The sequence below is a fragment of the Thalassotalea castellviae genome, from assembly GCF_031846185.1.
In the GTDB taxonomy this organism is placed as follows: domain Bacteria; phylum Pseudomonadota; class Gammaproteobacteria; order Enterobacterales; family Alteromonadaceae; genus Thalassotalea_H; species Thalassotalea_H castellviae.
Genome location: NZ_JAVRIF010000001.1, coordinates 288356 through 346026 on the forward strand (window position 1 = coordinate 288356; position 57671 = coordinate 346026).

The 57671-nt window shown below is 36.9% G+C and carries 49 protein-coding genes and 8 tRNA genes (2 of these 57 running past the window's edge); 26 read left to right on the forward strand and 31 right to left on the reverse strand.

From position 1 onward, the window contains the following. From carA to bamJ, 4 genes are all read right to left on the reverse strand, one after another. Window positions 1-421, reverse strand: the 5' end (the start) of a protein-coding gene (gene carA, locus RM573_RS01265; protein WP_311576041.1) for a glutamine-hydrolyzing carbamoyl-phosphate synthase small subunit. 710 nt of this gene lie to the left of the window's left edge; only the first 421 of its 1131 coding nucleotides appear in the window; it begins with the start codon at window positions 419-421; its stop codon lies off the left edge, out of view. 258 nt (window positions 422-679) lie between these two features. Further along, window positions 680-1483 carry a 4-hydroxy-tetrahydrodipicolinate reductase gene (gene dapB, locus RM573_RS01270; RefSeq protein ID WP_311576043.1) on the reverse strand — a complete coding sequence of 268 codons (804 nt, stop codon included), beginning with the start codon at window positions 1481-1483 and terminating at the stop codon, window positions 680-682. A gap of 21 nt (window positions 1484-1504) precedes the next feature. Next, complete coding sequence (locus RM573_RS01275) at window positions 1505-1939, reverse strand: DUF6841 family protein (protein ID WP_311576045.1); 435 nt, start codon at window positions 1937-1939, stop codon at window positions 1505-1507. A gap of 114 nt (window positions 1940-2053) precedes the next feature. Continuing rightward, window positions 2054-2668 (reverse strand): BamJ family beta-barrel-assembly machinery protein, encoded by a 615-nt coding sequence (gene bamJ / locus RM573_RS01280; protein WP_311576047.1) that lies wholly within the window; start codon window positions 2666-2668, stop codon window positions 2054-2056. Between the two features lie 323 nt (window positions 2669-2991). On the opposite strand from bamJ, the gene RM573_RS01285 reads away from it, so the two are divergent. Continuing rightward, window positions 2992-4317, forward strand: a complete 1326-nt coding sequence (locus tag RM573_RS01285) for a Na+/H+ antiporter NhaC family protein (RefSeq protein ID WP_311576049.1) — start codon at window positions 2992-2994, stop codon at window positions 4315-4317. Between the two features lie 66 nt (window positions 4318-4383). Here the strand turns inward: RM573_RS01285 and bamC are convergent, their stop codons facing one another. Continuing rightward, complete coding sequence (gene bamC, locus RM573_RS01290) at window positions 4384-5478, reverse strand: NlpB/DapX family lipoprotein (protein ID WP_311576051.1); 1095 nt, start codon at window positions 5476-5478, stop codon at window positions 4384-4386. 276 nt (window positions 5479-5754) lie between these two features. Between bamC and RM573_RS01295 the strand changes: the two genes are divergently transcribed. Further along, window positions 5755-6282 carry a glycine cleavage system transcriptional repressor gene (locus RM573_RS01295; RefSeq protein ID WP_311576053.1) on the forward strand — a complete coding sequence of 176 codons (528 nt, stop codon included), beginning with the start codon at window positions 5755-5757 and terminating at the stop codon, window positions 6280-6282. A gap of 31 nt (window positions 6283-6313) precedes the next feature. Beyond that, the gene (bcp, locus tag RM573_RS01300) at window positions 6314-6787 is read left to right on the forward strand and encodes a thioredoxin-dependent thiol peroxidase (protein ID WP_311576056.1); all 474 of its coding nucleotides are present in this window, start codon (window positions 6314-6316) and stop codon (window positions 6785-6787) included. 79 nt (window positions 6788-6866) lie between these two features. On the opposite strand, the gene RM573_RS01305 is transcribed toward bcp, so the two are convergent. Further along, window positions 6867-7943: an AI-2E family transporter gene (locus RM573_RS01305; protein WP_311576060.1), complete on the reverse strand. Its 1077-nt coding sequence runs from the start codon at window positions 7941-7943 to the stop codon at window positions 6867-6869. Beyond that, window positions 7943-8173, reverse strand: coding sequence for a sulfurtransferase TusA family protein (locus tag RM573_RS01310; RefSeq protein ID WP_311576063.1), 231 nt, complete (start codon window positions 8171-8173; stop codon window positions 7943-7945). Before RM573_RS01310 ends, RM573_RS01305 begins: the two co-directional genes overlap by 1 nt. 502 nt (window positions 8174-8675) lie before the next feature. On the opposite strand from RM573_RS01310, the gene bepA reads away from it, so the two are divergent. The 3 genes from bepA to RM573_RS01325 all read left to right on the forward strand — a co-directional run bounded on the left by bepA (window position 8676) and on the right by RM573_RS01325 (window position 10985). Then, on the forward strand, window positions 8676-10136 hold the full coding sequence (bepA, locus tag RM573_RS01315) for a beta-barrel assembly-enhancing protease (protein WP_311576066.1): 1461 nt from the start codon (window positions 8676-8678) through the stop codon (window positions 10134-10136). Window positions 10137-10235: 99 nt separating this feature from the next. Next, window positions 10236-10574 carry an arsenate reductase (glutaredoxin) gene (arsC, locus tag RM573_RS01320; protein ID WP_311576069.1) on the forward strand — a complete coding sequence of 113 codons (339 nt, stop codon included), beginning with the start codon at window positions 10236-10238 and terminating at the stop codon, window positions 10572-10574. A gap of 9 nt (window positions 10575-10583) precedes the next feature. Further along, window positions 10584-10985 (forward strand): DUF2069 domain-containing protein, encoded by a 402-nt coding sequence (locus RM573_RS01325; protein WP_311576072.1) that lies wholly within the window; start codon window positions 10584-10586, stop codon window positions 10983-10985. Window positions 10986-11009: 24 nt separating this feature from the next. Here RM573_RS01325 and hda read toward each other — a convergent pair whose 3' ends face one another. Together hda and RM573_RS01335 are read right to left on the reverse strand one after the other, a co-directional pair. Next, on the reverse strand, window positions 11010-11729 hold the full coding sequence (gene hda / locus RM573_RS01330; protein ID WP_311576075.1) for a DnaA regulatory inactivator Hda: 720 nt from the start codon (window positions 11727-11729) through the stop codon (window positions 11010-11012). After that, complete coding sequence (locus RM573_RS01335) at window positions 11726-12844, reverse strand: DUF2066 domain-containing protein (RefSeq protein WP_311576078.1); 1119 nt, start codon at window positions 12842-12844, stop codon at window positions 11726-11728. Before RM573_RS01335 ends, hda begins: the two co-directional genes overlap by 4 nt. A 191-nt stretch (window positions 12845-13035) precedes the next feature. Between RM573_RS01335 and purM the strand changes: the two genes are divergently transcribed. From purM to RM573_RS01350, 3 genes are read left to right on the forward strand one after another with little or no spacing between them, the layout of a single operon-like run. Beyond that, window positions 13036-14079: a phosphoribosylformylglycinamidine cyclo-ligase gene (purM, locus tag RM573_RS01340; protein WP_311576080.1), complete on the forward strand. Its 1044-nt coding sequence runs from the start codon at window positions 13036-13038 to the stop codon at window positions 14077-14079. Between the two features lie 16 nt (window positions 14080-14095). After that, entirely contained in the window at window positions 14096-14737 is a 642-nt protein-coding gene (gene purN / locus RM573_RS01345) for a phosphoribosylglycinamide formyltransferase (protein ID WP_311576082.1), read from the forward strand. A 15-nt stretch (window positions 14738-14752) separates the two neighbouring features. Next, the gene (locus RM573_RS01350) at window positions 14753-15508 is read left to right on the forward strand and encodes a DUF3108 domain-containing protein (protein ID WP_311576084.1); all 756 of its coding nucleotides are present in this window, start codon (window positions 14753-14755) and stop codon (window positions 15506-15508) included. A gap of 49 nt (window positions 15509-15557) precedes the next feature. Here RM573_RS01350 and RM573_RS01355 read toward each other — a convergent pair whose 3' ends face one another. After that, window positions 15558-16376 (reverse strand): class II glutamine amidotransferase, encoded by an 819-nt coding sequence (locus RM573_RS01355; protein ID WP_311576087.1) that lies wholly within the window; start codon window positions 16374-16376, stop codon window positions 15558-15560. A 74-nt stretch (window positions 16377-16450) separates the two neighbouring features. Further along, complete coding sequence (locus tag RM573_RS01360; RefSeq protein WP_311576091.1) at window positions 16451-18727, reverse strand: peptidase U32 family protein; 2277 nt, start codon at window positions 18725-18727, stop codon at window positions 16451-16453. Between the two features lie 119 nt (window positions 18728-18846). On the opposite strand from RM573_RS01360, the gene RM573_RS01365 reads away from it, so the two are divergent. The 5 genes from RM573_RS01365 to RM573_RS01385 all read left to right on the forward strand — a co-directional run bounded on the left by RM573_RS01365 (window position 18847) and on the right by RM573_RS01385 (window position 25491). Beyond that, window positions 18847-19524 (forward strand): glutathione S-transferase, encoded by a 678-nt coding sequence (locus RM573_RS01365; protein ID WP_311576093.1) that lies wholly within the window; start codon window positions 18847-18849, stop codon window positions 19522-19524. A 229-nt stretch (window positions 19525-19753) separates the two neighbouring features. Beyond that, window positions 19754-22192 carry an acyl-CoA dehydrogenase FadE gene (fadE, locus tag RM573_RS01370; RefSeq protein WP_311576096.1) on the forward strand — a complete coding sequence of 813 codons (2439 nt, stop codon included), beginning with the start codon at window positions 19754-19756 and terminating at the stop codon, window positions 22190-22192. A gap of 197 nt (window positions 22193-22389) precedes the next feature. Beyond that, window positions 22390-23283, forward strand: coding sequence for a 1-acylglycerol-3-phosphate O-acyltransferase, YihG family (yihG, locus tag RM573_RS01375; RefSeq protein ID WP_311576099.1), 894 nt, complete (start codon window positions 22390-22392; stop codon window positions 23281-23283). Between the two features lie 89 nt (window positions 23284-23372). Beyond that, the gene (locus RM573_RS01380; protein WP_311576102.1) at window positions 23373-24041 is read left to right on the forward strand and encodes a TetR/AcrR family transcriptional regulator; all 669 of its coding nucleotides are present in this window, start codon (window positions 23373-23375) and stop codon (window positions 24039-24041) included. 76 nt (window positions 24042-24117) lie between these two features. Next, a complete protein-coding gene (locus tag RM573_RS01385; RefSeq protein ID WP_311576105.1) occupies window positions 24118-25491 on the forward strand; it encodes an aldehyde dehydrogenase family protein in 1374 nt (457 codons plus the stop codon). 91 nt (window positions 25492-25582) lie between these two features. Here RM573_RS01385 and RM573_RS01390 read toward each other — a convergent pair whose 3' ends face one another. From RM573_RS01390 to RM573_RS01400, 3 genes are all read right to left on the reverse strand, one after another. Then, window positions 25583-27403 carry an acyl-CoA dehydrogenase C-terminal domain-containing protein gene (locus tag RM573_RS01390; RefSeq protein ID WP_311576108.1) on the reverse strand — a complete coding sequence of 607 codons (1821 nt, stop codon included), beginning with the start codon at window positions 27401-27403 and terminating at the stop codon, window positions 25583-25585. Between the two features lie 96 nt (window positions 27404-27499). Further along, the gene (locus RM573_RS01395; protein WP_311576111.1) at window positions 27500-29233 is read right to left on the reverse strand and encodes a thiamine pyrophosphate-binding protein; all 1734 of its coding nucleotides are present in this window, start codon (window positions 29231-29233) and stop codon (window positions 27500-27502) included. Beyond that, a complete protein-coding gene (locus RM573_RS01400; RefSeq protein ID WP_311576114.1) occupies window positions 29233-30864 on the reverse strand; it encodes an FAD-dependent oxidoreductase in 1632 nt (543 codons plus the stop codon). Before RM573_RS01400 ends, RM573_RS01395 begins: the two co-directional genes overlap by 1 nt. Before the next feature lie 79 nt (window positions 30865-30943). Between RM573_RS01400 and RM573_RS01405 the strand changes: the two genes are divergently transcribed. Then, the gene (locus RM573_RS01405) at window positions 30944-31930 is read left to right on the forward strand and encodes a response regulator transcription factor (protein ID WP_311576117.1); all 987 of its coding nucleotides are present in this window, start codon (window positions 30944-30946) and stop codon (window positions 31928-31930) included. A 42-nt stretch (window positions 31931-31972) separates the two neighbouring features. Here RM573_RS01405 and RM573_RS01410 read toward each other — a convergent pair. The 8 genes from RM573_RS01410 to RM573_RS01445 all read right to left on the reverse strand — a co-directional run bounded on the left by RM573_RS01410 (window position 31973) and on the right by RM573_RS01445 (window position 36094). Further along, a tRNA-Asp gene (locus RM573_RS01410) sits at window positions 31973-32049 on the reverse strand. A 266-nt stretch (window positions 32050-32315) separates the two neighbouring features. After that, window positions 32316-32392: transfer RNA gene (locus tag RM573_RS01415), tRNA-Asp, on the reverse strand. Between the two features lie 39 nt (window positions 32393-32431). Beyond that, window positions 32432-32508 (reverse strand) — tRNA-Asp (locus RM573_RS01420). A 27-nt stretch (window positions 32509-32535) separates the two neighbouring features. Next, window positions 32536-32612, reverse strand: a tRNA-Asp gene (locus tag RM573_RS01425). Window positions 32613-32785: 173 nt separating this feature from the next. After that, window positions 32786-34084 carry a TIGR03503 family protein gene (locus RM573_RS01430; protein ID WP_311576121.1) on the reverse strand — a complete coding sequence of 433 codons (1299 nt, stop codon included), beginning with the start codon at window positions 34082-34084 and terminating at the stop codon, window positions 32786-32788. Next, window positions 34072-34815 carry a DNA polymerase III subunit epsilon gene (gene dnaQ / locus RM573_RS01435; protein WP_311576124.1) on the reverse strand — a complete coding sequence of 248 codons (744 nt, stop codon included), beginning with the start codon at window positions 34813-34815 and terminating at the stop codon, window positions 34072-34074. The genes RM573_RS01430 and dnaQ overlap by 13 nt, the downstream gene beginning before the upstream one ends. A 54-nt stretch (window positions 34816-34869) precedes the next feature. After that, window positions 34870-35355, reverse strand: a complete 486-nt coding sequence (locus RM573_RS01440) for a DUF2919 family protein (RefSeq protein ID WP_311576127.1) — start codon at window positions 35353-35355, stop codon at window positions 34870-34872. After that, the gene (locus RM573_RS01445) at window positions 35345-36094 is read right to left on the reverse strand and encodes a DUF599 domain-containing protein (RefSeq protein ID WP_311576130.1); all 750 of its coding nucleotides are present in this window, start codon (window positions 36092-36094) and stop codon (window positions 35345-35347) included. Before RM573_RS01445 ends, RM573_RS01440 begins: the two co-directional genes overlap by 11 nt. Window positions 36095-36339: 245 nt before the next feature. Here RM573_RS01445 and RM573_RS01450 point away from each other — a divergent pair, with 245 nt between their 5' ends. Together RM573_RS01450 and RM573_RS01455 are read left to right on the forward strand one after the other, a co-directional pair. Further along, window positions 36340-38706: a carbohydrate binding family 9 domain-containing protein gene (locus RM573_RS01450; RefSeq protein ID WP_311576133.1), complete on the forward strand. Its 2367-nt coding sequence runs from the start codon at window positions 36340-36342 to the stop codon at window positions 38704-38706. 309 nt (window positions 38707-39015) lie between these two features. Next, complete coding sequence (locus RM573_RS01455) at window positions 39016-41388, forward strand: carbohydrate binding family 9 domain-containing protein (protein ID WP_311576136.1); 2373 nt, start codon at window positions 39016-39018, stop codon at window positions 41386-41388. 108 nt (window positions 41389-41496) lie between these two features. Here RM573_RS01455 and RM573_RS01460 read toward each other — a convergent pair whose 3' ends face one another. Beyond that, complete coding sequence (locus RM573_RS01460) at window positions 41497-42369, reverse strand: RDD family protein (RefSeq protein ID WP_311576139.1); 873 nt, start codon at window positions 42367-42369, stop codon at window positions 41497-41499. 247 nt (window positions 42370-42616) lie between these two features. On the opposite strand from RM573_RS01460, the gene cysK reads away from it, so the two are divergent. After that, window positions 42617-43585, forward strand: coding sequence for a cysteine synthase A (cysK, locus tag RM573_RS01465; RefSeq protein WP_311576142.1), 969 nt, complete (start codon window positions 42617-42619; stop codon window positions 43583-43585). Window positions 43586-43768: 183 nt separating this feature from the next. Continuing rightward, window positions 43769-44203, forward strand: a complete 435-nt coding sequence (locus RM573_RS01470; RefSeq protein WP_311576145.1) for a hypothetical protein — start codon at window positions 43769-43771, stop codon at window positions 44201-44203. Window positions 44204-44255: 52 nt separating this feature from the next. Here the strand turns inward: RM573_RS01470 and ggt are convergent, their stop codons facing one another. After that, window positions 44256-46025, reverse strand: coding sequence for a gamma-glutamyltransferase (ggt, locus tag RM573_RS01475; RefSeq protein WP_311576148.1), 1770 nt, complete (start codon window positions 46023-46025; stop codon window positions 44256-44258). A gap of 20 nt (window positions 46026-46045) precedes the next feature. Next, complete coding sequence (locus tag RM573_RS01480; RefSeq protein WP_311576151.1) at window positions 46046-46636, reverse strand: tRNA-uridine aminocarboxypropyltransferase; 591 nt, start codon at window positions 46634-46636, stop codon at window positions 46046-46048. A 33-nt stretch (window positions 46637-46669) separates the two neighbouring features. On the opposite strand from RM573_RS01480, the gene rrtA reads away from it, so the two are divergent. Beyond that, the gene (rrtA, locus tag RM573_RS01485) at window positions 46670-47284 is read left to right on the forward strand and encodes a rhombosortase (protein WP_311576155.1); all 615 of its coding nucleotides are present in this window, start codon (window positions 46670-46672) and stop codon (window positions 47282-47284) included. 105 nt (window positions 47285-47389) lie between these two features. Here the strand turns inward: rrtA and RM573_RS01490 are convergent, their stop codons facing one another. Continuing rightward, on the reverse strand, window positions 47390-48256 hold the full coding sequence (locus tag RM573_RS01490) for a flagellar protein MotY (protein ID WP_311576158.1): 867 nt from the start codon (window positions 48254-48256) through the stop codon (window positions 47390-47392). A 174-nt stretch (window positions 48257-48430) separates the two neighbouring features. Here RM573_RS01490 and rnt point away from each other — a divergent pair, with 174 nt between their 5' ends. Next, window positions 48431-49126: a ribonuclease T gene (gene rnt, locus RM573_RS01495; protein ID WP_311576162.1), complete on the forward strand. Its 696-nt coding sequence runs from the start codon at window positions 48431-48433 to the stop codon at window positions 49124-49126. Between the two features lie 59 nt (window positions 49127-49185). On the opposite strand, the gene RM573_RS01500 is transcribed toward rnt, so the two are convergent. From RM573_RS01500 to gltX, 3 genes are all read right to left on the reverse strand, one after another. Beyond that, the gene (locus RM573_RS01500) at window positions 49186-49560 is read right to left on the reverse strand and encodes a hypothetical protein (protein WP_311576165.1); all 375 of its coding nucleotides are present in this window, start codon (window positions 49558-49560) and stop codon (window positions 49186-49188) included. Window positions 49561-49656: 96 nt separating this feature from the next. Beyond that, window positions 49657-50178 (reverse strand): hypothetical protein, encoded by a 522-nt coding sequence (locus RM573_RS01505; protein WP_311576169.1) that lies wholly within the window; start codon window positions 50176-50178, stop codon window positions 49657-49659. Between the two features lie 103 nt (window positions 50179-50281). After that, the gene (gene gltX, locus RM573_RS01510) at window positions 50282-51694 is read right to left on the reverse strand and encodes a glutamate--tRNA ligase (protein WP_311576172.1); all 1413 of its coding nucleotides are present in this window, start codon (window positions 51692-51694) and stop codon (window positions 50282-50284) included. Between the two features lie 255 nt (window positions 51695-51949). Here gltX and RM573_RS01515 point away from each other — a divergent pair. From RM573_RS01515 to RM573_RS01530, 4 genes are all read left to right on the forward strand, one after another. Then, window positions 51950-52025, forward strand: a tRNA-Val gene (locus tag RM573_RS01515). Window positions 52026-52060: 35 nt separating this feature from the next. Beyond that, window positions 52061-52136 (forward strand) — tRNA-Val (locus RM573_RS01520). Between the two features lie 31 nt (window positions 52137-52167). Next, window positions 52168-52243 (forward strand) — tRNA-Val (locus RM573_RS01525). Between the two features lie 278 nt (window positions 52244-52521). Next, window positions 52522-52605, forward strand: a tRNA-OTHER gene (locus RM573_RS01530). A gap of 178 nt (window positions 52606-52783) precedes the next feature. Here RM573_RS01530 and RM573_RS01535 read toward each other — a convergent pair. Next, a complete protein-coding gene (locus RM573_RS01535; RefSeq protein ID WP_311576175.1) occupies window positions 52784-53998 on the reverse strand; it encodes a CaiB/BaiF CoA transferase family protein in 1215 nt (404 codons plus the stop codon). 624 nt (window positions 53999-54622) lie between these two features. Between RM573_RS01535 and RM573_RS01540 the strand changes: the two genes are divergently transcribed. Further along, on the forward strand, window positions 54623-56326 hold the full coding sequence (locus tag RM573_RS01540; RefSeq protein WP_311576179.1) for a serine hydrolase: 1704 nt from the start codon (window positions 54623-54625) through the stop codon (window positions 56324-56326). A 556-nt stretch (window positions 56327-56882) separates the two neighbouring features. Here RM573_RS01540 and RM573_RS01545 read toward each other — a convergent pair. After that, on the reverse strand, window positions 56883-57671 hold the 3' portion of the coding sequence (locus RM573_RS01545) for a choice-of-anchor D domain-containing protein (protein WP_311576182.1). 2169 nt of this gene lie beyond the right edge of the window; the window shows 789 of its 2958 coding nt (coding positions 2170-2958); the start codon falls outside the window, past its right edge — the gene reads right to left on this strand; it ends in the stop codon at window positions 56883-56885.

Below are 57671 nucleotides of genomic sequence, written 5' to 3' on the forward strand. Positions count from 1 at the left end.
ATTCATCTAGTGAATCGCCGGCTAATATGCAGCCATTTTGTGCACCTTTTTCACGAAGAATACGGGTTAATTTACGTGTATCAATATCCGCTATCCCAAGAATATTTTTCGCTTTTAAGTAATCGCTTAAGTTTTGTTCATTCCTAAAATTACTCGCTAATAATGGTAAGTCACGAATAACTAGGCCTTTAGCCCAAATAGTACTAGATTCTTCATCTTCACTATTAGTCCCTGTGTTACCAATATGTGGATAAGTTAGCGTAATAATTTGTTCTGCATAAGATGGGTCGGTAAGAATTTCTTGGTAACCAGTCATTGAGGTATTAAATACCACCTCACCAACTGCTGCCCCGTCTGCACCGATAGCGGTGCCTTTAAAAACAGTGCCGTCTTCAAGCACTAAAATTGCAGATTTAGTCAATTTAACCTCCGTAAAGAAGAAGTAAACTTAACGAAGAAACAACTAAACTTCATTCATTAAGTATAAAAGCGATACACATAAAAAATGCCAAAAATTTGTTTATCATCCCTTGAATAATTCAGAATCAATAAATTTTTGACAAAATCCACTTATTTTACGCTTATATTACATATTCGTCCAGTGAAAAATGTAAAAACTAAGCGTTTAATTGTTTTTTAACCTAAAAGCATCATAAACAACACTTTCATAAAATTATAATTACTTTAAACCTAAAACATCTTGCATGTCATAAAAGCCATTTTCTGCATCATTTAACCAAAATGCGGCTCGCATTGCGCCCAAAGCAAAAGTCATACGTGAACTTGCTTTATGGGTAATTTCTAGTCTTTCACCTAAGTCAGCAAAAAAGGCAGTATGCTCACCCACGATATCCCCGGCTCTAACCGTTGCAAAACCTATGGTGTCACGTTTACGTTCCTCTGTTATCCCTTCTCGACCATAAACAGCAACTTTATTCAAATCACGGCCTAAGGTCTCAGCGATAACTTGCCCCATTTTAACGGCAGTGCCAGACGGTGCGTCTTTTTTAAAGCGATGATGTGCTTCAAAAATTTCTATATCAGTATAGTCGCCAATTGCCTTTGAGGTAATTTCTAATAGTTTAAACATTAAATTAACGCCAACACTGGTATTGGGTGCTAAAACAAGCGGTATATTTTCAGCTGACTTTTCAATCAATTTAACTTGTTCATCGTTAAAGCCTGTCGTGCCAATCACTATCGCTTTGTTGTGTTGCTGACACCATTTAATATTTTCTAATGTTGTTTCAATTGAGGTGAAATCAATAAAGACATCAGCATCAAGTAATTCATTAAGGTCCGTTGAGGTTTGTTTACCTATCGCGCCTATTCCTGCTAATTCGCCTAAATCAAAATGAACAAAAGAGGATGAAGAACGAACAGAGCCACCAATCAGTTCAACCGACTCATGTTCAATAGCCGCTTGAATTAGATTACGACCCATTCGACCACTACAACCTAAAATGGCAACTTTAACTTTCATATTTTTTCTCAACTTTTTCTTTTATTTCAATTTTGACAATTGCGCTGTTATGTTTTCAGCTAACGCTATGCTATTGGATAATTCGTGTGACACTACACTAATTATTTTAAATTCTTCAACTATTTTAGTGATATGATAAAACGCACAAAAATCAGCAAATACTTCACCGTTTTCATCAATAAATACCCAGCTAATACATACATCAACCGCTTTATTGACTGATTTGCTATATGTCGCCTTAGTCATGTTAATGTCACTGACTTTTGCTTGCTGTAACATTGTGAAAATGGCTAAAAACTCTTGTTCAAAGGCTCGGTCATCTGCAAGGTATGCAACTTTATCGGGTGTATGCAATACACAAGGTAATTGATAACACTGTTTCAACTTTGTTAAGTCATAATGCTTAAACGCGGTCAAATACTGCTGAAATAAGTTTTCTAATGCCGACTCAATCATTTTCACAAACATCCATGCTTTATTTTTATCAATAAACTTTTATAACTTATCAAACTATATTATTTAAATTCATTCATAAAAAAGCCCTCAACGGAGGGCTTTAAAAATAACTGGTTAGCTAACGATGGCTAACAACTCAACGTCAAATACCAAGGTTGCGTATGGAGGAATTGCACCTTGAGAGCCACGCTCACCATAAGCTAAGTTATAAGGTACATATAAACGCCACTTAGAACCTTCTGTCATTAATTGTAAAGCTTCAGTCCAACCTGCGATTACGCCACCCACTGGAAATTCAGCTGGTTGACCGCGATCAACAGAACTGTCAAAAACATCACCATTGATGAAAGTACCGTGGTAATGAGTTCTTACCGTGCTTGAAGCTGATGGTTTTTCGCCTTCACCTGTCGCTAATACTTCATATTGCAAACCTGATTCAGTCACAGTGACTTCATCACGCTTAGCATTTTCAGCTAAATAAGCTTCGCCTTCAGCAGCTTTAACTTTAGCTTCTGCTTGCTCTTGTTCTTGTAATTTTTTCGAAATAACAGAGAAAGCTTCGTTTAATAATTCATCAGAAACTTGACTGTCAGCATTTGCAATGGCATCAGCAATACCTGCTTGCACTGCAGCTACATCAAATTCTTTAAAAGGGTTATTACGTAGTTGATCACCTAATTGACGACCTACACCGTAACTTACGCGTTGTTCGATAGTTTCAAAAGACATATTATTCACTTATATTTTCGCCGACTTTGCCAATTGAATAAACAAAGTTAAGGGCGAGTTCTAAAAAATTCGCGAAAGGATAGCATAAACACAGCCTTCTCTGTAGTGTGTTTTGCTGAGAATTTGTTATTTATTATAATTTTTTTCTTGTTCTGTAGTTTTAACATTCCGTTAATTCGCAACTTTTTTCATTTTAGCTCTTTGTTTGAATGAACCACAGGATCACTTTTGTGATGATAATGTAATAATCTTCATAGACTTTTTCTCAAATTACTTTATTGTTTTCCATAATTAAATCGATAAAACACTATTAGAATTGACTCATGACAACATCTGAATTAAAAAAATCTCCTAAAGCGGAGCGTTTAAGTAGTTTATTTCCCTTTGCCGTATTTTTAGGTCTGTTTTTAGGCACCGGCGTAGTACTTACTTTGCAAGGGGTAGACTTTGCTTTTTACCAATTACCCGCCAGTATTGCGATTATTCCCGCCATTTTAGTTGCAATTTGGCTTGGTAAAGCCCCGATAAGTGAACAAATCTCTCAATTTATTCAGGGAGCTGGCCATCAAAACATTATTACAATGTGTATCATTTATTTGTTAGCGGGTGCTTTTGCTACCGTGGCTAAAGCCACAGGAAGTGTCGACGCGAGTGTTCAACTTGGCTTATCACTCTTTCCTGATTATCTATTATTACCTGGATTATTTTTAGTCGCCGCTTTCATCTCTACAGCGATGGGCACTTCTATGGGGACAATTGCAGCGATAGCACCTATCGCACTCGGTTTTATTGAATCGGCAAATTTAGACGCCAGTATTATCGCAGGCGTCATTATTTCAGGGGCAATTTTTGGGGATAACTTATCGATAATATCTGATACAACAATCGCCTCAACACGAAGTCAAGGCGCTCAAATGAAAGACAAATTTAAAGTGAACTTTAAGTTTGCCATTCCCGCCGCCATTATTTGCCTTATTATCTTTGCCAGCTTAGGAGTGTCGATTCCTCATGAACAAATCAATGATATTAACGTCGTCGGTTTAATTCCTTACATAGTTATTTTAGTGTTAGCTTTATTAGGCGTTAATGTGTTCTTAGTGCTGATTATTGGTATCGTACTCGCCGCTGGTGTTGGCATGTTTACACAAGGGTATCAACTGAGTACTTGGGTGAAGGATATTAATACCGGCTTTGGCAACATGCAGGACCTCTTTATCTTAGCATTGTTTATCGGCGGCTTAAGCGAACTGATCAAGCAACAAGGTGGTTTAGCTGCTTTAACCCATAAAGTTGAAAACCTTGCTCGTAAACTTAGTCCTAATAATAAAAAACGTGCAGCGGGTTTAGGAATAGCAAGTTTAGCATTTACTTGTAACTTTTTTACGGCAAACAATACGGTTTCTATCATCGTTACCGGAGAAACTGCGAAAAATTTAGCGAAAGATGGCGAACTTTCACCTGCACATTCAGCCAGTATTTTAGATATTTTTGCTTGTATCAACCAAGGTTTATTACCCTATGGAGCACAAGCACTGCTATTAGGCACTACCTTAAAGATATCGCCAATTGAGGTTGTTTCAAGTGCTTTTTATCCGTTGATTCTTTTCGTAGTCGCGAGCATTGCTTTTTGGCGCGTGACTAAAAAATAATGCTTTTTCAACTATCCAGATATAAAAAAACCAGTCAGTTGACTGGTTTTTTTTATGGTTTAACTATTAAAACGTATCCCTGAAAGATAATGCTTGCTCCATAACAGGGAAAATGAATTCCAGCTTATCATTAGGAAGTACATTGCCTTGAGCATCAAAAATAGTTACCGTAGTTTGTTCTTCACTTTCACCGTTTGGTGATAAAACAAATTGATAGCGTTGATCATCAAGTTCAATAATTGGCTGTTGTTCACCCCAAATTTTATCCCATAAACTGATACTTGGTTTCTCATAGTCAACGTAATAAATTTTCTTAGTTTCATTCAGATCAGCCACTTTAAAACCGTGATCTTCAAAGAAGATAGGCATATTGGCCCACAATAAATCTAATTCCATTTCTACAATATAAGTCGGTTCATTTAACTTATTCGTGCCAATGGTGACTAGTTTTTGACTTGCTCTAAGTAAACGATTATCACGTTGTTGTTTACGGTATTTAAAATCAACTTGCGCAACAATTTCGTTTAACATCGCCATTTCAGCACGTTGCTTATCAAGTTGATTCATCTCTTTTGAACCACCTGATTGATCCGTTTTCATGTAATCAACTAAAGAAACAATCACAGCAACACTTCGGCCATGTGGTTTAGTTTCAAACTGATATCTAAAACGTAAACTTTCTGTTGACTCCACTTCTTCAAACAACCAAAATCCCGATTGTTTTTCACGGTTATACCACTGTGATTCGTAAATTTTATTTTCAGCATCGATAACTTCAATGCCGACACCGTCAGAGGCTAATTGCTCTTCAATCGCTTGATAAATAAAAACCTGTAAATCTTTATCCTCTAATACTTTATCAAACCAAATTTTAGCTTGATTACTATCTCCTTCAATACGAGAAGAAGCCGCAATAGGTAACACAAGTGACGGTGCTCGCACATCCACCTCTTCGCCGATTGGACCTTGACGATTGATATCATCACGAACGACATACGTTTGAGGTTGCTCTGGTGCTGATAATCCTGATGGAATATTTAACTGTTGAGGCTCAGGTTGACTAGCATAGTCAAAATCACCACCTGCCTGTTTATTATTAACTGTACTACAACCTGCAATAGCAAGGCTGAGCAATGAAAAATAAAAAATATTACGATTCATTAAAACTCCCGCGGATAACATCTGAATCTTTTTTTGTTTTAGAAAAACTAGTTAACAATTTTTGATGACGATTGATTAAGTGCAGAGATAGACGCTTTATAAGAAATAAAGTTCATTTTCTTCGTTAATTTAAAACTTCACTACAAGTTGTTCAGCTTTCATTATATGCGCTACATGGTACTTGCCCCTAAAAACAAACACAAGAATAAATGCGGATGTCATTGCGCTTTATTTACGCTACAATATCGCACTTTTTTAAAGCAGAGGAGGTTAATAATGTCTCAATATCTAGTTCTCACAGTCATGGGCGCTGACAGAACAGGCAGCGTAAGTAGTTTAACCAAGCTTGCAAGTGAATGTGGTTGTAACATCGTAGATAGCCGAATGGCGATTTTTGGATTAGAGTTCACCATGATAATGTTGCTTAATGGTACCAGTAAAGCTATTAGCCAAATTGAAAGTAAACTACCAGCTGTTGCCTTAAAACGTGAATTAATCACTATGATGAAACGAACGTCTGACTACAAACATCAAGAATTTACTGAACATTATCAAGCAGAATATGCGGGTATAGATCAACCGGGCTTATTAAAAGCTATGACGGCTTTTTTTGCCGCTAGAAATATCGATATTTCTTCACTTAAATCTGAAATAAACCCGCAAACCAATCAAATGAATGCGGCAATTCAAATTGCGTTAACCAAAGAAACTACCATTGAAGCACTAGAAAAAGACTATTTTGATCTCTGTGATCAAATCGATGTTCAAGGTACCATCACCAAAGTTAACTCAAATTTTTTATAGGTTTAAATAAAGCAAATTACAAAGGACAAAAATGAATACATTAAAGGCTGGCGATAGCGCACCATTATTTTCTTTATTAGATGAAAACAACCAAACCGTTTCATTAGCCGATTATATTGGCAAAAAACAAGTACTTGTATATTTTTATCCAAAGGCGATGACGCCAGGCTGTACAGTACAAGCACAAAACTTAAGAGACAGTAAAGCGGAATTAGAAAAGCTTAACACCGTCGTCTTTGGCATCAGTCCTGATGAAACAAAAAGATTAACAAAATTTTGCCAACGCGATGAATTAAATTTTACGCTATTGTCTGATGTTGATCATAAAGTTGCAGATGATTTTGGTGTTTGGGGTTTGAAAAAATTTATGGGTAGAGAATACGATGGCATACATCGTTTAAGTTTCTTAATAGGCTTAGACGGTAAGATCAGTCACGTTTTTAATAAATTTAAAACTAAAGATCATCATCAAGTTGTTTTAGATTATTTACAAGCAAACAACTAAGTAATAGCTTACTCGTTTACTTAACGAGATTACGAAAGACGGTAAATTATTTACCGTCTTTTTTATATCAGCCGTTAACTTATTTAGGATTAGAAGCTTCAGCACTCATCGTTGATGACGGCCAAGCATTTAACACAGCTTTTACTAAGGTTGCTAATGGAATGGCAAAAAACACTCCCCAAAAACCCCATAGCCCACCAAACAAAATGACCGCAATAATAATAGTGACAGGATGCAGGTTTACCGCTTCAGAGAATAATAAGGGCACTAATAAATTGCCATCTAATGCCTGAATAATGCCGTATGCGAGCATCACATAACCAAATTCAGCACCAACTCCCCATTGAAATAAAGCCACTAATAACACAGGAAATGTCACTATTGTCGCCCCTACATAAGGCACTAGCACAGACAAGCCGACTAAAACACCTAACAGTACCGCGTAATTTAATCCCAAAATAACAAACGCGACCGTCGAAGCTGTACCGATAATAAGGATCTCAATAACTTTACCACGAATATAATTCATAATTTGCTGGTTCATTTCATCACTGACTTGCGATGCCATTTTTCTATCTTTTGGTAGAAACTGGCTGAAACCTGCAAGTAATTCTTTTTTATCTTTCAAAAAGAAAAACACCATAAGCGGCACTAAAATGAGATAAATCAATAACGCCACGATATCTGAAATAGAATTTAAAGAAGCTTTTAAAGCCACTTGCCCCCATTCAATTAATTTATCATTGACTAAAGTGATCACAGACTGAATTTGTTCTGCTTTGATATATTCAGGGTATTGTTCTGGTAAAGTTAATAAATAGGTTTGTCCCTGTGAAAGCATCTGCGGTACTTCTTGAATTAAATTGGAACTTTGTTGCCATATCACAGGCATTAAACCTAGAAAGCCTAACAAAGCCACACCGACAAAAGCGACAACAATGATCACCGTAGAAAACCTGCGAGATAAGCCGAAATTGCCCAGTCTATTAACCGGTAAGTCGAGTAAAAAGGCAATCGCTATCGCAACAAAAACAGGCATTAATAAGCTACTTAAAAAGTAAATGGCAAGAAAAGCCATCAACAAAATAACAACAAGCGTTACCGCATTAGGATCGGAAAACTTTTGCTTGTACCATTGAGAGAAAAAAGAAACCATTATAATAACTTACCTGTTTTTATGTGAAATTCGACTATTGAATTATCCAGTTGTTGTTGCGTATACTGATAACCTTTTGCAGTGAGGTATTTGGGAATATCAGATTTAGAACCTAGATCAGCTAAGCGAATGATACAAGTATCTTGAGCCTGTAATTTTTTTAACAGCACTCGCATTTTTACTAAAGGTAAAGGACATTTGTCTTTACTGGCATCATACTGATAAATCATGTACTAAACATTCAACAACACTTTTGCCTGATTATCTATTTTGCGTCGGTTAATTACAATCAAGTTTTCGATTTCTGTTGATATTTTTCGTAAATATAGCGTGTTTTCATAACGTCGTAATAAGAGGAAGGTTAACCGATTAAAATTTCTAAATCAGTGAGAGAATTTTACTGATTAACGGTCTTATTTCATTCACCCTTGTGTTATATACAGCGAGTGAAAGACTGAGTAACGTATAAAAAATTGAGCATTATCTCAGTTAAGCTTAACAAAAGGCTTGTTTACTTTGTTTGACGGCAAAAATTCTCGCAACAATATGTTGCAATATGATGAGAAATACTCTGAACTTCATTGGTAACTTATAGTCGAAGTTTAGAATACTTGGATAACTTAAAACAACAACCCGAAGATAAGCAATAATATTGACATATTACGCGACTATTTAACGAACAAATTTTACTTTTAATAAAAGAATTACGGAACTTATCCCTTGGTAAAACTATTGACATTACTTAACACCTTTTTATTTGTTTTTTTATTATCAACTCCCTACAGTCATGCTCAGCAGGTCAATGGTAAAAATCATGGCCGAAATAAATTACCTGAAATTGGCGCCGCTGGATTCAGCGCCTTATCTATTGATAAAGAGCAATTAATCGGTAATGCCATGATGAAACATCTTCGTGCATCGCAACCTATTGTTAATGACCCAGTTTTAATTGAATACATTAATGATTTGGGCAACAGAATGGTACGAAATGCTCAAGACGTTCATTACAATTTTGAGTTTTTCTTAGTCAATAATAAAGAGCTCAACGCGTTTGCCTTTTTTGGCGGACATATTGGGATTCATACCGGGCTAATCACTACAGCTGAAACTGAAAGTGAATTGGCTTCAGTTGTTGCACACGAAATATCACACGTTACGCAACGCCACCTTGCCAGAAAAATGGAAGCACAAAATCGTAACCAACCACTGACAATGGCTGGCATGATCTCAGGCGTATTACTGACCTTAATTAACCCTACTGTTGGTATGGCAGCGCTTAGTACGAGTATGGCAGCTTCACAACAAGCTTCAATTAATTATACCCGCACCAACGAAAAAGAAGCAGATCGTGTAGGCATTCAATTGCTGGCAAACAGTGGGTTTGATCCTATGGGCGCACCAAACTTTTTTAGTAAAATGGCCGAGCAATATCGTTATAAAAGTAAACCTCCTGCGATGCTACTGACTCACCCATTACCTGAGTCGCGTATTTCAGAAGCGAGAGTTAGAGCTCAAAATTTTCCTGCTCGTCAAATACGGGCAAGTTTACAATTTGAATTAGCAAAAGCCCGATTAAAAGCCAGATATGAAGGTAATGCACAAGATAATATTAAGCGTTATTTAATTGAGATAGAAAAACAACGCTACGTTTATAAAGAAGCAGCGCAATACGGCTTGGCCATTGCTTATTTTGAAAATGAAAATTATGAAAAGTCACATGAAATCATTAAGTCACTTCTGACAAAAGATCAAAATAATTTATTTTATATTGATCTTTTCACTGACCTTCATATTAAAGTTAAAAACTTTCCCCCTATTCTAGAACGGTTAGAGAAACTGAACCTATTAATGCCCAATAATCAAGTGGTTGCATTGAATTATGCTAACGCTTTAAATGAGGCAGAAAATTATCAAGCCGCTGAAATTTTGTTACAAGACTTCCTGTTAGTTCAACCAAACAACTTTATCGCACACGACTTACTCACTGATACCTATAAAAAGCAAAATAAAATGGCGATGATGCATGCGACAAAGGCTGAAGTATTTGCATTATTAGGCGCTTATCCAAGAGCAATAGATGAGCTACAAACCGGTTATAATTATGCAGATGATAAACCTTTAGTGAAAAAACGTATTAAAGCACGTATCATTCAACTCCAAGAACAAGAAAATAAATTAAAACGACTAAATTAATGCTCTCTGCGTACGTTATCAACTCGTGAGAACATTGTTAATTCATACTAATTTATTCATACTTGCAATCTATTAATAACTGTTATTTATGAGAGAAAAATGCTAACTATTTATCACAATCCTCGTTGTTCAAAAAGCCGACAAACTTTGTCTTTAATCGAAGAAAACAATCAAGACGTTACTGTGATTGAATACTTAAAAGCTCCATTAAGCAAAGAAGAAATTAACTGCTTATTAAAAGCTTTATCGGTAACTCCAATTGAAATGATGCGTACTAAAGAAACCGAATTTAAAGAACAAAACTTAAAAAATGCCGACGATGAAACCTTGATCAATGCCATGGTTAACACTCCCAAATTAATGGAACGCCCTATTGTTGTAAAAAATGACAAAGCGATTATAGGTCGTCCTCCCGAAAACGTTTTAAGCTTATTTTAATCCCTGACAATGAACCGATATTTTTCAACTCAAGCCCATAAGAAAATAGCCTTAACCGGTTACTTTGCTTTACTGGTATACATGCCACTTTGGTTATTGCTGATCAATCCATCTGATGGCCTTTCACCCATGCTTACTTTAGTTATGTTTACCTTACCGTTATTATTCCCATTAAAAGGTTTAATACAAGGAAACCCATATACTTACGCATGGTCTAATTTTATTGTCATGATTTATTTCCTTCATAGTTTAACCACTTTGTGGGTTTCTGAAGAAGACTTGATTTGGGCAATGCTAGAATTAATTTTTACCACTATGATGTTTATATCAGGCAGTTATTTTGCAAAATATCGTGGTCAAGAATTAGGTTTAAGTATTCGAAAGAAAAAAGAACAACAAGCGTCAGAATAAAGGTTAACTTGATTGATTAACCCGTTAGGTTAATAACACGTCTTTGATAAAGGGAATGGTAATTTTGCGCTGTTCTCTTATCGACGCTTTATCGAGCTTATCTAACGCTATTAATAAGCTCGACATTTCACGCGATAACCGAGTTAATAAAAATCGTGCAACTTCATCGGTTAATAACAAGCCTCTTTGTTGAGCTCGAAATTGAATTGCCAATAGCTTTTCATCATCAGACAGGGGTTTTACTTGTTCTATATAGCCCCAAGATAACCGCGAACGTAAATCAGGTAGCGTTAATTGCAGTGCTTGAACACTTTTATCGCCCGTAATAATTATCTTTTTATTTTGCTCTACAACGCGATTATATAAATCGAAGACGGCCTGTTGCCAGTCAGCTTCTCCGCTTATATATTGAATGTCATCTAGGCAAATTAAATCGATCTGCTCCAAGCCATCTAAAACTTCCACTGATAAATGACGTAATTCGGAGAATGATAAACACACTGAGGTTAGTTGGCTATCTTGTGCTTGTGCACAACATGCGTGCAGTAAGTGTGACTTACCTACCCCTTTTAGGCCAAATAAATAAAAACCACTGATGTTCTTCTCTTGCGAGTGTTCAGCCTGATTAGTAATAAAGTCATTTAATAATTTGCAAACCGATTGATTGACTTCACTTTGATAACTTTTAAACGTTTCGTCATCAGGCAGCTGCACAGATAAAGTTAACTGATTGTTTTGAATCACAATCGCTCCCAATAAAAAACAGGTACTTTTTCATCAAGGATAGGATTGAGGATATCAATGCGCTGGTTTAAAACCTTATTCAATTTTAATGAAGCTAAAAAAGCTTGTTTTGAGCCCAGTAGCGTTAAACTAAATCGACGAACTTGCCCTTCTGCCTGAGTTAATCGAACCGCTTGCACGGAAGAAAGTTCTTGTAAAAACTGACTCACTTGTACATAACGAGCAAGCGAATCAATATTCGCAACATCAATTTCAAAGTGATTATTTTCTTCCGTAGACAACGCATAACGTTGATATATATCGTCAGTAATATCACTTAAAGCCTGGCTAAGTAATTCACTTCGATTAAACCCTTGATAGCGTTTACTAAATTGAGGAGGCAAATCAACATTATCCGCTGATAAATACCCCCAATCTAATGCAACCGCTGATTGACATAATAACTCACAGCCAGCGGCATTAGTGATAAGTTGTTCTTCCGTTAATAAACTATTATCTGAAAGTCTTACAACAATAATTGCTTCAGCCTGATAACGTTTTGATGCATGGTATATGGGTTGTGAAAATCTGCCCCAGATATCAGAAGCACTAATAACATTCGTGTCGGTAATATCCCATAATGGCATCGCAATCGGTAAGCCTCTTAAACTACTAAATTCAGCCACTGTTTCAACCAAAGATGAATTACTGTTTTCACTAACGACTTGACGAATTAATCCTTGTTCATCCACTAACCATAAAACCACTTGTGGTCTTAAACTTCCCCAAATAGGAAGATTAGCATCAACAAACAATTGATTAATTTTAGCTTCATCAAAACTGGCCAATAAATATTGCTGTTCAGCACGTCGTTCATAACGATAATGAGTAACAAAATTATTGTAACGATTTAATTGAGCTTTAATGGCTTGATGATTAAGAACGCTTTGATGGCCACCTACTTTTATTAACACAGCACGCAATGTTTGTTTTAAAGCACGGTTTCGATCATTGCTCCCTTGAGATTCAACAGCAACTTTTGCCACATATAAATCTTTTACTTCAACGGCATTCGTTGATAAACAAATAGCAAAGGAGGTAAAAATTATTGTAAAAACAAACCAATATCTAATCATTCTTTTCAAAGAGAGGTTTTTCATAAAAAGAATATTATCATAACTTAACGCGTTTTAACCCTCGAAAAAAAATAATTTATTATAAAGATTTTCAGCAAGCTTCTGCGCTGGTAGAATACGCACTTTTATAATCATGCAAAAATTATTTTTGATTATTTCATCTAATAACGGTAACAAAACGAGGTTCCCCCGTGAGTGAAGAAAAACAGTCTTTAAGCTATAAAGATGCTGGTGTTGATATTGATGCTGGTAATGCCCTAGTTGAAAATATAAAAGGTGCTGTTAAACGTACTACTCGTCCAGAAGTTATGGGTGGAATTGGTGGTTTTGGGGCGATCTGTCAATTACCTACGGGATATAAAGAGCCTGTACTTATTTCAGGTACGGATGGTGTCGGCACAAAATTACGTTTAGCCATTGATCTTAAAAAACATGATACGGTTGGTATTGACCTTGTCGCTATGTGTGTAAACGATCTTTTGGTCTTAGGTGCTGAACCTTTATATTTCCTAGATTATTACGCCACTGGTAAACTTGAAGTTGATGTTGCATCAGATGTGGTTAAAGGTATTGCAGAAGGCTGTGTACAATCAGGTTGTGCATTAGTTGGTGGCGAAACGGCTGAAATGCCTGGTATGTACCATGCTGGTGATTACGATATTGCAGGCTTTTGTACCGGTGTTGCAGAAAAATCTGAATTAATTGATGGTTCAAAAGTTGCCGCTGGTGATCAATTAATTGCCTTAGGCTCTTCAGGGCCACATTCAAATGGATTTTCGTTGATTCGTAAAGTATTGGAAGTCAATAATACCGACACTGCCGAAATGTTAGGTGATAGAAGTATCGCTGAGCATTTATTAGAGCCGACCAAGATTTATGTAAAATCAACTTTAGCCATGCTTAAAGAAGTAAAAGCCCACGCACTTTCTCACATTACTGGTGGTGGTTTTTGGGAAAATATTCCTCGTGTTTTACCTGATAACGCTCAAGCCGTTATTGATGGAAACAGCTGGCAATGGCCTGAAATTTTTAACTGGTTACAAGAAAAAGGCAATATCACGACTCACGAAATGTACCGTACCTTTAACTGTGGTGTTGGTATGATCATCGTTGTGCCTGCAGACCAAGTTTCAAAAAGCCTTGAGATTTTATCCGCTCATGGTGAAAAAGCCTGGCATATTGGTGCCATTGCACAATTGCAAGATGGTGCTGAACAAGTAGTGATTAATTCATAATCAAGGTACCCGTTAAATGACACGTCGTATTGTTGTTTTAATCTCAGGTAGCGGCTCAAACTTGCAGGCAATTATAGATGCCTGCAAGACGACTGACTATCCTGGGGAAGTCGTTGGCGTTATTTCCAACAAAGCTGAAGTTTTTGGATTAACACGTGCCGAAAATGCCAACATCCCTCATCAAGTACTTTCTCATAAAGCGTATGATTCAAGAGAAAGTTATGACCAAGCTTTAGTGAACGCTATTGATGACTACAAGCCTGATTTAGTTGTCCTTGCTGGATTTATGCGCATTTTAACACCTGTTTTTGTGCAACATTTTTCTGGAAAATTATTGAACATTCATCCATCTTTGTTGCCTAAGTACCAAGGTCTCAATACACACCAACGTGCGATTGATGCTAATGATAAAGAACACGGTGTCAGTGTTCACTTTGTTACCGAAGAACTTGATGGTGGTCCCGTTATTTTACAAGCGAAGGTACCGATTTTTCCTGAAGACACTGCCGATGATTTAGCGAGTCGAATTCATGTTCAAGAACATAAAATTTATCCGCTTGTCATTAATTGGTTTTGTTCAGGCAGAGTCGTTATGCAAGGTGACAAAGCCGTATTAGATGGGGTAAGCTTACCTACATCAGGTTATGCAAGTGAATAATAGTTAAGGAATTTTATGCTAAAAGCATTATGTTATTTTTGTTTATCAACACTCACTTTTTCTCAACTTGCAAGTGCAAGTGAACATGAAAAAAACAGTGTGAACATAGTCGTTAAGCCTTTTAGCGCAGAATATACTATTTTACATAAGTCATCGGTTGTTGGTACTGGTGTTAGAGAATTGAAAAATATCGACAATGGCTTGATTGAATATAGTTATCATACCGATATTGAATGGCTGATTTTTTCTGATTCTCGAAAAGAAACCTCAACCGTGGCTTTGAAAAACAATCAAGTGATCCCAACAAAATATCATTATGAACGTTCAGGTACAGGTCGGGATAAAGAATACCAATGGCGTTATGATACTGAAAATAACAAAGCGTTTGATATGATAAAAGAACGCGAAAAAACCATTGATTTCCCAATTAATATTCAAGATAAGCTCAGTTACCATCTACAAAATCGCATTAACTTACTTAAAAATCCTACACAAAAACATTTTGTTTACCCTGTAATAAGCACCTCTGGTAAAATTAAAAACTATGTTTATCAGTATGATGGTGAAGAAGATATTATGTTGCCATATGGGCTGGTAAAAACCATAAAGTTAAAACGAGAAGTTGTCGAAAAAAATCGTATTACTTATGCATGGTTTGCTCCTGAATTAGACTATTTAATGGTTAAGCTTTACCAAGCGAAATCAGGCGTAGAACAGTTTGAAGCACAACTGAGTAAACTCTCTATTGATGGTCAACCCGTGACAAAATAAAGCCGTTATTGTTCAAGCTGTTAAACGCTAAATGATGTTAGCTAGTAGGTTAAGGGGCAACATGTACCGGTTCTTTAATTTCAGCCTCTGTTTGCCCACTTGCAATAGACTCACCTAAACAAAATAACTGCCACTGACCCGGTACCATTTTTTGCCACGTTTCATCGTCGGTTAATGGCTGGGTAGCAATAACGGTAACAATATCATTGGCCGTTGTTTCTTTATGAAAGTCCACCACCATCTCTGCATCGATTAAACTCGCTTCACCAAAAGGCGCGCGTCGAGTGATCCAATGCAACTTAGTTGAACAATAGACGAATAAGCAGTCACCATTTGAAATGTTCAAATTAAACACCCCTAAACGGTTAATTTTCTCACTTAAGGATGCAATGAATTGAAAGAGCACTTCATTGCTTGGTTCATGCTCTGCAAATTTAATATGTAACTGGTCTAAAATCCAACAAAATGCATGTTCGCTATCGGTAGTGCCTATCGGTATATGAAATTTTATAGGCAGCTCTTCTTTGAATGACGTTAATTGTCCATTATGAGCATAAGTCCAATTTTTCCCCCACATTTGACGAGTGAAAGGATGGGTGTTTTCAAGACAAATCCCACCTGAATTTGCTTGGCGAATATGACAAATAACCGCTTCACTTTTAATCGGATACTCGGTCACTAATTGCGCGATAGGTGAACGAGAGCTAGGTAAAGGATCTTTAAAACTTCGACAGCCTTTTCCTTCATAAAAAGTTATTCCCCAACCATCTTTGTGTGGGCCGGTATTCCCTCCTCTTTGCATTAAGCCACTAAAACTAAAACAAATGTCTGTTGGAACATTGGCAGACATGGCTAACAATTCACACATTTAAAACACCTTTCTTTTCAATAATGTTTAAAAATACCAACTTAAATATACGAGATAATTTAAACAATCAACACTTATAAACCATTGTAATATTGGACGTTCGTCGATTCAGGTACTAACGCATGTAACGAAGACTCGAAAGATGAGTCCCCTTGTAGCAATTGTTCAAACTGCTGAATCAACACGTTTTTATCCGGTGAGGTTTTATCCCCTGCACCAATATTAGTTAAATCAATCATAAACCCATCAAATAAGGTTGCCAGATCACGAATAATATCCATATTTAAAAATTGATCTTGATTATAAATACTTGGATAACCAGCCTTTTGCTTATCAATGGCAAATGATTCACCTTTTAAATTAGTGATACTTGTTGATTTATCACAAGACAACATACAGCCATTATCAATACGCGGCTTTTCACAACCGACACTTTGTTGAAAAAAGCACTGGCGACTCGCCATCAATAAAATAGGATGATAAATACTATAAAATAATTTAAACCCTTCCGGTCGAGCTATATTTTTGATTTGCTTATGGTTGATTTCATTAGAAATAAAAGCGCCTCGACAATTGAAGTTTTCTTTCATGGCTAACAATGCATAAGAGTTAGTGGTATTTAAAAATGGCCCAGCAATCCACTCAACGCCTAACTCACTGGCTCTGTTGGCAATGCCGGTATTATTCGTAACAATGAGTGGTGGTTGCACTTGTTCTAAAATATTCAAGGCAACGTCATAGTCTTTGCCAATTAAGACCGATGGAAACCAAGGAATTAACCTAGGATTTTCCTTGAAAAAATCGACATATTTAACACAGCCCCGCTTATAAGCGTCAGGTAGTTTAAAATAAATGTCTGCGTTGGTTTCAGCCAGTAAAGAGACATCTGCAATATCAGAGATTAATATTGATAATTCGTTATTCTCTTTATTTACTTTTTCATGATTAGCAAGTGCTGGTAACTCGACTTCAGGATGAATAGTTTGGTGGTTATTTAATGCATGCAATAATGTATTTTTAAGTAACGTTAACTCCTTAAAAGGGATACTTAAGCCATGCTCAAAACGATCTAAATTGATACCGCTTAGGTAAAAGTGACCGTTATTTAAACTTTTAAAACGTTTTTCTATTGCACTTTGATCAATAGCATTGTTTGCTGTTTTTGCTAATAATGACGTTGACTGAACAAGATGAGTTTGCGCCGCTTGTACCGTATCTTCAACAATAGCTTTAATTTGAAGAGGTTGACCTTCACTGCCAATGATGTGCAATGTGAGTTGCTGTTTTTCAATACTTAAATATTTAATTTTATCAAAAACACTTGCCTGAATAGCTGACTTTTCATCACTAAGATTTTGTTCTATGTCATGAATTTGTACAACGGAAATTGCTTCGCCTTTATTTGAAGACAACTTTTCAACCGCATGGTTTTTCGAATTATCACGAGGGTTATCAATAAACATCGATTGATTAAGATCGCCTCGTAAAAAAGCGTTTGAGAAATCACGATTGAAAACTTTGTATAATCGTTCGCCATTTTCTAGTAACTCACCCGTTTTAAAATAACCATCTATTTGTTTTCGAAAGCTATCCACAACCGTATGGACGTAGCTAGCCCCTTTGATTCTCCCTTCTATTTTGAATGAGTGAACTCCGGCATCAATTAACGCGGGTAAATCAAAAAAAGCAGAATTATCTTTGATATTTAAAGGAAAATTATTCCCTGACTCTGTGGTTTCATATTCTTCACGACACGCTTGACTACAACGGCCACGATTACCAGAATTACCGACACTAGCCGATGTTGAATAACAAAGCCCAGAAAAAGCGACACAGAGGGAGCCATGAACAAACACTTCAGTAAGAACATCGTTTTCATGACCGACCTTCGCCATCGCAGTGATCTCTCTTAAGTTTAATTCTCTGGAAAGATTTACTCTAGAAGCACCTAGTTTTTTAAGAAACGGTATTTGTCCGACATTATGAGTAGTTAATTGAGTTGAAGCATGAATATCAAGCGTTGGGTAATGTTTTCTTAAAATATAAAGTAAACCTAGATCTTGTACTATTACCCCATCAAGTGTGGTATTCACTAGTTTATTCAATAATTTAGTTAATGACTTAAACTCATGCTCTAAAATAACAATATTCAAGGTTAGAAATATTTCACATTGATATTGGTGAGCTAAACGGATAATGCCGACCAGTTGTTCGAATGAAATATTAGAGGCACGATTTCGGGCATTAAAGGTATCTAATCCGCAATAAACCGCGTCGGCCCCTGCAATGATTGCCGCTTTAATTGCATCGACATCACCACCGGGGGCTAATAATTCAATTTTATGATCCATTTCTACAACTTTTATTTATTCGATATATTAAGGTGAGATTTTACCTGTATATTTAACAGATGAATATCGTTAAAGTAGTTTAATCGCCAGAAAGACTTAGCCTAGCTCGTAAAATTTATATGAATGACATAAGCCAACTGCCAATTTTATACTCTTTAAGACATTGCCCCTTTGCAATGCGAGCAAGACTCGCGTTATTTAAAGCGAAACGAACAGTGGTTTTACGAGACATAGTGTTAAGTAATAAACCTCAAGAAATGCTCGATGCATCACCTAAAGCAACCGTCCCAGTATTAGTTTTATCCGATGGTACAGTGATTGAAGAAAGTTTAGACATTATGCTCTGGGCTTTTCAACATCAAGATCCCGCTGACTTTCTGCATAAAAACGAGTCTGACGGGCATATCTGTAAGAATAAAGAAATGATGGCGCTGATTAGTACCTTTGATGTTCAGTTTAAAGCCTGCTTAGAAAATTATAAATGCGCCAAGCGTTATCATGAAGCAAACCTTATTGAATGCCGACAAGCCTGTGAAGTTTATCTTTTGCAATTAGAGCAAAGATTAACAGAGCACCAATTTTTAATATCAAATCATGAAAGTTTGGCGGATATCGCGCTATTACCTTTTATTAGACAATTTGCGCGTATTGAGCGTCAATGGTATTTGCAAGCTCCTTACCCTAAAGTAAGAGAGTGGTTAAATAAGTATCTGCAAAGCGCCCTGTTTACTAAGGTAATGGCTAAACATCCGTTATGGCAAAAAAACCAAGCACCGCTTATCTTTTCTCAACGCTGATCACTTCATCCACTGATGTTTATGAATAATTAATCTATTAACCAATATTAACCGCCAATTTCCGCTAAGCTGCTATATTTAAAGAGATCATTAAACATAAAGTACAATCGATGTATCAAAGCAAAGATTATCCTTTATCAAGTTGTGAATAAATGATTGAAATTAACACAAAAGCAAATTAAGCTATCTAAACCTAGTGGTCTGACCTCTATAAATGTAAGGAAATTTTGTGGAACTATTTACTTGGCTAGTATGTGCAATCGCACTAATTGTATTTATGACTTATAACCGTGCGTCATTAACAACGTTTAGCGTTTCATTCGCAGCGTTAATGGTTATCGGATCTTTTTTTAATGTAATTTCATTTTGGGGCTGGTTGATTTTCGCCATTCTAATTCTGCCTTTTAATATCGCAGACGTTCGTAAAAAATATCTTAGCCAACCGTTACTCAGTGCTTTTCAAAAAATAATGCCTGAAATGTCAGACACTGAAAAAGAAGCCATCGATGCAGGAACAACGTGGTTTGAAGCAGAATTATTTAGAGGAAGTCCTGATTGGAAAAAACTTCATCAATATCCAATACCTCGACTAAGTGCAGAAGAACAAGCTTTTTTAGATGGCCCTGTTGAACAAGTATGTAAAATGATAGATGACTGGGAGACTACACACGATAGAGCCGATTTATCACCTGAAGTGTGGCAGTATTTAAAAGACAATAAGTTCTTTGCCATGATCATTAAAAAACAATATGGTGGTTTAGAATTTTGCGCCTATGCACAATCAAGAGTTCTTCAGAAATTATCAGGTGCTAGTACAGTGTTAGCCAGTACCGTTGGTGTTCCAAACTCTTTAGGTCCAGGTGAGTTATTACAACACTATGGTACTACGGAGCAGCAAGATCACTATTTACCACGATTAGCCAGAGGCGAAGAGATCCCTTGTTTTGCCTTAACAAGCCCAGAAGCAGGTTCAGATGCAGGTGCAATCCCTGACTTTGGTATTGTTTGTCGAGGTGAATTTGACGGTAAAGAAACTTTAGGGATGAAATTAACTTGGAACAAGCGCTATATCACTTTAGCCCCTGTTGCAACAGTATTAGGCTTAGCGTTTAAATTACGAGACCCTGACGGCTTACTTGGTGATAAAGAAGAGTTAGGCATTACCTGTGCCTTAATTCCAACCGACATTGACGGCGTTATCACAGGTCGACGCCATTTCCCAATGAATGTTCCTTTTCAAAACGGTCCAACACAAGGCAATGAAGTATTTGTTCCACTTGACTTTATTATTGGTGGCCCAGAAATGGCAGGACAAGGCTGGCGAATGTTAGTGGAATGTTTATCGGTGGGTCGTGCCATTACATTACCTTCGAACAGTGCTGGTGGTATCAAATCTATCGCATTAGCAACCGGCGCTTATAGTCGTATTAGAAGACAATTTAAATTACCGATAGGTAAAATGGAAGGGATTGAAGAAGCCTTAGCCCGTATTGGTGGCAACGCATATTTAATGGATGCTGTAACAACCCTATCAACTGGCGCTATTGATTTAGGCGAAAAGCCCTCCGTTGTCTCTGCTATTTCAAAATATCATTTAACCGAAAAAATGCGCGCTTGCGTGACCGACTCGATGGATATTCATGGCGGTAAAGGTATTTGTATGGGTAAAAGCAATTATTTAGCCCGAGGTTATCAAGGTGCGCCTGTTGCGATAACCGTTGAAGGGGCCAATATTTTGACCCGAAGTATGATCATTTATGGTCAAGGGGCTATTCGTTGTCATCCTTATGTACTCGCTGAACTTGAATCGGCCGGTAATCCTAATGAGTCAAAAGCGCTGATCGATTTTGATCACGCGTTATTTGGTCATATTGGTTTTGCCATCAGCAATATTGTTCGTAGCAAATGGATGTCATTTACTGGTGCTCGTTTTATCAAAACACCTTTTAATGATGAAACACGTCGTTATTATCAATTAATGACACGATTTAGTTCAAATTTAGCCATGCTTTCTGATATCGCTATGCTAACACTAGGTGGCGATTTAAAGCGTAGAGAAAGAATTTCAGCACGATTAGGCGATATTTTAAGTTATCTTTATTTAGCCAGTGCTAGTTTAAAACGCTTTAACGATGAAGGTCGTCAAGTAGATGATTTACCTTTAGTTCAGTGGGCGGTTGAAGATTCATTGTATCGCACACAACAAGCAATAGATGAGCTTATTGGTAACTTCCCTAATACAGTGGTCGCTTTAGCACTTCGTGCAATAATATTCCCTTTAGGCACTTGGTTGAAAAAACCATCTGATGTCACAGATCACAAGGTAGCAAAAATTTTACAAACCCCATGTGATGCCAGAACACGTTTGGGACAAGGTCAATACTTAACAGATGATGGTGAAAATAATTTAGGTAAACTAGAAACGACATTACTCAATATTATTGCTTGTGAACCTATTTTTGACCGAGTTTGTCAGGCTATTGATAAAAAACTACCTTTCTATCAACTTGATAAGGTTGCCCAACAAGGTTTAGAAGCTAATGTTATTACCGAACAGGAAGCGCAATTATTAACAGAAGCCGAACAGCAACGTTTAGCGGTGATCAATGTTGATGACTTTGATAATGACGAATTGATTTCTGCAGCGTTTGCGCAACAACAAAAATAACGAATCGTTTATTTCAAATGCTATAAAACTAAAAAGAGTGAAATTAAAAATTCACTCTTTTTTTATGAGATAAGTTTATTAAAAACACCTAATATCATACTGTTCAGCGTACATGTGTAACTAATAAAGCATTACCAATATAGTTAAATACCACGTAAAATATTTCACAAATAATTCATTAACTTTCTTTTTAACTTATGCTATCAGGCTTACCGGCTTTTATCTTGATGCCTCTTTCTTTTACTTTGTTTTGTTTAAACCTAGCTTTTACTGGTACTTTTTTGCTATTAGGTGGTTTGATAAAATTATTTTTCCCTTTAAAAATTGTTCATCAAGCCGTGCATAAACCTATGCATATTCTTTACCGCTTTTGGGCGTTAAATAATTTTCTTATTATGAATCTATTCAATAAAATTACCTGGACCATTAAAGGTGATGAAGGATTAAGTAAAGATTCATGGTATTTATTAATCGCTAATCATCAGAGTTGGTTAGATATATTTGTGTTATCTAATTTTGCACGTACACATATTCCAGAGCCAAAATATTTTCTTAAAGATTCATTAAAAAAAGTTCCTTTTATTGGCATGGGATGTTGGGCTTTAGATATGCCATTTATGAAAAGATACAGTAAATCTTATCTTAAGAAACATCCGCACTTAATTGGGACCGATATAGAAACAACAAAGCGCTCATGCCTAAAATTTAAAAATACCCCAACAACCATCATTAACTTTGTTGAAGGCACAAGATTTACGCCTGAAAAACATCAAGCACAACAAAATAAATTTAATCACCTGCTTAACCCCAAAGCTGGCGGTATAGCTTTTACCTTAGCAACTATGGGTGAGCAATTTGATAAAATTCTCAATATCACCTTGGTCTACCCGCACAATAATGGCCATATAATGAAGGAAATGCTAAAAGGACAACTTAAAGAAGTGATTATTGATGTAGAACAAATAGCTGACGTTGAGAAACTTCGTGGCAATTATCAAGAAGATATTCAATATAAACAATCCTTTCATCAATGGTTAACTCAACTTTGGCAAAAAAATGATCGTAAAATAACACACTATTTGTCTAAGTAAGCGCTACCACTTAGTTACAATCATTGTATATACATTAAAAATACGTTAATTTAATGTTAATTAAATTAAAATTTTAAGTAGTATTTAATATGACTGTACTAAAAGATAAAACTTTAGTTAAGCGTCGTTCAAAAGGTGAACAAACGCGCAATCAAATTCTTACCGCGGCGATTGAAGTCTTAGCAACGCAAGGTATTAAAGGCACCACTCATAGAGCTATCGCAACTCATGCTCAACTTCAACTGTCCTTAACCACTTATTATTTTAAAGATATAAAAGAACTGGTTCATGAAGCGTTTGTATTAAGTTCAACTCAAACCGTTTCTAGAGCAGGTGCAGCCTGGTTACCTGCCTTTGACCTATTAGAGTCTTATACTAAAACCCAGTTAAAAAAAATCGCTTTACGCATGGAGTTAGCAGATAAACTGAGCGAGATGGCCACTAATTATTTGTATAGCAAAATTAAACATCACTCGACAGAACTAGCGATAGAACAATTACTCTTTACCGAGATCCAGATCAGTCCTAAATTAAGGGAATTAGCACAGATACATAAACAAGCATTAATTTTGCCATTTATAAAGCTTTGTTCATATTTTAATGATGAGAATGCGGCATTAGATGCAGACATTATGTTAACCGTCTTTACACAATTAGAATATCGTAATTTAGTCGTGCCTGTGGACGAAATTAACGTCGATAATATCCAGAAAACGGTGGAACGTTTAATTTACTGGATCTTGCAATTAAAACGTTAATACAGTTTTGTACAAAAGTTCTAAATAGTGTAGATTAAGTCATCTGACCACTCACGCATTTACTATTGGAAACTTTATGAATTTTGCAAAACAAGTCGACGTACATAAAGCATATTTTAATCGTCAAATTACTCATGATTTGGCTTGGCGTAAAAAGCAATTATTACAAATAAAAAAACTGGTCACAGAAAATGAACAACTTTGCTTAGATGCTTTAAAGGCCGATTTAGGTAAACCTGCTTTAGAGGCATGGATCACCGAAGTATCGTATGTTGCTGGCGATGTGGATCACATGCTGAAACACCTGAATAAATGGGCAAAAAAACGCAAAGTTTCAACCCCAGTTGTTGCCCAACCAGGTCGTTCATACATTCAACCAGAACCTCAAGGTACGGTACTAATAATGGGCGCATGGAATTATCCATTGCAACTTGTATTAGCCCCCCTTGTTGCGGTTATTGCAGCGGGTAATTGCGCAGTCATTAAACCGTCAGAGTTATCACCAGCAACGTCGGCATTATTAGCCAAACTTATCCCACAATATTTAGATAAAAAAGCGGTTTCGGTCATTGAAGGTGGCGTTGAAGAAACCACCGAATTATTAACCTATCCTTTTGATCATATTATGTATACGGGCAATGGACAAGTTGGCCGTATTGTTATGACCGCAGCAGCAAAGCATTTAATCCCTGTAACTTTAGAATTAGGTGGTAAAAGTCCAGTCTATGTTGATAAAAGTGCAGATTTAACAATAACCGCGCAAAGGCTAGCTTGGGGAAAATGGTTAAATGCAGGACAAACTTGTATTGCTCCAGATTATATTCTAACCACTAAAGATGTCGCTGAAAATTTGATTATTGCACTTAAAAAGCAAATAAAATCAATGTTTGGCGACGACATAAAGCACAACCCTCATTATGGACGGATTGTTAATCGTCGTCATACCGAACGAATAGCATCTTATATGGGTAATGGTGAGATTGTTCACGGAGGGGAAGTCGATTTAACGACAAACTATATTGAACCCACCATTATTCTTAACCCAGCACTTGATAGCGCTATTATGACCGATGAAATTTTTGGTGCACTCTTACCTATTATCACAATTGATAGTTTTGATGCCGCAAAAACCTTGGTTAAATCAAGAGAAAAACCGTTGTCTGCTTATATCTTTAGCAAAGATAGTCAACAAACGCAGAGCTGGATTAATGAAATCAGCTCAGGCAGCCAATGTATCAATGATGTGATCATGTTTAATGCCGTACCTGATTTACCTTTCGGTGGTGTTGGGCCAAGCGGTATGGGGCAATATAGCGGCAAAGCAGGTTTTGATAATTTTAGCCATTTAAAGTCAGTGTTATATCGACCGTTTTTAAAAGACTTACCGGTAAGGTTTGCACCTTATACAAAACTAAAATTCAAATTACTCCGTTTGATCAGACATTTATAACGTGTCACTAATAGGTTGTTTGAATCGCAAACGGCCAAAATAAAAAAAGCTGCTAATGCAGCTTTTTTTTGATTTCTTCAAAGACTATTCATTAAAGAAATGATAATAAATCTTCATCTAATTGCATTAAACTTTTAGGATCTGCCATCATAGTTGCGGCATGCGATTTAATACGAGGTAAAATACGATCAAAATAAAACTCAGCAGTTTTAATTTTTGCACGATAAAAGTCTCTATTTTCGACATCACCTGCTAGTTTTTCATAAGCCGTTTGTGCCATTTGCGCCCAAAAGTATGCCATGGTGATGTAACCTGAATACATCAAATAATCAACAGAAGCTGAGCCAACCATGTCGCGATCTTTTTTGGCTTTAATCGCTAAACGAACGGAGTATTGTTGCCAATTCGCCACCGCTTTACTTAATGGCCAAATAAATTTATTCATTTGACGTTTATGAGGGTTGCTAGAAATCATACTTTTCTCACGGCAATAACTTAATATTTCCATAGTAAAACTTTTTAATGATTTTCCACGACTCAACAATATTTTACGGCCTAATAAATCAAGCGCTTGGATACCCGTAGTCCCTTCATATAAAGTAGAAATTCGGCAATCGCGAACAATTTGCTCCATGCCCCACTCTTTAATATAACCGTGGCCACCGAAAACTTGAACACCTAAGTTGGCACTTTCAGAGCCTACTTCAGTTAAAAATGCTTTCAAAATTGGCGTAATAAACCCTAAACGATAATCTGCACGTTTACGTTCTTTTTCATCTTTAGAGGTTTCAATGGTATCAACAAGTTTTGAAACATAATAAATCATCGCACGTCCGCCTTCAGCAAACGCTTTTTGTGTGAGTAACATTTTACGAACATCAGGATGAACAATTATAGGATCTGCTACTTTTTCTGGTTGTTTAGCTCCAGATAATGAACGCATTGAAAGACGTTCTTTTGCATATAGTAATGCGTTTTGGTAAGACAATTCAGCGGCACAAACCCCTTGTAAAGCAGTACCTACACGAGCGGTATTCATAAAAGTAAACATACACTCTAACCCTTTGTTTTCAGGGCCAATGAGTACACCTTTGGCATTGTCAAAATTTAATACCGCAGTTGCTGAACCTTTAATACCCATTTTATCTTCGATTGAGCCACACGTGACATGATTACCACCAATAATGCTACCGTCTTGCTCTACATCCATTTTAGGTACAATAAAGAGTGAAATACCTCTCGTTCCTTTTGGGGCATCGGGTAGGCGCGCCAAAACAATATGAATAATATTTTCAGCGAGATCATGCTCACCTGCCGAAATAAATATTTTAGTACCACTAATTGCATACGTACCATCACCATTTGGCACCGCTTTAGTTTTCACTTGACCTAAGTCAGTGCCACATTGTGGCTCTGTTAAGCACATAGTACCTGTCCATGTGCCTTCGGTAAGTTTAGTTAAATAAAGTTCTTTTTGATCCTTTGTACCATGTACATCAATAGTGTTCATCGCACCATGACTCAATCCAGGATACATTGCCCAAGACCAATTTGCTGTCCCCATCATTTCTGACTTAACCATACCAAGTGAAGGTGGTAAGCCTTGACCACCATACTCAATGCCATGCGACAATGACTGCCAGCCACCATCAACATATTGCTGATAAGCTTCCTTAAAACCTTTCGGCGTGGTAACAGTACCATTGTCAAACTTACAGCCTTCTTTATCTGCACTTTGATTCATTGGTAATAATTCATTTTCAGAGAATTTTGCACATTCTTGGAAAATAGCATCAACTAAATCAGGTGTCGCTTCTTCAAATTCAGGAAATTTTTCGTAATGTTTGTAATATCCGAATACATCTTCAAAAAGAAACTTAATATCTGCAATAGGTGCTTTGTATGTCAACATGAATAAACTCCAAATAGGTCCGACCTGTATAATGACTTTATACTATTGGACATTAAGTATAAAAGCAACTGGTCAAACCACTTATTTTTTACGTTATTAAACACGACGCCATAACGCTCTAGAAATCATCCGTACTTTAGTCGGTAGTTTCATTCGTTTTAAATTGGTCGTAATAATGCCTTGGGTAAAACGTGTTTTCTTTGAATAATCTATATTGACATCCAACACTACCGGTACTTTATTTTTAGCATAGTTAAGCGCTAGCGCAATTTTTTCATCAATATCATCATTAACGTCAATACGTAAATACTGACAACCACTCGCATGAGCGATGGCTTCAAATTTAACATTAGGTAAAATAGTACAGGTTTTTTTATTGTAGGGTGTTTGCTGCGCTTGAGAGATTTGTGCTAACTCACCATCATTAAAAATAGTAAAAATTGCTCCTATATTTAAATGAGCGGCAGTAAATAGCTCAGTCTGACTCATCAGAAAAGCTCCATCCCCGATAATTCCTACGACTTGATTCTCAGGGTTGGCAAGTTTAGTGCCTATCACAGCTGGAATTGCATACCCCATACAATTAAAATCAGTTGGGCTAAAAAAGTGTTTCGCTTGATAACATGGCATCAGTTCAGCAGTTAAAAAGGTATGATTACCATCATCTGCAATAACATAAGCATCGTCATCAAGCTGCTGACGTAAATGTTGAAAGAATAGAGCAGGATTTACCCGATCTTTACTATCATGCTTTAACCATTCTTCTCGATAAGTTGCTTTGTCTTGTTTAATTGCCCCTTTAATATTTTCCGTTTGCTTTTCCACGATTGTCATTTGCTTTAGTTTTTCAACTAAACAAGCTAACACCAATGTAGCATCCCCTTCAATGGCAACTTTAGCTGGGTAATTCGCATTAAAGACTTGTTTATTTATATCGATATGAATCAAATTATCGGGAACTTCAACGCCAAAACTTCCGGTGGCTATTTCAGCAAAACGAGTTCCGATAGCCAACAAACAATCACAATTTTTAAACGCGTTAGTCGCTGCAGGAACCGCCGCGGGGCCAAAACCCATACCGGTATGCAGTGGATGTTTTGCTGAAAAAGCACTGAGTCCTTGCAAAGTGGTTGCCACAGGCGCACTCAGTAATTCAGCGATAGTTTCAGTATGAAGAATCGCTTCAACCCCTCCCCAACCAACAAATATTGCCGGATTTTTTGCTTTCGCTAAAAGTTCTGCGGCTTCCAACAAAGCAAGATCTAAATCATTATTTTTTTCTGGTAATGAAGGAGTAAAGGTTATTAACTCGTCTACCTCGCCTTTGTCTAATTGAAGGTTAACTGGGATCTCAACAAATACAGGTCCTGGTTCACCTTCATTCGCGACCTTATAGGCATCAAAAATAGTGGCAACTACATCTTGATGATTTTCTACCTTGTAGGTTTTTTTCGTGATCGGCTCTAACATTTTATGCTGATCCATATCATGTAACTGATATTGAAATTGAGAGTCTGTTCTTACTCCACCACTGATCACTAACATTGGAATGCCATCTAAATAGGCTTCACCTATTCCACTTGCAGCATGGGTTGCTCCCGCAGCAGGAACAATCACTAAAGTCCCAATACTCTCACTACTGCGACTCACAGCATCCGCCATAAACGCACCATAACCTTCATGAGTTACTAAGATCGGTGCTATTTGATCCGACTTAGCTAATTCATCATAAATTTCAGTATTGTGCACCCCAGGGATCCCGAAGGTAAATTTTACGTTTAATTGCTCTAAGGCATATCTGACTAACCACGCGGCTGTTTTTTTCATCATTAGTTCTCATCGTTATTATTTATTATTGCTTGTGCGGCATTTTTAGCCGTTAAAATACACCCGGATAAAAATGTACCTTCTAAAGAACGCTTTCCACATGCTCCGCCACCGCCAAAACCTGCGGCTTCTCCTATGCAGTATAAGTTTGGCATAATTTCCCCGTTTTCTTTAAGCACTTGGCTTTTCAGGTTGGTTTGTATCCCTCCTAAACTTTTTCGACTGATTAAATGCAAACGTATTGCGATCAACGATTGTTTATTACGGTTATTTACAATGGGTTTAGGTTGGCATGTTCTTAATTTATCAGGTCCCCATTGACGCGCATGCATAATGCGCCTGATCTGTTCATCATTTTGTAAATTTGTCGGTTTATTCAATTCATTATCATAGTGAGCTATTTCATCTTGAATAACATCGAACTTGATATAATCATCGTCAGTGAGTGCGTTCATTTTTTCAGTTAATTCACTCAGTGAATCCGCACAGATAAAATCTTCACTTTCATCGCTTAACTGTCTGATCAAACGTTTATTACCAAGTAATATTTCTTTTAAAAAGCTAAATAATTTTTTATTTTTGATCGAAGGATTATGAAGGGAGCCCGACACCGCCAGCTCTTTTTTCGCCATGGCCTCATTGAGGACTTGCCAAGTCCACGGTTTTTCTTGTTGCACCACTTGCTGACATAAATAGTGCGTATCAAAACCTGTCACTAATGGCATAGGTCCTATTCGTTTTCCAAGATGATTTAACCAAATGGCAGATTTACTAGGAATTAAACTGAGTCCGTGTTCTTTAAACTCTGCTTGAGGGTGGTGTATACCCGCCGCATAATTCCACATTTTATCTGCATGCGTAATGTTGCCACCAATGGCATTAATATGTTCATGAAGTTTTCCATCTGAAATGGGATTGGCACCATTTAATACTTTGCTACTGACTTGGTTGCCTTGATATGGCCAATGCTCTTTTACTTTCTCCAAGCTGCCATTTATTCCTCCGCAGGCAATAATGGTATTATTCGCATTAATATAAAAATTAACATCATTTACTTCGTCATTGACTTGTACGCCTATACAATGCTGGTTTTCAAGCAAAGTACTTAACACTTTATGTTGATGAAAAATCGTTAATGCGCCGCTTTTTATAAAAGGGGTTAATAATGCAATTATAGTTTCAACTAACTGCCAACCTGTTCCCCACAAAACATGGTATCTAGGTAGAGAATTACCCGGTTGATATAACCCTCTTTCCACCCAATTAACTGCGGGTAAAAAACTTAAGCCAATTTTTTTTAACCATAAATAGATTTTGTCATGGTTATGCTCTGCATACTCTTTCGCCCACGCTTTCGGCCAAATATCTTGCTCAGTAAACTCCGCGAAACTATGCCAATCTTTTAATAACGTTTGGGAGGAGTCGGGGATCTTCATCTTTTTTTGTTGTGATGTATTTGTTAACGCCATACCACCAAAAGCCCAACGAGCTAGACCACCTAACCTTTCTGGAGTATCGCGATCAATAACCATTACTTGCTGTCCTACTTGCAATAATTCAAGTGCGCTGACAAGTCCGGCGATACCACCACCAGCAATCACAGTATCGCAATGTAAAAGTTTTTCTTGTTCCATTAACTAACCACCTGTTAGCATAAAAATTAACTTTATATTCTTTGAATTAACTCAATTTGACTATAGTAAAAATTACCTAATGAATGAAACTTTGATAAAAAATACTGACGCTGATAAATTCATTAGCCAACTTTATCGTGGCGCTCTCAATGTTTCATTAGCAGATTTTCCAACTTGGGCATTAGATCTGCTTCGGCAAGTAATACCATTTGATGGGGCGATCTGGGGGACAGGTCATATTTCAACGAAGAAATTTCATACTCAAATAACCCTAGACGTCTCAGATGAGATCTTTAACAATCTTTTAAAATATTTACCAATCAACCCTATTTTTACTCAAATTACAGAACAATTAGGGTCGGCGGTGAATATGAGTGATGTCATAGATGATGAAAATTTTTATCGTTCAGAGCTTTATCATAAATGTTTTAAACCCTGTGATATTGAAAGAATTTTGAGTTCGATAAATGTCGATGAACGCAGTGGCGTGTTTACCTTATTAACTCTTTATCGATACGACAGAGCGCATTTATTTACTAAGGCTGAACAAGGCTTACAAAGCCGTTTACTTTATCATTTAATGAGTTGTTTTGCTTATCGACAACTTTCAGAAATATCAATGACACCAAAGTCTGTGGATGCATCACAAAGTAATCAAATTAACGCTTTATGTGATGCCAAAGGCATATACCATTGCGTAACGCCACAGTTTTTTGCTGTGCTTGATGAGCATATGCCCCAAGCGTCTCATCAAGCGTTTCCCGCTGATTTACTAGAAAGTAATGAGGAATACTTCGAATTTATCCAAGGTAACTTACATTTTTCAGTAAAAGTTGAAGGGGAATTATTTAAAGTGTCAATCAGGATTATTAATCAATTTGATATCTTGACCACACGTGAGAAAGAAGTGGTTGATGGGGTTTGTCAGGGTCAAACCTTTAAACAAATTGCGAAAAAATTAGCTCTTTCACCTTCGACAGTCTCAAATCATTTATATCGAATATATATCAAGTTAGGAATAAACACTCGAAGCGAGCTTATTGCTTTAGCGCAAAGGAAATTATAAAAGCTTGTGAAGTTTTGAAATAAACTATGAAGGTGAAAAATGTGGCGGAGTGGACGGGACTCGAACCCGCGACCCCCGGCGTGACAGGCCGGTATTCTAACCAACTGAACTACCACTCCGCGATATTTTTCTTTTGAGTATTAATGACGGGACTCAACCCGCGAAAACACATCTGGCGTGACAGGCCGCTTCGCTAAATAAAAAGCTAACCAACTGAACTACCACTCCGCGATATTTTTCTTTTGAGTTTTGATGACGGGACTCGAACCCGCGAAAACACATCTGGCGTGACAGGCCGCTTCGCTAAATAAAAAGCTAACCAGCTGAACTACCACTCTGTATTTTTCTTTTGAACATGAAACGTTGCTCGACACGTGTGAAATAGTGGCGGAGTGGACGGGACTCGAACCCGCGACCCCCGGCGTGACAGGCCGGTATTCTAACCAACTGAACTACCACTCCGCATTATTTCGCGCAAACAATTGTTATTGATGTATCAAGTGGCGGAGTGGACGGGACTCGAACCCGCGACCCCCGGCGTGACAGGCCGGTATTCTAACCAACTGAACTACCACTCCGCAAAGATACAAATAGCAGGGATTAAGTGGCGGAGTGGACGGGACTCGAACCCGCGACCCCCGGCGTGACAGGCCGGTATTCTAACCAACTGAACTACCACTCCGCATATTAATCGCTGCTTTCAACAACAAGTCGTTGAATGCGGCGGGAATAATACGGTTAACAATCGAATGCGTCAACCACTTTTTTATAATCATTTGGCTATATGGACAATTGATGACCAATAAGCGGAAAAACTCAGCAAATATCATCAATTTTTATCTGAAATTGAAAAATTTACTTCTTTTTTCGTCGTAAAAAAAAGAAAACACCTAAGCCAATAACGATAATAACCGCATTGGAAATACCAATAATAATCAATGTTTGCTTCTGAGCAGCCTCTTGATCCGCTTTTGCTTGCGCGATTTCCATTTCTAGTTGTGCTTTATCTTCGGCAATTTTAGCGGCTAATGCTTCAGCAGCTTGTTCAGCCGCACTAATGGTGTCTTCTTCACCATCAATAGTAGGCACTAATGGCCCATCCATTCTTTCCACATTAAAAGAAAATTCAGGAACAACTAAACGAAACTCTCTACCGTTTATTGTTTCGCCATAAGCACTTAAACTAATACGATGTATACCCGCTTCCGTGTAACCAACTTTTTTAATTCGAGTGTTGCCCTCACCTTCCATGATGGCAAACGGTTCGGTTTGCCTGTCTGGATAAGTAATTTTGCCTTGGAAGATCATGCTATTAGGATCAACGTTATTCTCATCTATATGTAAAGTAACTAGATGAAAATCTAATGGATCACTGGTTGCTTCTACCGAAATCTCCACAGGATTAGGTCTTAAAATAATAGGTTTTTGTCTGAGTTCGCGAGTAGCTCTAGGCATAATAACCTTATAAATAGGTAACCATTCACCAGGAGAGAAATCTAAATTAAATTCAGCTGTGAAAATACCATCTTTTGCATATTCATCTAAATCATAACCATCGTCTCTAAATGAACCAATCTCAATAGGTTCCGCACCGAAATTATCAAACCCTGTATTGTTGGTACTATAAAAATCAACATCAAGATTGATAACATCATCAAACAGAGGATCATCAACCAATTGTTCTCGATTAAATATTTGCCCCTTAATTTTCAAAGTTTCGCCGGATAATACTATGTCGGGAATAGGATCAACTTTTAGCGTTACATCTGACACCAGCATGATTTTACTATTAGGTAAAATATCACCAATTGCTTGCCAAGGTCCCGGCATCGGCTGTTTTATAGTGATTAAATCAAAGGTTCTATCGTCATACCATTCTATTTTATCTTTAGGAAAGTTATTAATTTTTAATTTACTGCCATCAGGACGAACTAGAATAATAGGGGGAGAGCCGTTATTACGATAAAAAAGCAAGGTAATTTCGTCGAGTTGTGCATCAATATGAAATCGGTTGTCAAAATATGGAATTTGATTGGTAATATCATCTTGCTCATAATATTTTACATCAGGCATTTGATCTTGTGCGATCAAGTGTTGTGGTAAAAAGGTCATTACCACTACTGCCCAAGTTTTTAACCAATTCAATTTTTCCATATGGGTTCGCTCCCCTTTTCAGCAACAACGGCTAATCTTTTTTCATGTTCTGTTACTTCATCGGCCGTTGCATAGATAATCTTTAATTTTTCCCTATTTATGGGTAAACGTTTGATGGCATTTGCGTCTGATCCTTCTGAATCCCCTTCACCAACCGTTAAGTTTAATGCCGATTGTTTACGGGTCATTTCGATGTAAACAAAGCCTAGCAGCTGAGCATCAATTAATGCTCCGTGATAAGTTCGATCAACTAACTTATCTACTCGATAATGCCGTGCCAAAAAGTCGAGGGTTTTAGGCGAACCAAATTCATCCTTTGACACTTTTAAGGTATCTGTAACCGTACAGATATCATGAGTCATAGGTAAATTAGCTTTGGCCATTGCAAATTCATGATCCATAAAGCCGACATCAAACTTAGCATTATGAATCACAAGTTCAGCGCCTTTAATAAAATCTATAAACTCTTGTGCTATCTGATCAAATTGTGGCTTATCTCGAAGAAACTCATCCGTTAAACCATGAACATTAATAACTTCCTGATCCATGATCATTTGCATACCATGCTGCATGGGTTTGATATAAGCATGATAAGTTCGACCTGTCAGTTGCCGATTGATCATCTCTACACAACCAATTTCAACGATTCTGTGCCCTTCTCTGGGATTTATGCCAGTTGTTTCGGTATCAAGAATAACCAGTCGTTGCTCTTTATTGTTTTCTATTGTCAAAACATGTCCTATCTTTATTACTCTAATTACAAGTGATGAAAATAACTGATGAAACTATTCAGGTAATTTTTCAGGAAATTCATTTATATTTATTTGTATTCGTTTGTTTTTAAATAAAAATAAACAACAAACAATAACCACCAAAGCATTTACTAAAACCCAAGTTAATGATTGTAGTTGCCAATAAAAGTAGCCGACAACATTCACAATGAGATCAAACACTAAAGCAGACAACAAAATTCCTCGTAAATGTTGCCAACCGTTTTGAACCCAAGGGCTAGCATCAGGTTTTCTCAAGGCTAATATCAACAAAACAAATAAGCCTAAACTGCCAGAAAACAAGCTTAAATAAAAAAGACTTGGCTCAGGGTAAACCCACTGAATAACACCTACTTTATCTCTTAGGTTTGAAACCGACATCAACCAAACGATATAACCTCTCAAAACAAAAACCAATATTAGGTAAATAAGCTTTGAAATTTTTAAACAATCAAAGGCATCAAAATCAGAGGGTGTATAATGTGCAAATCTATGGCTCATCTTTATTAAGGGTGTCAGTCGGTGGAAATCGGGTATTACGCTCTATATCTAAAAATTCTTGTCCGGCGGTGATTGCCTTAACCGATTTAGATTTAAACTCTCGAATATATAAGGTGTAAACCACGAAAAGGCTGGCAAAAATAAAGAGTAACGGATGAAAAAACCAACAGATAGCCGCCATAGAAAAATAATAGGAACGTAAGCCATAATTATAGGAATGTGCCGCTTGATCTTGCACTATAGCCATTTGTTTAGCATAACGTCGTAAATTTTCATTGTTACCTGACTCATCAATCGGCGCTGCGCCGATCATCACATTAATAAAACCATATTGCCGCATTGACCAAGTAAATTGAAAAAAAGCCAGTACAAAAATAAAAGCTAATAAACCCAGTTTAAATTGCACCACTGAATGTGGAGATAACTCGGCATAAGGAATAGATTGTATCACCGATTCTAGTTTTTCAACTTGTGCGAATAATGTTAATACACCCGCTAAAACCAGCAACGTTGAGGATGCAAAAAAAGCAATATTTCGTTCTAAATTAGCCAGTAATGCCGCTTCGCCAACTCTAATATCTCGGGTGATCACCTCATACATCCAGTGAATACGATGTTGATGCATACATTTCGCAATACAATTAGTATCTTTGGCTTTTCTTTTTGCAAAAATAGTATAGCCAAACCAACAAATAAGAAAGCACATTAAAGCAATGATATTTAAAATTGAAATAAACATAATGATAATAACTATTTAACCTTAATAAGATTATGCAGCAGATACACTTAAGATTCGACCTCTAAATAAAAATTAATCTAATTAACATGTTAATTACAATACACCAACAAAATTAAAACAATGTTCACCTGAATTAACCATTAAACTTACTAAAATGGTTGATCGTCGATATTACTTTGACAGGTGATTATACCTTTATAAAATCGGCAAAATCTTTTTCTTTATTCTTATTTAGTGAAACATCAATGACCGCTATAAAAACAATTATCTTTTGGTCGACCATATTAATATTATCTGCATTTGCAACAACCAGTTATGCTAATAGCAATAGCCATCATCAGATCTTAATCCCCTCGATTTCAGGCAGTGTCTCCATTGATGCTCAATTAGATGAGCCGCAATGGCAAAAGGCAAAGAAAGTGTTAATCAACAATGTTACACGCCCCTATGACAACACGCCCAGCCCTATTCACACTGAAGCATTGCTTATGGAAGATGGCAAACAATTGTATATCGCCTTTATCGCTGAAGATCCCAACCCAAGTCAGATACGAGGCTTTTTAAGAGATAGGGATAAATCATGGGGCGATGACATTGTTGGCGTGAAACTTGACACTTATAACGATCAACGCACCGCATATCGATTTTTAGTTAACCCGTTAGGCTCTCAAATTGATGGGATTGAAAATGAAGTCACTCAAAGAGAAAGTGACGCTTGGGATGGTATTTGGGATAGCGCGGGAATCATTAATGACAAAGGCTATATTGTTGAAATGGCCCTGCCATTAAGAATGCTTAATTTTACAGAAAAAGAAAGTATTCAAGATTGGGGCATTGAGTTACTAAGAATGTATCCTAGAGATGAACGACTTCGTATTTCAAATATACGCCTTGAACGAAATAATAGTTGCGAGCTTTGTCAATTAAAAACGGCCTTAGGTTTTAAAGGGGCAAAACAAGGTGAAAACCTAACCATCACCCCTTCGCTTGTTGTTGGTAAACATAAAGAAATTAATGATAATAATCTTTGGGAAGAAAAGAATAACACCGATTTAAGCCTTGATGCTCGCTGGGGGATCACACCAGATTTACTTTTAAATGCTACAATTAATCCTGACTTTTCAACCGTTGAAACCGATTCTTCACAATTAAACCTCAACAATAACTTTGCCTTGTACTTTCAAGAAAAACGACCGTTCTTTTTAGATAACGCTGATTATTTTGATTCAAATTACAATTTAGTTTATACCCGCAATATAAATGCGCCTAATTACGGGGCTAAATTAACCGGGAGGAAAAATGATCACTCCTTTGGGTTATTTGTAACAGACGATGACAGTACCAATATTTTAATTCCAGGTAATCGCGCCTCTTCGCTTGCTGAAATCTCGGGGGAATCGAAAGCATCAGCTTTACGCTATCGATATAACTATAATGACGATATCACCTTAGGTTGGATAAGCACGCTGCGAACAGCAGAGGATTATCAGAATTCCGTTCATGGAATTGATGCAAGATTTAGGTTAACAACCAATGATGTATTCAAATTCCAATCGCTTTACTCAAATACAGAATATCCCGACACTTTATTTGAACAGTTTTGTGATGAAACGGATAACAGCGATTGTTTACCTGATGACAACGAGCAATGTACTTTTGGCGAATGTAACTTCAGTGAAACTATTCTCCGCACCACTCAAGGTCAACCGTTTAGCGGTAATGCACTTAAAGTTGGTTATTATCATAATGATACAAATTGGTCTTATCGCGCCGACTATAATGAAAAAAATGCTGGCTTTCGTGGTGATTTAGGTTTTATCTCAAGAATTGACCAAAAGACGCTATCCGTGGGAGTTGATAGAAAATGGTATGCCATTCAAGGCGATTGGTGGTCAAATTTTTTCCTATCTTCAAATTGGCATAAAGCACAAAATGATAATGGCGAACTCATTGAAGAAAAGTTAAATATGAGTGCTCGTATCAATGCTAAATATAGTTCCAGCATACATTTAGGACTGACTTATCGAGATAAAGTAGGCAGACGTCTCAATAATAGTCGCTTAGCTATCAAAGGTAATACCACATTATTTTCAGAAAGTAGAATATACCTTTCTGCCAATATAAAACCGCTACTTGGCTTACACTTAAATACAAGTATGGAATATGGCGATGCAATTGATTACAGCAATAATAGATTAGGATTAACCAAACAACTACGAGGCAATATTAACTGGAATGTAAATAAGCATTTAGAATTACGATTTAAACAAGTATTCAATCAATTAGACGCTGATAGCAGCAACCTTTTTACAGCAAGGCTAACGGATATTCGAGCGACCCACCAATTTAGTATCAAAAGTTTTCTTCGTTTGTCTTTAGTCTATAACAATACCACAAGAAATCCTCTCAATTATCTTTATGAAAAACCGGAAGATATTATAAAGCACAGTAGAGATGTCTCGACTGAATTACTTTATGCCTACAAAATAAACCCACAAACAGTTTTTTATCTTGGCTATTCAGATCACCAATATACTGAAGAAACGTTAAGTCATTTAACGAAAGACCTACAAAAAGTGTTTATGAAATTTAGCTATGCTTGGATGAAGTGATCCCCTTGAGTCGCTAAAAATCCTTTTTACCTTATTCAAAGCTATGAGCGGGCAAAACTGGAGATTTGTTAAACCCCAACTTTAAGTTTTCACAAGCATGACTTTTTCCAGGCAAACTATCATTGAATGTAAAAAATAAACTTGCCATAAAATAAAATTAGTTAACATTTCATCATCAATTGAAGCCAATAATTAACAAATTATTAATATTCATTGTATTAAAGGTGCAGATTTGTAAAAATTCATCTCATAGAAAGTACTGTAGTGAAGCAGTCAAAATAATAAATAAAAAAATATGGAGCACTTTCAATGCAGTTAGTCAGTCGTTACTGCTTTATCTCTGTTTGCTTAATGGTGTTGTTGATAAACAAACCCTCTCAGGTGCTAGCAGAAGAAACCAAACTTTCATCACATCAAATGCCCTATTCGTCACTTTCAGCAAAAATTGATGGTGAATTAACGGATGAAATATGGCAACACGCGAAAACCTTCGATTTAAATATTGTCAATTACCCTTGGAATAATAAAGGGAGTCCGGTAAAAACATCGGCGAAAATAGTCGAAAATGGCGAATATATTTATGTCAGTTTTTTTGCGGAAGATCCTGAGCCTGAAAAAATTCAAGCGTTTTTAGGGGATAGAGATACCCGCTGGGGCGATGACATAGTTGGAATTAAGTTTGATACGTTTAATAACCGTCGCTTGAATTACGAATTTTTTGTTAACCCATTTGGTGTTCAACTTGATAGTATCAAAAATGAAATGACAGGTACCAGTAATGATTCTTGGAATGGCATTTGGGACTCCTATGGAAAAATCACCGAAGCGGGTTATCAAGTAGAAATAGCGATACCTTATCGCATACTTAATTTTGCAGATAACGATGAAGTAAAAACTTGGGCATTTGAATTGATTCGCTCGTATCCAAGAGATACTCGATTGCGCATATCGCATATTCCACTTGATAGAAATAACGATTGCTGGTTATGCCAATATCCTGAGATACAAGGTTTTAAAGAAGCTAAAACAGGGAAAAACTTAATGGTTACGCCTGCCCTCGTAGCCACTAGAAATGAAACGAAAGATATTTATACCCCCGAAGACAATTGGCATAGCGAAAATGATGTTGATGCAGGTGTCGATATTCGCTGGGGGATCAATGCTAATACTTTATTAAATGTAACGCTTAATCCTGATTTTTCAACGGTCGAAGTCGACTCAGGTCAATTGAGCATTAATAAAACCTATTCATTATTTTATGACGAAAAACGCCCTTTCTTTTTAGAAAATGCCGATTATTTTGCTAGTAATTATGATCTCGTTTACACACGAAATATCGCAGATCCTGACTATGGAGCCAAAATCACAGGTACAGAGCAAGCGCATAGTTACGGCTTTTTTATTACCAATGATACGGAAACTAACTTTTTTGTCCCAGGAAACACCGGCTCTGATTTAGCAACATTGAATAGAGAAAGTCATTCCGCCGCGTTCAAATATCGCTACGACTTTACCGATGACCTTTCTGTTGGAGCTATTAGTACACTGAGAACCGCCGATGATTATCATAACTATGTTTTTGGGATTGATAGTAAATATCGATTAGATGACTCAAATACTTTCTCAGGACAACTCCTAAATTCAAATACCCAATACCCAACAGATTTGTATCAAAGCTTCTGTTATGGCGAAAGCGATACTGATTGCGATCAAGCAAAAGATGTTGATTGTATCTTTGGTAACTGCCAGTACTCAGAACAAGTCCATCGGACAAAATTTGATAATGACATTACAGACCTAGCTTATAAAGCAACTTATGAGCATAGCTCTGAATACTGGAATATTACCGCAGAGCACCAAAACATTGGCAAAAAATTTAGAGCTGATTTAGGTTATATGCCAAGAGCAGATTATCAATCAGATAAGGTATTACTCGACCGACTTTTCTATGGTGAAAATGACACATTTTGGCAAGAAATGAAATTATCTGGGCTATGGCAAATTAATCACAATGAAAAAGGTGAGTTTTTAGATAAAACCCTTGCTACAAGTTTCACCATTGATGGTCCAATGTTATCCACTTTTGATGCTATGTTCACTTATGCCGATAAAGTGGGATTACGTGAAGATGAATCAAGCTTAGCGATTGATGGCAACACGACTCGGTTTACTGAAAAATTAGCTACTTTTTATGCCAATGTTCAGCCTAACTCACAATTATATTTAGAGTCAGAATTTATTATCGGTGATAAAATTGATTATCGTAATAACCGTTTAGGTGATTACCGAGAGCTATACGCTAACATTTCATATAATTTTACCCGCCATTTAGAAACTGAGCTTTATTATACTAACAGTACATTAGACGCTAACGGAGCAAATGTTTACCAAGCCAGTTTAACGGAATTACGCGTTTCTTATCAATTTGATGTTCATAGCTATTTAAAGTTAAACCTTGTTTATAGTGATATTGATCGCAATCCTGAAAATAACCCTTACCTTTCAGTTTCAAAAAGAAATAAAAACTTATCAAGTCAGTTAATTTACGCTTATAAACTAAACCCACAAACGGTGTTTTATTTAGGCTACTCTGATAATAGTTTTCAAGATGATTATTTAAATCATTTAGCGCGTGAACAACGCACATTTTTTACTAAAATCAGTTACGCTTGGATGCCATAGCTGATAACTTTTGCACGTTCAATTAGCTTACAGCAATGTTTAATTTAAGACGAGAAACTAAACAAGATAAGATAAGATAAGATAAGATAAGACAAGACAAGAAGTACATTACGCCTCTTCTTGTCTTTGATCAGCTATTTTTACCACGATACTTTTTTTTACATCGATGACAACTGTTGCCGATATTTTGTCATGTATTGCTTGGCGGTTAGGGTCCCAATATATTTGTAAAAAGCCCAGCAAGCCTGTGGCTAACCCGGCAGCATATCCCCCATATCGACCAAAACTATCCCAAATAGACAAAGGCGTGCCATCGAGCTGTATGACTCGAATTTTCAGCAGTTTTTTTCCGGGGGTTTGACCATTCCATACTGCGGTTAACACAGTGAAATAAAACACCGCCCAACCAAAACTTAACCCTAAATCTTTAATCAATCCTTTAAACCAGTCAATGCCTTTATAAACGATCGACGTTGACTCATCTTTTGCGGTCTCTTCAATTGATACAGCATTTTCACTTTTCTTTTTGTCTACATCTACCGTTGAATTTTCTGGTACTTTTTCAAGCACTTGTGAACGTTCATGATTGGTTTTTGTTTCATTTTGAGTAAATTGCGCAATAAAATCAGGCACGGTAGAAACAAGCATAACGAATAAAATAAACGCCCCGATAAAGCGTAAAATAAGTTTTCTTACTCCTCTTTTTTTACCTAACTTTTGTGCTCGTTTTTTACTGCCTATCCTAAAAAACGTGATGGCAACCATGAATACCAGTAACTCAGCTGGAGTTTCTGCTAATAAAAAAACACAAAGAAAATCAATTAATAAAGCAATGCCTCGTTTCCATGGCACAGCTAAAGGGAGACCAAATAAAGATTTATCTATCTCAAACGCAAATGGCGTTAAAATCTGCTTCGTTTCTTGTTCCGTTAAGACATGAGCAACGTCTTGGTTTGAGGTTATATTTTTATCCGAAGACATCATGATACCTTGATTTGTTTAACATTAATTTTCATATGCAACGCATTACTTCTTTTTATTATGCCAAGAAAGTAATCTACATGGTTTGATAAAATATGCTTATTCCATTTAAGAATATAAGATATAACGAATCGTCACTTCTTTTTAAGTCAAGAACCGCTAATATTACCGTTAATAAATGATAATTTATCTTATGCTTAAATTATCATACGAAATTCTAATAACTAATGTACCAAAGGAATTGCAAATGCCTAATATATTTGAAGATAACTCAACAGCAATTGGTAAAACTCCACTTGTAAAACTTAATCGAGTCACTGGTGGCAATGTTTTTGCAAAAGTAGAATCTAGAAACCCAAGTTTTAGTGTCAAATGTCGTATCGGTGCAAATATGATTTGGGATGCAGAAAAACGCGGAGAGTTAACTGCAGGTAAAGAAATTGTAGAACCAACGAGTGGTAACACTGGTATCGCTTTAGCATTTGTCGCAGCAGCCAGAGGCTATGGCATTACCTTAACAATGCCTGCAACGATGAGCTTAGAGCGCAGAAAATTACTATCCGCATTAGGTGCTAAATTAGAATTAACCGATGGCGCGAAAGGTATGGGCGGTGCTATTGCAAAAGCGCAAGAAATAAAAGATTCAGATCCTGAAAAATTTGTTCTGTTAGGACAGTTTGAAAACCCAGCAAACCCTGAAATTCATGAAAAAACAACAGGTCCTGAGATTTGGCAAGATACTGATGGCAACATCGATATTTTTGTAGCTGGTGTAGGGACAGGCGGTACAATTACTGGTGTAAGTCGTTATATCAAGAATGTTGCCGGAAAAAACATTACCTCCGTTGCTGTTGAACCGACTGATTCTCCTGTTATTTCACAAAAGCTTGCCGGTGAAGAATTAAAGCCTGGCCCTCATAAAATTCAAGGTATTGGCGCTGGTTTTATTCCTGGTAATTTAGATCTAGACGTTATTGATGCTGTAGAACAAGTGTCAAATGAAGATGCTATGGAAATGGCCCATAAACTCATGAAAGAAGAAGGGATTTTAGCCGGTATTTCTTCTGGTGCAGCCGTTGTAGCAGCCAAACGTTTGGCCGAAAAACCAGAAAATGCAGACAAAAACATTGTGGTAATTTTACCAAGCTCAGCTGAACGTTATTTATCAAGTGCATTATTTACCGATACATTTTCAGATAAAGAACTTGTTCAATAGCAAAGTAAAACTTTCTATTTCAACAATATTGAAAAAGGTGCTTCGGCACCTTTTTTATTTTTAAGGTAAAAACGGTATGATTAACAATAAGCTTTTTGTAAAATACTGGTAAATTTAAGCGTAGAAGTTAGACTTTACTTTAATGTATGATATTGAAACTATCAGGTAATAAACTTTTCCATTATGAATAAATATTTTAAAACTTCCTTTTTCGTCCTGCTATTCACATTGTTAGGCTGTAATAACGGTGAAGAGCCTATCAGTGAATTAGATAATCCTGAATTAGTCACCGTGGCATTTTTTAATGCTTTATATAATGAAAAAGATATTAAAAAAGCCGCGTCGGTATGTTCACCGAAACTAGCAAGAATCATTCTTCATTATAAGTCGACAAAAGCTGTTGGCAGACACTTATTCAACATGTCATATGATAATGTTGAAATTGCTCCCGATGATAGTGGTGTAAAAGTGAGAGAACAATTTAAAAATAAAGCGATTATCACCGTGTATTTTGATGGGTATTATAACGACGATAAACTTAAAGATGTTAAACGAGTGTCATTGGTTCAAATTGATGATAGATGGGTTATTGATAAAATAATGAAAGATCCTTTCTAAAAAAAATGGCCTTAATTGGCCATTTTTTTTACTTTTTTTTCAAATGATTTATTTATTGCCCCATCACCTTGCCTTCACGACGCGGATCTGCACCACCAACTAAGCCATTGTTTTTCACTTCTATCACATGTAAACCACTGTTTAAATCTCGCACAGCAATATTATGCCCTTTCGCTTCTAACCCTGATTTCAACTTAACAATTGAAGTGCCTTTCTCCAACGTTGTCACTTTATTTCTATTGGTAATTTTAGGAAGATTTATTGCTTGTTGCGGATCGAGTTTCCAATCCAACATTGCTAAAATCGTTTGGGTTACATAATTGATAATACGACTTCCACCAGGAGAACCCACCACTAACTTAAGTTTTTCCCCTTCAAAAACCATCATAGGCGCCATTGAACTGCGTGGTCTTTTTAATGGTTCTAAACGGTTTGCAACAAGCTTACCATTTACTTTCGGTGACAATGAAAAATCCGTGAGTTGATTATTTAAAATAAAACCTTCAACCATCACCGCTGAACCAAACGCCATTTCAATACTAGTAGTCATAGACACTGCATTTCCTTGATCATCAACAATAGAAATATGACTCGTTGACGGTAATTCCATAGCAGAGTCATCAGCTAAAGCTATACTTGCTTCTGGTCTACCAGGTAAAGCCTCTCCCATATCTTGGTGGATATTAATTAGCTTTGAGCGCTCGGCTAAATAATCTTTTGACAATAAACCGGAAACGGGCACATCAACAAAATCGTTATCTGCGATATAACGATTTCTATCGGCAAAAGCTAAGCGTGAACTTTGAGTATATAAATGAGAAGTTTGTACATCTTCAAGTTCTCGTTTATGTAATTGAAATGGCTCTAATTGCGACATAATTTGAATGACAGCAATTCCGCCGGAGCTTGGTGGCGCCATACCGCATACTTTATAATAACGATAAGGACCACAAACAGGTTCTCTTTCTATGGCTTGGTAGTTTTTCATATCCGTCAAAGATAAGCGACCTGGCGCAATCGAAGAATGTTGTACTGCTGAAACAATTTTTTCAGCTATCCAGCCTTGATAGAAAGGTGTAGTCCCCTCTTTTGCCAGACTACGGAAAACCTTAGCAAGTTTCGGATTTCTTAATTTATCACCGGCTTTAATCGCTCGTCCATTTGGGAAAAAATAACGGCGTATTTCAGGTAGCTCACTGATCCCCGGATTGAACTGCATTTGAACCAATTTTTCTAATCGAGGAGAAACCCGAAAACCTCTTTCAGCTAAATTAATAGCATCTTTAAATAAAGTTTCCCAAGGTAATTTACCGTACTGTTGATGGGCCTTTTTCAGTGCTGCCAATACCCCAGGGACTCCAACTGAGCGTCCACCAACCACAGCTTTTATCCATGGAATAGCTTTTCCTTGTTCATCTAAAAATAAGTCAGATGTCGCTAATGCAGGTGCCGTTTCTCTTCCATCAAATGTCGTTAGTTTTTTTCCGCTATTTTCCCAGTGAAGAATAAACGTGCCGCCACCGATACCAGATGATTGTGGTTCAACTATCGTGAGCGCTAATTGCACGGCAATAGCAGCATCAATAGCACTGCCGCCTTTCGCTAAAATGTTATAACCAATTTTACTCGCATATGGATTTGCGGCAGCAACCATAAACTTTTTGGTTTTAACTGCTTTCTTTTCAGTAAGGCCAGTGGCAGCCTCTGGCTCCCTGTCTTCTTGTACAAAAGCTTTAGTGTCAAAAGGCTGAGCATTAACTAAATTAGGGTTAAAAACCAATAATGCACTAATACAGGCAACTTGATAAAACTTTACTAACATATTATTCCTTTGTTTTTATATTAATTTTTTGGGACGAATGATAATTGCATTTGATTAAATTGTTTAAATTTTTCCAGTAACCCCACATATTTTTCAGTATTATTTTCCATAAGCGCTAAGCCATAACAACACGCTTCTAGACTTGATAATGCTCCTTGCTTTTTTGTCTTTCTGATCTGATATTGACCTTGAATATTTTCCGGTAATATCCGATGAGGTAAATGGTGTAACACCTCATTTATCATATAGATCCGAAACGCTTTTTTCCATGTGCCATCAAGCAAAATAATACACTTTATAATTTCATCAGCTTTAACTTCACTATTTTTTACTATCATTTCTGCTTTTTCTGACGGGTATAATAATGCGATATGACCTTGATATTGTGCTAATACCGCTAAAAACTCTTGATGTTGTGAAACGTCTTCAGCAATGATCACCTGACATGAAGATAAAGATTGCGATAACAATGTTACCGTTCCCTTGCTTTGTTTTACTTCACTGGGGTGCTGAAGTATTACCACATGAATATCGTTTTTCGTCGGATGAATTAAATGACAAATACAACTAACTTGTGGGCGCTGACATACGTTACAATAGGGTCGTGACATAAAATAATAACATTCACTTAAAAATATAAGACTATGTTCCAGTTAAAAAAATTTCCAATTCAAACCACTCATTTACTTGCACCATTACTTTTACTCATTGTCGCTTTATGTTGCTTTGTATTTAATAGTCAAATAAGTGAAACTTTTATCTATAAACGTTCGCTTATTGCTGACCATCAATATTGGCGTTTGTTCTCTGGACACGTTTTTCACACTAATTATGCCCATTTATTATTAAATACGCTCGCAATAATTTTACTTTGGGCTTTACACGGTCAATATTATTCTACAAAACAATACTTCAAGCTTGTTTTCTTCAGCAGTATTGCTATTAGTTTTGGAATATATTTTTTTACCCCAGAAATGAGCGAGTATGTAGGTTTATCAGGAGTACTACATGCTTTGTTTGTGTGGGGCGCATTAAAAGATATTGAGCATAATGAAAAAACTGGTTACCTGTTAATTTTAGGGGCAATCATTAAAATCATTCATGAGCAATGGTTTGGCGCAAGCGAAGAAATCGCGCAGCTTATTCACGCCAATGTGGCCATAGATGCACACCTATGGGGAGCTATTTCAGGCCTTAGCTATTATTTACTGTCGTATTTTTCAAAGAAAGTTGAAAAAAAACCGGCTTTATCTGATTGATATTTCACTAAAAGCAACGTTAAATTTTTCAGTTAGATAGCAAAAACCCAACTTATCACTAAGTTGGGCTTATCAAAAATGAAGTTAGATTGTCATTTATATGCGTTATGGCTTGTCCATTCTGATCACAACGCGCCTGTTTTTAGCACGACCTAATACCGTGTCGTTAGCCGCAATATGTCGTTTTTCACCATAACCTTTTGCTTCAATACGACTCGCATCAATGCCGTTTTGAACAAAGTACTCTCTAATTTTATTCGCCCGTTTTTCTGACGTTTTCTGGTTAATATTACGAGCCCCATAACTATCAGAAAAACCATCTATTAACACTAACTCTAAGTCAGTATCTAAGCTTAAATATTCTTTGATCATGGCAATTCTTTTTTGAGATGACTTCGTGAATTTATCACTACCAAATTCAAAATTTAAAACCGTATAAGCAATATCATCAAAACTGTAATTTAATAAATTGCCGACACAGCCAATAAACTCTTGATACGCTTTATGAAAACGAGACGTGGATAATCCAACCGCTATTTTATCGTTATCGTTATACCAATCATTATAATAAAACGTCGGACTCATCCCTTGTTCAAGCTCAGATAACATAGTCCAAGCAACTTTTTTTGGTAAATCAGGAGCAAATTGCTTATGCAGTTTCATATCGGCTAACGTTCGACTTGCAATACCAGGTCGCCAGTTTGGAGCTACCGCTCTTACTTGTGCTAATGAATAGTTATCAGGCAGACGCAACATATCTAGTTCAAATTCCATATTAGTTTTACGATTAGCGGTACTGTAAAACTTAGCTTCACCATAATTAGGAATTTGATGCGATAATGTACATTTTAGTCGAGAATCTTTTTTTAACTGCCACTGTGAACTACCTAAATCAGCATGATACTGCCTGATCCCGGCATTGGCCTGACTAACAAGTATGCTCAAACTTATGGCTATTAACGTTTTTTTCATAACTATTTTATCTGTTTACTGAGCTTCATAAATTTTATCGACTCATTATCAAATAACTTTAACAAATATTTATTCATTCTGGCTTAACTTTGTAAAAAATTCTAGAAAGACTTTAGTTAACTAAGCATTATCTGCGATAATAACCATCGAATTAAAGAAATAAACTAATAATATATGACTGAAGAAGTAAAACAATCACAGAATGCTAACGAGAAAGAAAAAACAGCCTATGCCATGCGTTTTAGAGGTTATTATCCTGTCGTAGTAGATGTTGAAACCGCAGGGTTTAATGCTAACACCGACGCATTATTAGAAATTGCTGCAAGTACCTTACAGCTTGATGAAGAATCCGGTTTGTTTAGTTTAGATGAAACTATTCACTTTAATATAGAGCCATTTGAAGGGGCAAATTTAGAGCCTGCAGCGCTAGAATTTACCGGTATTGATCCTACGAATCCGCTTCGTGGCGCCGTCAGTGAAGAAGTAGCCTTGAAAGCAATTTTTAAGCTTATACGTAAAAAAATGAAAGCAGCCGGTTGCCAACGTGCAATAATGGTAGCCCATAATGCTGCCTTTGACCTTGGTTTTGTTAATGCTGCAACTGAGCGATGTAGCATAAAACGATCACCTTTCCATCCTTTCGTGAGTTTTGATACAACAACCCTTTCTGGACTTGCCTTGGGGCAAACTGTACTAGCAAAAGCCTGTAAAACAGCAAAAATTGATTTTGATAATAAAGAAGCGCATTCAGCATTATATGACACAGAAAAAACCGCTGAATTATTTTGTTATATCGTCAACAAATGGCAAGCATTGGGCGGCTGGCCACTTAATAGTGATCATGCAGAAGTAGAAAATTCTGAAGGATAGCGAAGCTTATAAACTCACGATTAAAATCACCTTTTACTATGTTAATTTCCAACATTAATTCAAAATAAAGAAGGTGATTTAGTACGGTTATTTTTTCGGCAAAGTAAGTTTCTTAACGCTAAAATCAATAAAGTGAATGCAGCAAATTGATAAAATGGATTTACTGTACTCATTAACACAAAGATACCTATTGCTGCATAAGTGTATGGCAAATATTCATAAATTAGTTCAGGAAAAAGATATTGAATTGAGTTAGCCTTGTGCTTATCTAACCGTCGGTGTGCCGAGCGAGAAACTAACACTATACAGGCAACAGCATAAAAAATTCCCGCCGAAAAAATCAAGGCCCATTCGTCACCAAGCACCAGCAAACCACCACTGGCTAAAAAATACAGGTAAGGTAAATTTTCATAGACTAATTTTGGTAACACCATGATATTTCTCTCCTTGTAATATATTATTAGTGTAGCGTTAAATACCAGAATCGCTAATGATATCTATTATTCTGCTTTCCGTTATAAGCAACTTTTTTAGACATTTTCATCTTGTAGCCATTCCACGTAACTAATAAAAAAACCTTGCCAAAAGTCCGTATTTTCACTGATATGTGCCAATTGCTTTCCGAACATTTCCAATTTTTCTAAATCAAAAATCGCCGTACTATCTGGAACAAATTTAGGCTCATCTTGTTCGGTAAAATGAAAAAGTAAATCAATACATTCAACAAATCCAGCTAATGATGTAGCAACAAGAGTTGTCTGCCATTGGTGTGTTGTTTCGTTAAAAATTGCCGTATATACGGGGAGTTGAGTATTATTTATCTCCACATAATAAGGATCGCCTAACTCAGTATCTTTCGCGATCACCAACCAATGTCGTTGCCAACTGCCCGGTTGATTACTAGCGATATTTGCTCCGTTTTTATCAATAGAATAACCAATTTGTGCCTTTTTAATCGCACGCTCTTCAGTGATAAGTTTAATACCTTGTGGACCTAAATAAGCTTCAGGTTGCGCTGAATTTAATAACGAGACTATTTCAGTTGTATCCATTTTTTAACTCTTAGGTCCATTCATTATTAGTCATTTAGCTAGATAAAAAAACAAAAGCCAATGTCTCAAAAAGATCATTGGCTTTGGCTCATTGCTTCATTGGTTAACTATTAGCAATTCGTGCTTCAACTACTGCTAACGCTTGGTCGATTCTGGCAACGACTTTGTGTTGATCAAGCAAAGCTAACGTTATATCTAAGGATGGTGAATTTCCGCCACCTGTTGCCGCAACACGCAATGGCATACCTACTTTACCCATACCAACTTCTAATTCAGCAGCGGTATCATTAATCGCAGCATGAATAAGCTCTGGCGACCACGTAGTTAACTCGGCTAATTTCTGTTTCACTAAAATTAATGGCTCTTTGACTACTGGACGTAAGTGTTTTTTAACAGCTGTAGCATCTAACTCTGTAAAGTCTTCATAAAAATAACGAGAAATTTCAGCCATTTCTTTTAAGGTTTTGACTCGATCAGCTTGGACTTTTACGATTTCTTCTAAGGCTGGGCCATTATCCGTGTTGATCCCCTGCTCAGCCATATGCCAAGCGAGATGTTTAGCCACATATTCTGGAGCCAAGGTTTTCATGTAATGTTGGTTGACCCAAATAAGCTTGTCGGTATTAAAGCCTGACGGTGCGCGATTACAATCTTTCAGGTCGAATAACTCGATCATTTCTTCACGAGAAAATATTTCTTGGTCGCCATGTGACCAACCTAAACGCACTAAATAGTTTAATAATGCTTCAGGTAAGTAACCGTCATCTCGATATTGCATAACACTTACCGCACCATGACGTTTAGATAATCGTTTACCGTCATCCCCCAAAATCATCGGAATATGTGCATATTCAGGAATTTCTGCACCCAGTGCTTTTAAAATATTAATTTGTTTAGGGGTATTACTAATATGATCGTCACCTCGCACAACATGCGAGACTTTCATATCCCAATCATCTACCACCACGGTTAAGTTATAAGTAGGTGTACCGTCGGTACGCGCAAGAATTAAGTCATCTAATTGCTCATTGCTAATCGTGATATCGCCTTTGACCATATCTTTAATAACCACATCACCGTCTAATGGGTTTTTAAAACGAATAACATAAGGTTGATCTTCAGGGTGATCAGTGCGGTCACGCCACATACCGTTGTATTTTTCAATTTCGCCTTTTGCCTTTGCTTCTTCACGCATGGCATCAACTTCTTCCGCGGTACAATAACAACGATACGCATGACCAGTCGCTAATAATTGCTCAATAACTTCTTTGTAGCGATCAAAACGTTTAGTTTGAAAAAACGGGCCTTGTGTCCATGCTAAGTTTAACCAGTTCATACCATCCATAATGGCATCTACCGACGCTTGGGTTGAACGCTCTAGATCAGTGTCTTCAATGCGAAGAATAAAGTCACCGCCATTTTTCTTTGCATATAACCAACTATAAAGTGCGGTACGCGCACCACCAACATGAAGGTATCCCGTAGGGCTTGGTGCAAATCGAGTTGTTAAGCTCATAAAAGTCTCACTATTATATTCAGACTAAGGAGTTGCCAAAGTCGTAAAATGATGTCTATAAAAATTGGCGACATTTTAACAGGCAATGAAACTGAATACATCTATTGTCTAAAACAAACCAACAAAAAGAATACAAAACAATCAAGCTGTTGATAATTGCAGCAGTTAAAATAAATTAATCAAAAAAAGCTAAAAAATGCTTTAGTTTTAGTTGACAGCCTTTACGATCTCCCTATAATACGCCCCCACAGAGATGGACGATTAGCTCAGTTGGGAGAGCACCGCCCTTACAAGGCGGGGGTCACTGGTTCAAGCCCAGTATCGTCCACCAATTCTGTTTACAGAATATCTCTTGATAAAATGATTGGACGATTAGCTCAGTTGGGAGAGCACCGCCCTTACAAGGCGGGGGTCACTGGTTCAAGCCCAGTATCGTCCACCAATCATTTTATCCCTGATTCATATATCTATATGGACGATTAGCTCAGTTGGGAGAGCACCGCCCTTACAAGGCGGGGGTCACTGGTTCAAGCCCAGTATCGTCCACCACTCATTTCTATACCTGATTTATATCACTGATATATGACAATTAGCTCAGTTATGAGAGCACCTTCTACTTATTACCACCCGCGCCGAATCACTAGTTCAAGCCCAGTATCGTCCACCACTCATTTTATGCCCGAAATTTATATCACTGATATATGACAATTAGCTCAGTTAGGAGAGCACCTTCTACTCTTTACCACCCGCGCCGAGTCACTGGTTCAAGCCCAGTATCGTCCACCACTCATTTTATGCCCGAAATTCATATCATATCAGATATATATGGACGATTAGCTCAGTTGGGAGAGCACCTTCTACTTTTTAACACCCGCGCCGAATCACTGGTTCAAGCCCAGTATCGTCCACCACTCATTTTATGCCCGAAATTCATATCACTGATATATGACAATTAGCTCAGTTGGGAGAGCACCTTCTACTTTTTACCACCCGCGCCGAATCACTGGTTCAAGCCCTGTATTGACTAACTATCTAATTTAGTTGAGTTGTTTGAAAACTCGGCCTTAGAGTATATACCTTGATATTTGCTTAACTAATGATGCCGTCCTGATAAAGTTGGTTAATTTGCGCTTTGCTATAATTTAACTTATTCGATAAAACAACAAAGGTATGCTGTCCTAAATCAGGAGAAGCGCTATGATATTGTAATGGCGTTTGGGAAAGGTTAATCGGAGAAGCAATCGTATCGACTTCTTCCCCATGTTGATTTGTGACTTTTCTGATCATTTCTCTATGTTTAATTTGTGGATGTTCAAATACATCTTGCAAGGTATTTACAGGTCCACAAGGTACGGCAATACTCTCAAGTTGATTAAGCCACCATTGACTTTTATGAGAGGCAAGTATATTCGCTAAAATAGGGATTAAGCTTTCACGATTGTTTACTCGTTGCTCATTAGTAGCAAATCTAGGGTCCTGTGCCAAAGTAGCACATTGAGCTAGCTGGCAAAATTTCACAAATTGTTCATCATTACCTACCGCTAAAATAATACTTCCATCAAGAGTCGTAAAAGTTTGATAAGGCACAATATTAGGATGCTCATTGCCATATCTTGGTGGATTAGTCCCGGTAGCTAGATAGTTCATTCCTTGATTCGCTAAAGTGGCAACTTGTACATCAAGTAAAGCAATATCAACGTGCTGACCTTCATTCGATTGATGTCGCGCCATTAATGCAGCTAAAATGGCATTACTACAGTATAATCCCGTCATAATATCAACCAATGCAACACCAACCTTCATCGGCATGCCATCAGGCTCCCCCGTTAAACTCATCAAGCCACCTTCTCCTTGGATCATGCCATCATAACCGGCTTTCTCTGCACTGGGACCGTTTTGACCAAACCCTGTAATAGAGCAATACACTAATCGGGGATTAATTGCTTTAACACTTTGATAATCAAGTCCATATTTTGCGAGGCCACCCACTTTATAGTTTTCAATCAGTACATCCGCCTGAGCGATTAACGCCTTAATAATTTTTTGACCTTCTTCGTTTGTGATATCAATGGCAATGGATTGTTTATTTCGATTTGCACAATGAAAATACGCCGCTTGTGGAGGTTGTTCTTGAGTTGCAGGTTTAATAAATGGGGGGCCCCAATAACGGGTATCATCACCTTTTTCAGGTCGCTCTATTTTTATCACTTCAGCTCCCATATCAGCCAACATTTGTGAAGCCCATGGCCCCGCCAATATACGACTTAAATCAACCACTGTAATATTTTCTAATGAACTACTCATAAAACGATCCTAGATAGACAAGATAAGCTGAGCTTATAGCCTGCCCAATAAAACATATTTTGAGTAAATTGTCGTGGTTTAAAAGTGTTATCCCATTGTAAATGCGTTATTATTTTTGATTGGTTTCAGTCTCGGTTAGTTCAACGCTTTCTCATTTATGGCTGCTTTACGAGCAAAAAACACATAATAAATAACCTACTTATGGATCCATATTTTAAAAATAACTGGCACCAACCTTTAAACTATTAAAAGTAAGAATTTAACCACCTGATAGATTAGTAAAATAAATGAATCTGGTACCATCCACTCTTGTTAACTGGCACTGTTAATTATTGTTCGACAAGGCTATCTTCATCTATTAAGTTAAAGATAAGTAGCCCTAATCATAGTAATGAACCGACAACATACTTTTTTATAAAAACTGAATAACAATTTCCAGCTGTCAATTTAGAGATCTAAACCATGAAACCCCTTCATTACTTGCTATTTATATTAATAATTTGTATTGCTTACTCTTTAGACGCATCGCCTGTTTCACAACACAATCTTTGTCTTAATAATAACCAATCAAACAACGAAAATTGCATAGATTACCTTTCAAAATCAAGTTCTGATAAATCGAAAATGAACTGTCTTTATGATTGTTTATCGGGTAATGGTGAAGTTGTGCGAGAAGGGTTAACCTTTGCTTATGCTATGGGAAAAACTCCAATATCGTTAATGAATTATCAACATTATCAACTTCCCAAAAATGCTGCAAACCCGAGGAATCAATTTCAGGGAATACTGACCTTACAAGATGACACTAACCAAGGAAAAATTATCGAGGTTGGAGGCAATAATAACTTATCAAACTATAAGCAGGCTAAGCATTTACCCAAATTTTCTTTTGAATTTGTACAACACGGAAGTCATATCATTCCAGTAACTCGCGGCTTAATTACTACCAACCATGCTAATTGGGAATATATTTTAGCACCAGGTAGAGTTTGGCAAGAAAAATCGGATAATGGATACAGCCGCGTTTCTTTACCTTTTGCCTTACAAGAAAAAAATGCCAATTGTACGTGGAACGGTGTTCTGTCATTTTTATTTAAAGATCATGGCGAAGTGTCTGAAGTGTCATATCAAGTTGCCGCTGACACTTGTTTGTATTTAAAATTTAATATGTGGGGGCGATTAAAAGCGAATTACACACCAAAAACCATTGCAAATTCTGCTGTTATTCAACGTGATTACGAAGCAGAAGTAGCGCGAAGAATGCCAACTAGACCAATTAGCCAACTCGCCGAAGATTACCCATCTGCTGGCGTGAATATTGCCAATATCGGCAGCAATCAGGTAAAACAGCACATGACTCTTTATGGTATCGCCTATAAAGGTGTTCATTATGTTGGTGGTTGTGATACACGTTATGGCGTTTACCCTTATTGCGACGTAATGGCGGTTCCCTCATATTCAACCTCGAAAACTACGTTTGGCGCGTATGGCTTAATGCGCATTGAACAACTATATAAAGGCAAGCAAAGTGAAATGTTTGTCAATCAATGGCTAACAGATTGTAAGTCGTCTAATTGGAAAGATGTAACTGTTGAACATTTATTAGATATGAGTACGGGGAATTTTAACTCACCTAATAGTCATGTTGATGAATCATCCGAGAAAAAATTAAAAGAGTTTTTTGAAGTGAACACGCATCACGCTTTTGTTAATTTTGCCTGTAACTACCCACGAAAAGCAACGCCAGGTTCGACATTTGTTTATCACACATCAGACACTTATCTTTTAGGTTATGTCTTGAATGCCTTTTATCAAGACAAAACCTCAATGAGTAAAGATTTTTGGCGAGATGAAATGGTAGAAAAATTATGGAAGCCTTTGGGTCTAAGCCCGACGATGTACACGACAAAACGAAGTTATGATACGGTTCAACAACCCTTTACGGGATATGGACTCACTTACCATAGGGATGATGTAATAAAACTGGCCGAGTTTTTAAATAACGATTTAGGGCAAATCAATGATGAACAAATGCTTGACCGTAAAATGGTTAATGAATCTCTCAATTTAGAAAATGGTGGTTTAATCGCCGGCCGTCAGATAGACAAATACAACAATGGTCTTTGGTATTATGATATTAATGGCGATAAATCTCATGATTTTGGTTGTTCGTCATCAACTTGGATCCCCTACATGTCAGGCTACGGTGGAATTTCTATAGTGCTTTTACCGAATAATATGACCTATTACCACTTTAGCGATAATAATTCTTATAAATGGAGCAACAGTGCCTTTGAGCTTCATAAAATAAGCCCTCTTTGTCATTAATACCGAATAAAAATTTATATTGGAGAATAAAAACTAAAGGATGAAATCGCGAATTATCCATTTTAGGTAAACGAACTCACAAATTTTCAATCAGCAGTATTGCCGCACGATATATTTGTGCTTGTCCACCCGTGTCATTTTATTCTTTATTCGCGCAAATCTGTTCTTCAAAAAACAACCTGATGCAAACTTGTTCGCTATTTTTGAGTTAGAAATCCTTGGTTTTCTTTCACGCTTTATCAGTGATTCAACGGTCAAAAACTTGTTATTTTTTAACCAAAAGCATGGCATGAACAAGCAAAAAAACAAAGTAACAACTTGTTAACTCCCTTAGGAATTCGCTGATTACTCAGAAATAAACACACGGAGTGTTTTATCTATTATTGAGTTAAGAAGACATGAGTCACTAAATTGATTACAAGATATTGTGATCTGGGCGGAGTAAAAAAAAGCTGAGTGATATTCACTCAGCTTTTTTGCTATCAAGCGACTAGCTTTTAAACGATTCTGTTAAGTGCTTAAAGCTTTTAACAAATGTTCGTTATACAAATGACATTTAATTACACATAGCGCGAACTTTATGCAACTCTTTTGCGGTGTTAATTTGACCATAGTCTTCACTATCACTAAACGCGTAGTAAATAGTATCGTTTGGCAATAAACTTACCACAATTCCGCCATACCCTGACATATAAGGTATCGCTAATGAATTGGTACAACTGAATGCTTCTTGTGCGTTCCAAATCCAAAAACCATTATCATAACTGTCATATTGACTACCGGCATTTAAACCATGAGGAGTTGTTTGTAACACTTCATTTAACATCGTTTGATCAAGCACTTGCGTGCCATTAATCACACCATTATCTTGATGTAAAAATTCGGCAATTTTAACAATGTCGTCATGATGATAAGTCAAACCATAACCAGTGAAAGCTTGTCCAGACCAAGGTTGAACAACCGAATCATTCGTTCTTGAAGTGGTGCTGATTGCAGGGCTTAAACCTAATGGCGTCCATAAGTCATTATTTAACATATCCCACAAATCAGTACTTTCCATATCGTTCATTTCAGCACCTAATAAATAGGTATCTGAAGTATGATAAACCCACGTAGTACCAGCCGAGACTTTTTGAGTATAACTACACGAATGATTTAATTTTTCAGTATGACTATATTTAAGGAAGAAATTATTAGCGGTAGTACTATCACCTTCATCAACTTCAAATCCTGAAGAGGTATATCGTCCTGTCGACATATCTAATAAATTTTCAAATGAAACTTGGCTCCAAGTGCTGTTCGAACACAAAGAAACATTCGTATTTTTCGTACCAGGATATTTTTG

Coding starts and splice junctions, on each gene's coding strand:
- RM573_RS01310 (WP_311576063.1), bottom strand. CDS start 8,173: ATGATTTATCAGTATGATGCCAGTAAAGACAAATGTCCTTTACCTTTA.
- rnt (WP_311576162.1), top strand. CDS start 48,431: ATGACTGAAGAAGTAAAACAATCACAGAATGCTAACGAGAAAGAAAAA.
- RM573_RS01390 (WP_311576108.1), bottom strand. CDS start 27,403: ATGTTGACATACAAAGCACCTATTGCAGATATTAAGTTTCTTTTTGAA.
- RM573_RS01490 (WP_311576158.1), bottom strand. CDS start 48,256: ATGAAAAAAACGTTAATAGCCATAAGTTTGAGCATACTTGTTAGTCAG.
- purN (WP_311576082.1), top strand. CDS start 14,096: ATGACACGTCGTATTGTTGTTTTAATCTCAGGTAGCGGCTCAAACTTG.
- RM573_RS01335 (WP_311576078.1), bottom strand. CDS start 12,844: ATGATTAGATATTGGTTTGTTTTTACAATAATTTTTACCTCCTTTGCT.
- RM573_RS01395 (WP_311576111.1), bottom strand. CDS start 29,233: ATGATGAAAAAAACAGCCGCGTGGTTAGTCAGATATGCCTTAGAGCAA.
- RM573_RS01385 (WP_311576105.1), top strand. CDS start 24,118: ATGAATTTTGCAAAACAAGTCGACGTACATAAAGCATATTTTAATCGT.
- RM573_RS01450 (WP_311576133.1), top strand. CDS start 36,340: ATGACCGCTATAAAAACAATTATCTTTTGGTCGACCATATTAATATTA.
- RM573_RS01305 (WP_311576060.1), bottom strand. CDS start 7,943: ATGGTTTCTTTTTTCTCTCAATGGTACAAGCAAAAGTTTTCCGATCCT.
- cysK (WP_311576142.1), top strand. CDS start 42,617: ATGCCTAATATATTTGAAGATAACTCAACAGCAATTGGTAAAACTCCA.
- bamJ (WP_311576047.1), bottom strand. CDS start 2,668: ATGTCTTTTGAAACTATCGAACAACGCGTAAGTTACGGTGTAGGTCGT.
- RM573_RS01365 (WP_311576093.1), top strand. CDS start 18,847: ATGAATGACATAAGCCAACTGCCAATTTTATACTCTTTAAGACATTGC.
- RM573_RS01430 (WP_311576121.1), bottom strand. CDS start 34,084: ATGGAAAAATTGAATTGGTTAAAAACTTGGGCAGTAGTGGTAATGACC.
- RM573_RS01285 (WP_311576049.1), top strand. CDS start 2,992: ATGACAACATCTGAATTAAAAAAATCTCCTAAAGCGGAGCGTTTAAGT.
- RM573_RS01460 (WP_311576139.1), bottom strand. CDS start 42,369: ATGTCTTCGGATAAAAATATAACCTCAAACCAAGACGTTGCTCATGTC.
- RM573_RS01355 (WP_311576087.1), bottom strand. CDS start 16,376: ATGTGTGAATTGTTAGCCATGTCTGCCAATGTTCCAACAGACATTTGT.
- RM573_RS01445 (WP_311576130.1), bottom strand. CDS start 36,094: ATGTTTATTTCAATTTTAAATATCATTGCTTTAATGTGCTTTCTTATT.
- dapB (WP_311576043.1), bottom strand. CDS start 1,483: ATGAAAGTTAAAGTTGCCATTTTAGGTTGTAGTGGTCGAATGGGTCGT.
- yihG (WP_311576099.1), top strand. CDS start 22,390: ATGCTATCAGGCTTACCGGCTTTTATCTTGATGCCTCTTTCTTTTACT.
- RM573_RS01400 (WP_311576114.1), bottom strand. CDS start 30,864: ATGGAACAAGAAAAACTTTTACATTGCGATACTGTGATTGCTGGTGGT.
- RM573_RS01360 (WP_311576091.1), bottom strand. CDS start 18,727: ATGGATCATAAAATTGAATTATTAGCCCCCGGTGGTGATGTCGATGCA.
- RM573_RS01470 (WP_311576145.1), top strand. CDS start 43,769: ATGAATAAATATTTTAAAACTTCCTTTTTCGTCCTGCTATTCACATTG.
- RM573_RS01325 (WP_311576072.1), top strand. CDS start 10,584: ATGAACCGATATTTTTCAACTCAAGCCCATAAGAAAATAGCCTTAACC.
- bcp (WP_311576056.1), top strand. CDS start 6,314: ATGAATACATTAAAGGCTGGCGATAGCGCACCATTATTTTCTTTATTA.
- RM573_RS01380 (WP_311576102.1), top strand. CDS start 23,373: ATGACTGTACTAAAAGATAAAACTTTAGTTAAGCGTCGTTCAAAAGGT.
- RM573_RS01480 (WP_311576151.1), bottom strand. CDS start 46,636: ATGTCACGACCCTATTGTAACGTATGTCAGCGCCCACAAGTTAGTTGT.
- arsC (WP_311576069.1), top strand. CDS start 10,236: ATGCTAACTATTTATCACAATCCTCGTTGTTCAAAAAGCCGACAAACT.
- RM573_RS01295 (WP_311576053.1), top strand. CDS start 5,755: ATGTCTCAATATCTAGTTCTCACAGTCATGGGCGCTGACAGAACAGGC.
- RM573_RS01275 (WP_311576045.1), bottom strand. CDS start 1,939: ATGATTGAGTCGGCATTAGAAAACTTATTTCAGCAGTATTTGACCGCG.
- RM573_RS01440 (WP_311576127.1), bottom strand. CDS start 35,355: ATGAGCCATAGATTTGCACATTATACACCCTCTGATTTTGATGCCTTT.
- RM573_RS01505 (WP_311576169.1), bottom strand. CDS start 50,178: ATGGATACAACTGAAATAGTCTCGTTATTAAATTCAGCGCAACCTGAA.
- gltX (WP_311576172.1), bottom strand. CDS start 51,694: ATGAGCTTAACAACTCGATTTGCACCAAGCCCTACGGGATACCTTCAT.
- rrtA (WP_311576155.1), top strand. CDS start 46,670: ATGTTCCAGTTAAAAAAATTTCCAATTCAAACCACTCATTTACTTGCA.
- bamC (WP_311576051.1), bottom strand. CDS start 5,478: ATGAATCGTAATATTTTTTATTTTTCATTGCTCAGCCTTGCTATTGCA.
- ggt (WP_311576148.1), bottom strand. CDS start 46,025: ATGTTAGTAAAGTTTTATCAAGTTGCCTGTATTAGTGCATTATTGGTT.
- RM573_RS01500 (WP_311576165.1), bottom strand. CDS start 49,560: ATGGTGTTACCAAAATTAGTCTATGAAAATTTACCTTACCTGTATTTT.
- RM573_RS01405 (WP_311576117.1), top strand. CDS start 30,944: ATGAATGAAACTTTGATAAAAAATACTGACGCTGATAAATTCATTAGC.
- RM573_RS01350 (WP_311576084.1), top strand. CDS start 14,753: ATGCTAAAAGCATTATGTTATTTTTGTTTATCAACACTCACTTTTTCT.
- RM573_RS01455 (WP_311576136.1), top strand. CDS start 39,016: ATGCAGTTAGTCAGTCGTTACTGCTTTATCTCTGTTTGCTTAATGGTG.
- RM573_RS01540 (WP_311576179.1), top strand. CDS start 54,623: ATGAACTGTCTTTATGATTGTTTATCGGGTAATGGTGAAGTTGTGCGA.
- RM573_RS01535 (WP_311576175.1), bottom strand. CDS start 53,998: ATGAGTAGTTCATTAGAAAATATTACAGTGGTTGATTTAAGTCGTATA.